Origin of the sequence: Psychrobacter celer (assembly GCF_016107555.1) — a bacterium.
GTDB classification, from domain to species: domain Bacteria; phylum Pseudomonadota; class Gammaproteobacteria; order Pseudomonadales; family Moraxellaceae; genus Psychrobacter; species Psychrobacter celer.
The window spans coordinates 1-57,671 of sequence record NZ_JABASU010000019.1; the positions used below are offsets into that span (position 1 = coordinate 1).

44 protein-coding genes, 2 tRNA genes and 1 pseudogene (1 of these 47 running past the window's edge) are annotated in these 57,671 nt (G+C 48.1%); 21 read left to right on the plus strand and 26 right to left on the minus strand.

The window, feature by feature from the left end; genetic code table 11:
- Positions 1-52 precede the first annotated feature (52 nt).
- Positions 53-778 (plus strand): annotated as a pseudogene (locus JFC05_RS09185) (IS3 family transposase); the annotation flags it as partial.
- An 85-nt stretch (positions 779-863) separates the two neighbouring features.
- Positions 864-1,325, plus strand: coding sequence for a hypothetical protein (locus JFC05_RS09190; RefSeq protein WP_198336675.1), 462 nt, complete (start codon positions 864-866; stop codon positions 1,323-1,325).
- A 1,203-nt stretch (positions 1,326-2,528) separates the two neighbouring features.
- Here JFC05_RS09190 and JFC05_RS09195 read toward each other — a convergent pair.
- Positions 2,529-2,837 carry a hypothetical protein gene (locus tag JFC05_RS09195; RefSeq protein ID WP_198336676.1) on the minus strand — a complete coding sequence of 103 codons (309 nt, stop codon included), beginning with the start codon at positions 2,835-2,837 and terminating at the stop codon, positions 2,529-2,531.
- A gap of 593 nt (positions 2,838-3,430) precedes the next feature.
- Here JFC05_RS09195 and JFC05_RS09200 point away from each other — a divergent pair.
- On the plus strand, positions 3,431-3,961 hold the full coding sequence (locus JFC05_RS09200; protein WP_319830001.1) for a YdcF family protein: 531 nt from the start codon (positions 3,431-3,433) through the stop codon (positions 3,959-3,961).
- A gap of 35 nt (positions 3,962-3,996) precedes the next feature.
- On the opposite strand, the gene JFC05_RS09205 is transcribed toward JFC05_RS09200, so the two are convergent.
- The 7 genes from JFC05_RS09205 to rsmH all read right to left on the minus strand — a co-directional run bounded on the left by JFC05_RS09205 (position 3,997) and on the right by rsmH (position 13,513).
- Complete coding sequence (locus JFC05_RS09205; RefSeq protein ID WP_198336678.1) at positions 3,997-4,875, minus strand: putative RNA methyltransferase; 879 nt, start codon at positions 4,873-4,875, stop codon at positions 3,997-3,999.
- Positions 4,876-5,099: 224 nt separating this feature from the next.
- Positions 5,100-6,218 (minus strand): phospho-N-acetylmuramoyl-pentapeptide-transferase, encoded by a 1,119-nt coding sequence (gene mraY / locus JFC05_RS09210; protein WP_198336679.1) that lies wholly within the window; start codon positions 6,216-6,218, stop codon positions 5,100-5,102.
- A gap of 3 nt (positions 6,219-6,221) precedes the next feature.
- Complete coding sequence (locus JFC05_RS09215; RefSeq protein WP_192995235.1) at positions 6,222-7,676, minus strand: UDP-N-acetylmuramoyl-tripeptide--D-alanyl-D-alanine ligase; 1,455 nt, start codon at positions 7,674-7,676, stop codon at positions 6,222-6,224.
- A 126-nt stretch (positions 7,677-7,802) separates the two neighbouring features.
- Positions 7,803-9,491 (minus strand): UDP-N-acetylmuramoyl-L-alanyl-D-glutamate--2,6-diaminopimelate ligase, encoded by a 1,689-nt coding sequence (locus JFC05_RS09220; protein ID WP_198336680.1) that lies wholly within the window; start codon positions 9,489-9,491, stop codon positions 7,803-7,805.
- An 86-nt stretch (positions 9,492-9,577) separates the two neighbouring features.
- Positions 9,578-11,695, minus strand: a complete 2,118-nt coding sequence (locus JFC05_RS09225; RefSeq protein WP_198336681.1) for a peptidoglycan D,D-transpeptidase FtsI family protein — start codon at positions 11,693-11,695, stop codon at positions 9,578-9,580.
- A complete protein-coding gene (gene ftsL / locus JFC05_RS09230; protein ID WP_198336682.1) occupies positions 11,692-12,204 on the minus strand; it encodes a cell division protein FtsL in 513 nt (170 codons plus the stop codon). The genes JFC05_RS09225 and ftsL overlap by 4 nt, the downstream gene beginning before the upstream one ends.
- A 295-nt stretch (positions 12,205-12,499) precedes the next feature.
- Positions 12,500-13,513 (minus strand): 16S rRNA (cytosine(1402)-N(4))-methyltransferase RsmH, encoded by a 1,014-nt coding sequence (gene rsmH / locus JFC05_RS09235; RefSeq protein WP_198336713.1) that lies wholly within the window; start codon positions 13,511-13,513, stop codon positions 12,500-12,502.
- Between the two features lie 427 nt (positions 13,514-13,940).
- On the opposite strand from rsmH, the gene gltX reads away from it, so the two are divergent.
- The 4 genes from gltX (at position 13,941) to JFC05_RS09255 (ending at position 16,868) form a co-directional block, all read left to right on the plus strand.
- Positions 13,941-15,479, plus strand: a complete 1,539-nt coding sequence (gltX, locus tag JFC05_RS09240) for a glutamate--tRNA ligase (protein WP_198336683.1) — start codon at positions 13,941-13,943, stop codon at positions 15,477-15,479.
- A 231-nt stretch (positions 15,480-15,710) separates the two neighbouring features.
- Positions 15,711-15,786 (plus strand) — tRNA-Ala (locus JFC05_RS09245).
- 129 nt (positions 15,787-15,915) lie between these two features.
- Positions 15,916-15,991, plus strand: a tRNA-Glu gene (locus tag JFC05_RS09250).
- A 223-nt stretch (positions 15,992-16,214) separates the two neighbouring features.
- Positions 16,215-16,868, plus strand: coding sequence for a LysE family translocator (locus tag JFC05_RS09255; RefSeq protein WP_192995243.1), 654 nt, complete (start codon positions 16,215-16,217; stop codon positions 16,866-16,868).
- 120 nt (positions 16,869-16,988) lie between these two features.
- Here JFC05_RS09255 and acnA read toward each other — a convergent pair whose 3' ends face one another.
- On the minus strand, positions 16,989-19,829 hold the full coding sequence (acnA, locus tag JFC05_RS09260; protein WP_198336684.1) for an aconitate hydratase AcnA: 2,841 nt from the start codon (positions 19,827-19,829) through the stop codon (positions 16,989-16,991).
- Positions 19,830-20,162: 333 nt separating this feature from the next.
- Positions 20,163-21,254, minus strand: a complete 1,092-nt coding sequence (locus JFC05_RS09265) for a DUF3025 domain-containing protein (protein WP_198336685.1) — start codon at positions 21,252-21,254, stop codon at positions 20,163-20,165.
- A gap of 249 nt (positions 21,255-21,503) precedes the next feature.
- Between JFC05_RS09265 and JFC05_RS09270 the strand changes: the two genes are divergently transcribed.
- Both JFC05_RS09270 and JFC05_RS09275 read left to right on the plus strand, forming a co-directional pair.
- Positions 21,504-22,220 (plus strand): metal-dependent hydrolase, encoded by a 717-nt coding sequence (locus JFC05_RS09270; RefSeq protein WP_105244363.1) that lies wholly within the window; start codon positions 21,504-21,506, stop codon positions 22,218-22,220.
- Positions 22,221-22,264: 44 nt separating this feature from the next.
- Entirely contained in the window at positions 22,265-22,822 is a 558-nt protein-coding gene (locus tag JFC05_RS09275; RefSeq protein ID WP_198336686.1) for a YchJ family protein, read from the plus strand.
- 168 nt (positions 22,823-22,990) lie between these two features.
- On the opposite strand, the gene JFC05_RS09280 is transcribed toward JFC05_RS09275, so the two are convergent.
- From JFC05_RS09280 to JFC05_RS09290, 3 genes are read right to left on the minus strand one after another with little or no spacing between them, the layout of a single operon-like run.
- Entirely contained in the window at positions 22,991-23,899 is a 909-nt protein-coding gene (locus JFC05_RS09280) for a class II glutamine amidotransferase (protein WP_198336687.1), read from the minus strand.
- The gene (locus tag JFC05_RS09285; RefSeq protein WP_227526354.1) at positions 23,900-24,223 is read right to left on the minus strand and encodes a hypothetical protein; all 324 of its coding nucleotides are present in this window, start codon (positions 24,221-24,223) and stop codon (positions 23,900-23,902) included.
- Between the two features lie 51 nt (positions 24,224-24,274).
- Positions 24,275-25,444 (minus strand): homoserine kinase, encoded by a 1,170-nt coding sequence (locus JFC05_RS09290; RefSeq protein WP_198336688.1) that lies wholly within the window; start codon positions 25,442-25,444, stop codon positions 24,275-24,277.
- A gap of 188 nt (positions 25,445-25,632) precedes the next feature.
- Between JFC05_RS09290 and hisF the strand changes: the two genes are divergently transcribed.
- The 7 genes from hisF to glmS all read left to right on the plus strand — a co-directional run bounded on the left by hisF (position 25,633) and on the right by glmS (position 33,648).
- Positions 25,633-26,415, plus strand: coding sequence for an imidazole glycerol phosphate synthase subunit HisF (gene hisF, locus JFC05_RS09295; protein WP_198336689.1), 783 nt, complete (start codon positions 25,633-25,635; stop codon positions 26,413-26,415).
- Positions 26,416-26,531: 116 nt separating this feature from the next.
- Positions 26,532-27,062, plus strand: a complete 531-nt coding sequence (gene ribH / locus JFC05_RS09300) for a 6,7-dimethyl-8-ribityllumazine synthase (RefSeq protein WP_198336690.1) — start codon at positions 26,532-26,534, stop codon at positions 27,060-27,062.
- 504 nt (positions 27,063-27,566) lie between these two features.
- Positions 27,567-28,502, plus strand: a complete 936-nt coding sequence (gene nusB, locus JFC05_RS09305) for a transcription antitermination factor NusB (protein WP_198336691.1) — start codon at positions 27,567-27,569, stop codon at positions 28,500-28,502.
- Between the two features lie 2 nt (positions 28,503-28,504).
- A complete protein-coding gene (gene thiL / locus JFC05_RS09310; RefSeq protein WP_198336692.1) occupies positions 28,505-29,533 on the plus strand; it encodes a thiamine-phosphate kinase in 1,029 nt (342 codons plus the stop codon).
- 3 nt (positions 29,534-29,536) lie between these two features.
- Positions 29,537-30,127: a phosphatidylglycerophosphatase A family protein gene (locus JFC05_RS09315; RefSeq protein ID WP_198336693.1), complete on the plus strand. Its 591-nt coding sequence runs from the start codon at positions 29,537-29,539 to the stop codon at positions 30,125-30,127.
- Between the two features lie 134 nt (positions 30,128-30,261).
- A complete protein-coding gene (gene glmU / locus JFC05_RS09320) occupies positions 30,262-31,638 on the plus strand; it encodes a bifunctional UDP-N-acetylglucosamine diphosphorylase/glucosamine-1-phosphate N-acetyltransferase GlmU (RefSeq protein WP_198336694.1) in 1,377 nt (458 codons plus the stop codon).
- A 165-nt stretch (positions 31,639-31,803) separates the two neighbouring features.
- Positions 31,804-33,648 carry a glutamine--fructose-6-phosphate transaminase (isomerizing) gene (gene glmS, locus JFC05_RS09325; protein ID WP_198336695.1) on the plus strand — a complete coding sequence of 615 codons (1,845 nt, stop codon included), beginning with the start codon at positions 31,804-31,806 and terminating at the stop codon, positions 33,646-33,648.
- A gap of 178 nt (positions 33,649-33,826) precedes the next feature.
- On the opposite strand, the gene JFC05_RS09330 is transcribed toward glmS, so the two are convergent.
- From JFC05_RS09330 to JFC05_RS09365, 8 genes are all read right to left on the minus strand, one after another.
- Complete coding sequence (locus JFC05_RS09330; protein ID WP_198336696.1) at positions 33,827-34,645, minus strand: sulfite exporter TauE/SafE family protein; 819 nt, start codon at positions 34,643-34,645, stop codon at positions 33,827-33,829.
- A gap of 66 nt (positions 34,646-34,711) precedes the next feature.
- The gene (locus JFC05_RS09335) at positions 34,712-35,215 is read right to left on the minus strand and encodes a flavin reductase (protein ID WP_198336697.1); all 504 of its coding nucleotides are present in this window, start codon (positions 35,213-35,215) and stop codon (positions 34,712-34,714) included.
- Positions 35,216-35,318: 103 nt separating this feature from the next.
- Positions 35,319-36,347, minus strand: coding sequence for a methionine synthase (locus tag JFC05_RS09340; protein WP_198336698.1), 1,029 nt, complete (start codon positions 36,345-36,347; stop codon positions 35,319-35,321).
- A 45-nt stretch (positions 36,348-36,392) separates the two neighbouring features.
- Entirely contained in the window at positions 36,393-37,397 is a 1,005-nt protein-coding gene (locus JFC05_RS09345) for a DUF1852 domain-containing protein (RefSeq protein WP_198336699.1), read from the minus strand.
- Positions 37,398-37,766: 369 nt separating this feature from the next.
- On the minus strand, positions 37,767-40,865 hold the full coding sequence (locus tag JFC05_RS09350; RefSeq protein ID WP_198336700.1) for an efflux RND transporter permease subunit: 3,099 nt from the start codon (positions 40,863-40,865) through the stop codon (positions 37,767-37,769).
- The gene (locus JFC05_RS09355; protein WP_198336701.1) at positions 40,862-42,163 is read right to left on the minus strand and encodes an efflux RND transporter periplasmic adaptor subunit; all 1,302 of its coding nucleotides are present in this window, start codon (positions 42,161-42,163) and stop codon (positions 40,862-40,864) included. Before JFC05_RS09355 ends, JFC05_RS09350 begins: the two co-directional genes overlap by 4 nt.
- A gap of 209 nt (positions 42,164-42,372) precedes the next feature.
- A complete protein-coding gene (recG, locus tag JFC05_RS09360) occupies positions 42,373-44,688 on the minus strand; it encodes an ATP-dependent DNA helicase RecG (RefSeq protein WP_227697508.1) in 2,316 nt (771 codons plus the stop codon).
- Between the two features lie 425 nt (positions 44,689-45,113).
- Complete coding sequence (locus JFC05_RS09365; RefSeq protein WP_226941241.1) at positions 45,114-45,710, minus strand: hypothetical protein; 597 nt, start codon at positions 45,708-45,710, stop codon at positions 45,114-45,116.
- Positions 45,711-46,212: 502 nt separating this feature from the next.
- Here JFC05_RS09365 and argA point away from each other — a divergent pair.
- Positions 46,213-47,535, plus strand: coding sequence for an amino-acid N-acetyltransferase (gene argA / locus JFC05_RS09370; RefSeq protein ID WP_075102463.1), 1,323 nt, complete (start codon positions 46,213-46,215; stop codon positions 47,533-47,535).
- Positions 47,536-47,793: 258 nt separating this feature from the next.
- Here the strand turns inward: argA and JFC05_RS09375 are convergent, their stop codons facing one another.
- Positions 47,794-48,525 carry a BamJ family beta-barrel-assembly machinery protein gene (locus JFC05_RS09375; RefSeq protein WP_198336702.1) on the minus strand — a complete coding sequence of 244 codons (732 nt, stop codon included), beginning with the start codon at positions 48,523-48,525 and terminating at the stop codon, positions 47,794-47,796.
- A 460-nt stretch (positions 48,526-48,985) separates the two neighbouring features.
- Here JFC05_RS09375 and JFC05_RS09380 point away from each other — a divergent pair, with 460 nt between their 5' ends.
- A complete protein-coding gene (locus JFC05_RS09380) occupies positions 48,986-50,704 on the plus strand; it encodes a mechanosensitive ion channel (RefSeq protein WP_198336703.1) in 1,719 nt (572 codons plus the stop codon).
- 135 nt (positions 50,705-50,839) lie between these two features.
- On the opposite strand, the gene JFC05_RS09385 is transcribed toward JFC05_RS09380, so the two are convergent.
- Entirely contained in the window at positions 50,840-52,309 is a 1,470-nt protein-coding gene (locus JFC05_RS09385) for a hypothetical protein (protein ID WP_198336704.1), read from the minus strand.
- Between the two features lie 297 nt (positions 52,310-52,606).
- Between JFC05_RS09385 and budC the strand changes: the two genes are divergently transcribed.
- On the plus strand, positions 52,607-53,389 hold the full coding sequence (budC, locus tag JFC05_RS09390) for a meso-2,3-butanediol dehydrogenase (RefSeq protein ID WP_075102459.1): 783 nt from the start codon (positions 52,607-52,609) through the stop codon (positions 53,387-53,389).
- Between the two features lie 171 nt (positions 53,390-53,560).
- On the opposite strand, the gene JFC05_RS09395 is transcribed toward budC, so the two are convergent.
- The 3 genes from JFC05_RS09395 to JFC05_RS09405 form a co-directional block, all read right to left on the minus strand.
- A complete protein-coding gene (locus JFC05_RS09395; protein WP_198336705.1) occupies positions 53,561-54,256 on the minus strand; it encodes a lysophospholipid acyltransferase family protein in 696 nt (231 codons plus the stop codon).
- A 129-nt stretch (positions 54,257-54,385) separates the two neighbouring features.
- On the minus strand, positions 54,386-56,272 hold the full coding sequence (gene parE / locus JFC05_RS09400; RefSeq protein ID WP_198336706.1) for a DNA topoisomerase IV subunit B: 1,887 nt from the start codon (positions 56,270-56,272) through the stop codon (positions 54,386-54,388).
- Between the two features lie 110 nt (positions 56,273-56,382).
- On the minus strand, positions 56,383-57,048 hold the full coding sequence (locus JFC05_RS09405; protein ID WP_198336707.1) for a YqiA/YcfP family alpha/beta fold hydrolase: 666 nt from the start codon (positions 57,046-57,048) through the stop codon (positions 56,383-56,385).
- A gap of 189 nt (positions 57,049-57,237) precedes the next feature.
- Here JFC05_RS09405 and JFC05_RS09410 point away from each other — a divergent pair, with 189 nt between their 5' ends.
- Both JFC05_RS09410 and JFC05_RS09415 read left to right on the plus strand, forming a co-directional pair.
- Positions 57,238-57,498: a DUF1289 domain-containing protein gene (locus JFC05_RS09410; RefSeq protein ID WP_198336708.1), complete on the plus strand. Its 261-nt coding sequence runs from the start codon at positions 57,238-57,240 to the stop codon at positions 57,496-57,498.
- Between the two features lie 132 nt (positions 57,499-57,630).
- Positions 57,631-57,671 carry the 5' end (the start) of a pirin family protein gene (locus tag JFC05_RS09415; protein ID WP_198336709.1) on the plus strand. Its footprint extends 853 nt past the window's final position, so the window shows 41 of its 894 coding nt (coding positions 1-41); its start codon is at positions 57,631-57,633; its stop codon lies off the right edge, out of view.

The window sequence follows — 57,671 nt, forward strand, 5'->3', positions numbered from 1 at the left end:
TACCTAAGCTGTTTCATGATATGGGTTGTATCTCTTTTATTCTAGACTGACTATACTTATTAAAGCTGCTCACAGTGAGACTAAAGAGCGATATGGTTATCAGCGTCTACACGCACATTTAAGTGAAGAAGGGCACGATGTCAGCAAGTATATGGTACGTAGTATCAAGGAAGAGCATGACATCAAATGTAGACGTCATAAGCGCTTTAAAGTGACAACAGACTCAGAGCATAACAAGCGAATCTATCCTAATTTGCTTAAACAACAATTTAGCGTTAATCATCCTAATTGTGCATGGGTTAGTGATATCACCTACATCTGGACAGATGAGGGCTGGCTTTATTTAGCAGGCGTCAAAGACTTATATACCAAAGAATTGGTTGGCTACGCTATCGATAAACGCATGAAAGCAGATTTAGTCTGTAGAGCCTTAAATAAAGCAATCAAGGATAAACGACCTAGCCAAGGGCTTATTGTACATTCAGATAGAGGTAGCCAGTATTGCAGCGACGATTATCGCACAATCATCAGTAAACACGGTTTTAAAGGATCTATGAGTGCTAAAGGCAACTGCTATGATAACGCGCCAATAGAGAGCTTCTGGGGCATATTAAAGAATGAGCTAATATATCATAAGGACTATAAAACACGATTCACAGCCATTACTGACATCATCAAATATATTGAGCTGTATTACAATCAGACTAGGATTCAAAAGGGTTTGGGCTATAAATCGCCAAGACAGGTGTGGTTTGACTTTTATCGTCAGGCTGCGTAACTAAAATCTCCCAAGTTTAGTTCTACGGGATTGACAGCAGGGATCAGATTCAGTCTATGACATTAAAACTTTGGATCTGAGTGGAGTGAAGAAATTAGGTGGCAACGCTAAAGCTGGTATTCAGACTGATCTCGATTACGATTATTTTCCAAGTAATATAGCCTTCCCTAAAGGTTCTGAGTGTTATATCTTCCAAGAGACACCTTCTCAATCTTATTACACCTTCTATGACTTAGCCCCAAGAGAAGATATCACGATTGCTCAATGGATTATTAATGAGAAGAAAAACAATACAGTCAACGATCTAATTGAAGAAAAAGTCGGAAAAAACAATGAGCTGTCGGCTGCTAGGTATACGGATGAGGATGGCGATATCATTGCTGCCATCAAGTACAATGGCTTGGTATATGATGCTTATTACTATCAAAAAGGCGTTACCGAAGATTCAAATATAGACTTTACTACCGATTTTGTTAACTGTGATCAGTATAATACCGTCGCTGCTAATCTCTTAGAAGAGCAAATCAAAATCAATTATAAAAAGTAATCGTATATAGCTAAGACTTAACTTTGATGTTCGGTAGCTTTTATTAGTGAGTGGTTACTATTTCTCTTACAAAAAGCGGCATAGTAAATAGCGCCTATATTAGGCGCTATTTTATTATGCCTCTACACCTTTATTACATGGCTTTATTTAGAGTAGTAGTAGTAATTATTAGCTGGTTTAATTGGTAAGATAAAAGGATAAGCCGAAGACGCTTTTTTAGTGATAGTATGTACTTGAAACCAAATTATGACTTAGAAATATTTAGTTACATTTTATTAAACAATAAATCCCATTATTTTCCTTACATCTAACACTACAGACCTGTTGGTCTATTTGATGGTCTAATATGCATATACATTATTATAATGTCAATTAAATCAAATACTTATATCTATAGTTAGACTTCCTCCTTCACCGCCAATCTTATCTATTCTGAGAAACGCACTAGTTTTTTTGTGCTGTCCTACTCTATCCTAAATAAAATCCAGACACCTTAACAGTAAGACTGTCAGTCTGATCGTCTAATGATACCTGAATGGTGATTTTTATCCTATCTATCAAAAAAAAACCACCAATAAAGAATATTGCTGGCTCATATCACTGCTCTATTGCTGCTAATATCTAAACCTACAGCTGTTTACTGCCTATACATCTCTTTATTGCTTCTTTTTCACTGTCACTTAGATTCATATGTAACTTGTTCAACCTCAATTTTATGCGGCAGTCTCGTCTGATTTTTTTCGTTTCAGCAGACATGACTGGTTTTGGAGTCGCTTTTACTGCTTCTGCAAAAGCAATGCTTGGTACCATCGCGTTGGCTGAGTAGCCTATTACACTGAATAAGGTGATAAATAGTACGAACAAGGTTTGTCTCATGGGCGCTCTCAGTCGATTTTTAAGATGATTATTTAGGACAGTCAATGAATATTTAACATCACTGGTTTGATTGAAAAGCACTACTTGAGATAACTAGCGCGCGCAGACGATGTTAATACTGCCTCTTATCATAGCCAGTTCCTACGTTAAGTAGCTTGATGAAAGTTTAAGAAACGTTAAGGTGTGAGCGTTTTGCATATCTGCTAGACCGTAATATCTCTTCAAATAGAGACACAAGACCGGATATATCACAACTACTAGCCAAACCATTGCACATAAAAATGACGCCTACTTAGGGCGTCATTTTTAAATAATCAGATATCACTTTTAAGAGCGGTGTCTGTAGTCGTTTTTGCTTTGTTTATCGTTTTTATATTTGCCCTGATATTTGTCTTGATGCTTTTCTTGTGCTTTATGCTTGGCAGCCACTATTTTTGCTTTTTGCTGTGATACCTTTGCCTTATTTTTGACAACTTTATGCTTACTATCTGCCTTGCTATCTGCTTTGTTACCATGTTTTTGGTGTTGTACTTGAGACGCATGGTGTTGTGAATAATTTGGTGCAGCATTGGCTTGACTAACCATAGATAAACAAGCGGTAGCGGCTAGAATCGAACTTACTATTATCTTTTTCATTGTTTTTTCCTAATGTAATTCATATTAATAAATGATGATTAAAGATACCTTATGAAGTATCACGATAATGCATCGCTCTATCGACAAAGAAAATGATAACTGGTTCTCGTATTAAGTAGCTTTATGAAACTTGAAGAAAGGTTGCGATTGTTACCACTGCTAAGCGCATTTACACATTAGGCGGTAGAAAGCTACAGAGTTGCACTATTGGCTGGTATCGACTGAGCCTATCCGCCTATGTATGATGCTTTTGGCAGGCGTACAAAGAATTTATAGCGCTTAGCATCTGACAACTATACACAGCTCAACTCTTCTATCAGCGCTGATTGGATAACAAATTTATGTGTGGGTTATTACGTGTTTTATTAACTGTAATTGGGGCGATACTCATTATCGACTGCGTTACTTTGATGGCTGTTGATAAGATTAATTTTGGTACAGTGCTGCCTTTTTTGATAGGCGTAGTTTTTGTAGGGCATGGACTAGGTGCTCCTTTAATTACAAAAATACTTGCTAAGAATCCTTTACTGCGACGTATTTGGTACGGATTGTGGCTAGCGTTTGGGTTATGGCTCGCCAGCTTTTTAATTTTTATGTATTCGCTACAGCAGCAGATCAAACACAGCACACAAGATCTGCCGCCAGTAGCAGCTATCATCGTGCTCGGTTCGGGGACGGTCGATGGCAAACCAACGCCTACCCTTGCCAGCCGCTTGGATACGGCAGCACAACTGATTGAGCAGCAGCCACAGGCACTCATTATTACGAGTGGCGGTGTGGGCTATGAGCGCACACGCAGTGAGGCGGACATCATGGCGACGTACTTGGCGCAAACCCATGATATTTCACTAGATCGTATTTATCAAGAAGGCAAAAGCACCAGTACTGAGGAGAATTTGGCGTACAGCCAAATCATACTTGAACAGCATGGTATTGATAAAGAGGTACCGATTGCGATTGTGACCAGCGATTTTCATACCATTCGCGCAGCGGCGATTGCCCTCCATCAAGGTTATACGCAACCAATTACACTCGCCAGCCCAACACCATTGTCTATTCGCTACAATGCATGGTTTCGAGAGTATTTTGCCTTTGGTAGCGGTTGGCTACTACAAGAATACTAATCGGCAGATGCCGTAACAAAAATATTAAAAGGCGCTCAAATGAACGCTTTTTTTTGCAAAATATAAACCACGAATTTTGCCTCTGTTTTAAATGATGCTTTCTCTACTGCTGTCAGCAACGCTTGTCTTTTTTCACTACGTGCGCGGTAGGCATACGGGGTCATGGTCATCAAATCTGCCAAATCATTTGCCACTAATGACAGCTCGGTACTGACATGATGCGTCGCAAGCAGGGTAAAGTGCGGGGCTAATTCGTGCAAAAACTTATCAGAATCATGCTCGCGCACACTATCAAACAACGCTTCACGCATCGATGCAAGATGCTGACTATCGGGTTTGGCAATGATGAGATAGCCTGTGTCACACAATACTTTGGCAAAGGCCTCAGGCAAGATAGGACTAAAAATGCTACTGATACCCGTCACACTACGGGCGCGTAGCGGCAGATGGGCGGCGCTGGTCACTAGTGGATATACCGCCGTCTGAGTCGCGCCCTCTTTGGGCTGCTGATACCACAGCTGCCCTGCCGCTTTGCTTGCTTTGGCGAGAGTAGAGACGGCAGGCTTGCTGATATCAACCGCTAGCAGCGATGCTATACCGTCTATCTGCGCCATTGCTTGGGTATAATAGCCCTCACCGCAACCGACATCCAGCCAATTTGCGGCAGTATCACTCTGCCCGAGTAGCTGCCTCATTTGCTGCTCAAGCAAAGCCTGTAATGGCTGATAATGTCCTGCGGCCAAAAACCTCTGCCGCGCTTCGATAGAGGCTTGGCTGTCCCCTGGCGTTTTGGATTTTTTTTGTTGTACTGGTAACAAATTGACATAGCCTTGACGCGCCACATCAAAAGGGTGCTTATTCTGCTTTGGATGCAAGCTGCCATCACAGCGCCACGTATCGGCTGCAGGCTGCATGGGTGACTGGCAAAGGGGACAAATAAATAACGACACAGGTTTCTCAAAATCAGTCAAGTATGGCCGTCATTTTAGCAAAGTTTACTTCAGCTGCGGCATAAAACCCTCACTTAGCAATAAGAGACAGAACCAAAAAAGCCACCTCAAACACGATGAAATGGCTTTTGCAGAGCGCTAAACCAAAAGACTCAGTTTGCTAAAACATCAGCTTGTTAAAAAAATAGTTAGCGCAGTTTTAGCGTCATTAGCCCTAAGATGACAAGGATGATGGCAATAATCCAAAAGCGTGCCACCACTTGTGTTTCTTTCCAGCCAATCTCTTCAAAATGATGATGCAGTGGCGCCATACGAAAGACGCGTTTTTTGCGCAGCTTATATGAGCCAACCTGTAGCATCACCGACAGTGCTTCTGCGACAAACAAGCCACCCATAATGGCAAAGGCAATCTCTTGACGAGTCATGACCGCGATGGTACCGAGCATTGCGCCCAGTGCCAATGCTCCGACATCACCCATAAATACTTGGGCTGGATGGGCGTTAAACCACAAAAAGCCCAAACCTGCCCCAATCATCGAACCACAGACAATGATGACCTCAGAGTTATAAGCGATATAAGGCACATGCAAGTAGTCAGCAAAACGCACATCACCTGAGACATAAGCCATCGCGCCCAAACCTGCCGCCACCAGCACCACCGGCAAGATGGCCAAACCATCCAAACCATCGGTTAAGTTGACGGCATTAGAAGCGCCATTAATCACAAAATAGGTAAAGATAATAAACCCAATACCAAAAGGTAGCGCGGAGAAAGGAATGATCCAGTTTTTAAAGACGGGCAGTAGTAAATCCTGCATCTCGCGGGTGGTGGCGATATCTGGCTGCAGCGTGGAGATATAGTACAGCGACACCCCAACAAATAACGCACCCATTGACAGCCAAAAGTACTTTTTGCGAGCGATTAGGCCTTTGGGGTCTTTATACTTAATCTTTAGCCAGTCATCAGCCCAGCCAACCGCGCCAAACACCACCATCACGACCAGCAAGATCCACACATAAGGATTGTCTAAGCGCGCCCATAGCAAGGTCGACACCGCGATAGCACTGAGTATCAAGACGCCGCCCATGGTCGGTGTGCCCGTCTTGGCCAAATGCGACTGCGGTCCATCATTACGGATGGCCTGCCCATATTTGAGCGTACGCAAGTGGCGAATGACGCGGCCACCAAACATCATGCTAAAGACTAAAGCGGTAATGACCGCCAATAACGCGCGTAGCGTCAACGAAGAAACCGCAGAAAACGGTGTATAATACTGGCCAAGCCAGCCAAACAACCAAACTAACACCGCCTACTCCTCGACTAGCGCATTGATAAGGGTTTCCATTTGCATAGCACGTGAGCCTTTGAACAGCACGGTACAAGGCTTAGCCTGCTGCGCTTGCAAATACGGCTGTAAATATGCCAATAGGCTGTCTTTGTCCGCAAACGCATGCGCACTGATATCAGAGATTTCTTGCGCACCTGCTACGGTATACGGCGCATACTCACCGACGCACAGCAACACGTTGATACCAGTGGTGGCAATGGTACGACCCAAGCTTTGATGCTCGCTCACTGCCGCGTCACCCAGCTCAGCGATATCGCCTAACACCATCACTTGCGTGCCTGTTTGCGCCGCCAGCACCTTAGCCGCTGCACGCACGGAATGCGGATTGGCATTATACGTATCATCGATCAGGCGATGCATCCCCAGTATCTGGCTATTGAGACGACCTTTGGCGGGGCGGGCGTTTTCTAAACCAATCACGATATCACTGACATCGATGTTTAGCGCATACGCACAAGCGGCCGCCGCCAAGGCGTTATTGACATTATGCTCACCCGCCAATGGTAGGTTGATGTCATGGACTTGATTACCAATGTGCAGCTTGAACTCACTACGCTCAGGCTCGACATCCAAGTGACTGGCACTGACATCGGTATTGCCAAAACCAATCACATGCGAGGTATGTTTTTCGGCGATACGGCGCAGTTGATTGGTAAAGTCGTCTTTGTCAGGGACAATAGCAAACTGAGTATCGGTTAATGTATGGTAAATCTCCGACTTGGTTTGACAGATGCCTTCACGGCTACCAAACTCACCCAAATGCGCGGTACCAATATTGAGGATACAAGCCACATCTGGTTGGACGATTTCTGTCGTGTAAGCAATCTCGCCGATATGGTTGGCGCCCAGCTCTAAGATGGCATAGCGATGATGATCGGACAACTCGAGCAACATCATCGGTACGCCCAAATCGTTGTTTAGGTTGCCACGGGTGATCAGGGTCGGTGCTAGACGACCAAAGATACTACCAAGCATCTCTTTGCAGGTGGTTTTACCGCTTGAGCCGGTGATAGCAATCACAGTCAAATCTTGATGCTGCTGGCGACGATAAGCGGCCAGCCGCCCCAAAGCCAGACGCGTATCACTCACGACCAACTGCGGGATGCTCGTCGAGATGGGACGTGAGACGATAGCGGCGACAGCACCTTGGGCAGCGGCTTGATTGATATAGTCGTGACCATCAAAATTGGCACCGCTTAGCGCCAAAAAGATATCGCCGCTCTTTATCGTGCGGGTATCGGTGGCGATACGGTTGCTGGTGACCGCGTTGTTGGCAAGCTCAGTTTGTCCTGCATTGCTTTGTCCTGCGGCTAGCTGCCAATGCCCATTCAGCGAGGCTGTCGCAGCGAGCAGATTATCTACCTGCCAGACATAGAGACCTTGCGACTGAATGGTATTGTCGTTGTCGGCTGTCATAGTGATTACCTTGTATGATGACTACTTAATTTTTATAAATACTGTTTGTTACGCTTAACATGATTTTATGAGCGCTCTTAAATAATGACGCAATTCTCAACCATCATGACCCTGCAGACCTATCGCCTATCTGCGCCCAGCCTTTTGTAAGGCTTGTTGCAAGACCACACTGTCATCAAAATCATAACGGACATGATTGATCTCTTGATAGGTCTCATGACCTTTGCCAGCGATGACGACGATATCATTGGCCGCTGCTTGCATGACAGCATACTCAATCGCCGCTTGCCGTGCAGGCTCGATATGGGTGCGCTGATACTGCGCGGTGCTCATGCCTGCTTGCATATCTTGCAAGATGGCCTCTGGGTCTTCGGTGCGCGGATTATCCGCGGTCAATATAACCCTGTCCGCGCCCGCCAGGCCTGCCTGCGCCATCAGCGGACGCTTGCCCGCGTCACGGTCTCCGCCGCAGCCAAACACCGCCCACAGCTGTCCCTCACAGTGGGTGCGCAAACTGGCCAGCACCTGACTGAGCGCATCAGGGGTATGCGCATAATCAACGATAAAGCAGCCATCACGCGATGCGACGCGCTGCATACGCCCCACTGCGCCTTGTAGCTGCGGGACGATCTTGGCGATACGCTCAAGACTCATGCCCAATGCAGCAGCAGCGGCAATGGCAGCCAGCAAATTGGCGACATTAAAACGCCCGAGTAAAGGACTAACGATATTTATGCAACGGCTCTCTTTATGGCCAGTGTCTGTATCACCAGTGCCTTTATCAGCGGTATTTCCACCGGCGATGTCTGTCTGCAGTGTAATTTTCACCCCTTCTAAGCTTGGGGCAATATCGGTGGCAACAAAAGTCGCAGGCTTTGAGGCATCTAGACTGTACGTCCATACCGTCAAACCACTAGCATACGCCATATCTAGCATAACCTGCGCGTACTCATCATCGATATTAATGATGGCGTGCGTCAAGGAAGGAAAATGCGTTTTGTCAAAGAGCCTAGCTTTTGCCGCGGCATACGCTGCCATATCGGCATGATAATCTAAATGATCGCGGCTTAAATTGGTATAAATCGCAACAGATATCGGTACGCCTTGTAGACGCTGCTGATCAAGGCCGTGCGAGCTGGCTTCTAAAGCCAATATTTCTGCCTTCTCAAGCGCCATTTGATACACAAACTGCTGCACAGCAAGAGCGTCGCCCGTTGTATGGCTAGCCTGTACCAAGGCACCCAGTCGACCGTTACCCGCGGTCCCCATCACAGCGCTGCTCATGCCAGTCAGCTGCGTCAACTGTGCCACCAGCTGGCTGATGGTGGTTTTGCCATTGGTGCCTGTCACTGCCACCACCGTGGGTAACCGGCTAGGCTGCTGGTACTGTAAGCGCGCCTGAATGAGACTGCCCAAAAAATCACGAATATGCGGCACGTATATCAAAGGACAAGACAAGACATCTGCTGGCGACTGTCCATCATCAAACAAATCGCTTGGGTCAATCTCCGAGAGAATAAAGGCCGCCTGTGACGCAGCTTGTAGCAGATAGTCGCGGCTTTTTTGGCAGTGGCCTGTCTGGCTTTTTAGGAGGACAAACACATCGTGTGCCGCAACGTGGCGGCTATCTAACCGAAACTGTGCAAATGGTATATGCGCGACCGAAACGTCCTCACTGATATTATCCGCAGCAGCGAGCAGCGCGGTGAGCGATGACTGTAGCAAAGAATGCTGACGATCGCCGCTCTCTAAAAGCTGCTGCAAGGTAACCAAGGTAACCGAGTGGGTACTGGGCGATGAGGTAAGCGTGGTCATGGGCAAATCCTAAACGGTAAACACAAATCAGCGGCTGGCGCTGGATACTGACCGACATCTGTCGTCGTGTTTGTGTGGCAAGATACTTATGGCTCTTCGGTTTTTAGCGGTTTATCTAAAGGTACATTATACAAACGCAGCGCCTCTTTCATGACATTATGAAAGACAGGAGCGACCGTCAGACCCGCATAAATCTGCGCGCGCGGGTCTTCGATGAGCATCACGCCCACCAGCCTTGGGTTTGATGCTGGTGCCATACCCGCAAAGACGTTGCGATACTGGTCAGTATAGTAGCCTCCTTTTGGGTTGATACGGCGCGACGTTCCTGTTTTACCCGCCACACGGTAGCCATCAATGGCCGCGCCTTTCGCGGTACCACCCGGCTCGGTGACGCTCTCCATCATCTGCACGATAGACATCGCTTGCTCGTGCGCCATAATGCGTTTGCTTGGCTGCGGTTTGTCGTCTTTGATCAAGGTCAGCGGATGCATGACACCACCTGCGGCCAGCGCCGAATAAGCCTGTGCGACCTGCGCAAGTGTCACCTGCAGACCATAACCATAACTGACGGTGGCTCGGCGCGAGGTTTCTTTTTCTTTTGGCGTGACCACCAGACCACTACCCTCACCAGGGAACTGTAATGGGGTTTTTTCACCAAAGCCAAACTGCTTTTGCATATTGGTAATGGCATCAGGCGGCAGGGATAATGCAATCTTGGTCGAGGCAACGTTACTCGATTTTTGTAGTAGCGTGCCCATGTTGATCATGCCGAGATTACGGTGATCGCGAATGGTATAACCTCGGACACGGATGGAGCCTGGATTGGTATCAATCAATGACGTCGCGGTATATTTACCCGAGTCTAACGCCGCAGCCACAGTAAATGGCTTCATCACTGAGCCTGGCTCAAAGACGTCTAACAGCGCACGGTTTCGCTGGTTTTCACCGGTCATCTCATTGAGGTTATTGGAATTAAATGACGGCCAGGTCGAGAGGGCGAGCACCTCGCCTGTCTGCACATCGACGACCATACCTGTCGACCAGCGCGCCCGCTGTAGGCGTCCTGCTTTTTCTAACTCTTTATAAAGCAGATATTGCAGGCGCGAGTCAATCGTCAGCGCCAAATCTTTGCCCGGTATCTCAGGCTCAACTTGCTTGATTTCTTTTAGGCTGTTTTGTTTGGCATCTTTTAGCACCAGTACCTTGCCATCTTTGCCCGCCAGCTCCTTTTCGTACTGACGTTCTATACCCGCACGCCCTTCATAGCCGCCCTCAGGGTCATTGGCGTTTTGTCCCATAAAGCCGAGCAATTGCGAGTTGGGCTGAGGCTGCGGGTAATAACGCTGAAAGAAGTTTTTTTCATATACCCCAGGGAAATCTAAAGAGCTGACACTTTGGGCAATCTCTGGCGTGACTTTATTAAGAAGCGGTAGGTAGTGCGAGCCTGCGCCTGATGGCAACGCTGCTTTTACTGCTTCCTCGTCGGTGACATCGATGCTGTCATCGATCGCGGTGACTCGTCTTAGCTCACTGACTGAGATATTGGCGGCAGCAGCCAAGGTAGTCAAGTCCATAGCATCCAAGCGTTTTTGCATGCGCGCTCGTAGCTGCGGACTGTCAGGATTGGTCAAAATGATGCGTTTGAGCTCATAGTATTCACGCGCATAGTCATGCGGACTAAAGGACACTGTCGCCAGCGGCGCACTCACTGCCAGTGGCAGTTTGTTGCGATCGGTAATCATACCGCGATAAGATGTTTGTGTGCGTACGCTGGTGATCAGCTCATTGCCCTTATCTTGATAAAACTGGGCATTGGCGACTTGAATGTAGTAAGCACGGCCTATCAGCGCGACCAATATGGCAAGCGCCAACCCCCAAACCGTCCAAAATCGCGCTTTGTCTTGCTCAAAACCGCCCCGTGAGGACGCCCCTGACGCTTTATTTAAAAACGCGGTTTTACGGTTTTTGACACTGGTATAAGCACCTTGATTGTCATTCTTTTTTAGTCGCCCAAACAGCTTAGCCTTACGGCTATCTGCCGCACTACTATCAGTTTTTTTATTATCAGTTTTTTTATTTTTTTGTCCTGATTTGGCCGCACTGACACGGCGCAGCGGCTTGGTGACTTTGCCGCTGGTGGGTTTTTTGCTGTTGTTTTCTGCTGTTGACTTACCGGTCTTGGCTTTGGATTTTTTTTCACTCATCGCCCAGCCTCCGCCGCATTGGTGTTAATTGATGTAGCTATAGGCGGCGCGTCAATCGACAAATCGGTACTGGCAACCTCTTGCATGACATCACTATCATTGGCGGTGATATCTGTATCGCTAGAGGCGGCTGGCGCCAGCGCCGTAGGAGCGCCTGGCTGAATAATCAACTTGTCTTTGAGGGTTGGAGAATACATGCCAAGCTCGGCCACAGCGCGGCTGGCAATTTGCGGCGTGGCACTAAAGGTTTGCTGCTCGATAAGCAGCCGCTGATGCTCTACTTGTAGCTTGCGCTGTTGTTTTTTCATGTCTTGCAAGGTCTTATAGTCCTGATGGTATTGCTGGACGCCTTCAGCGGTCTTGATACCGCTCCAGATGATTGCCGCCGCCAGCAATAATAAAATCGCCACATAAATGCTGACCACATTAAACCGGCGCACAAACAGCTCGCCGATATCGACATTAGGAGGGGTGCCGGTGCGGCGAGTAGGTTTGTCAGATATTGCCATGACGCTCTCAAAAAGTGGACTTCAAATATAAAATCGGCGACGGTTTTAAACAGTTTTTATGCGCAAATGTCTTTACCAGATATTCAGGCCGCATCGGTGACATAAAGCCAAATATCACTGTCGTGCGCGCTACAAACAAAAAACCAACTGCTGAGCCTAGCAGGTAATATTTACAGCTTTTTAACACTAGCGTAGCCATTCGCACATTTTTATCTTATTTAGACAAACAACAGCAAAGCGATATGACTACTCTTAAACCGCTTCACTGACAATGCGATTAATCTTGGCTTGCCGCCTATTGGTACTCAACATCGCTGCGCGTGGCCAGTCGTAACCATGCACTGCGCGCGCGCGGGTTGCCACTGACCTCGCTCTTGCTAGGCCCCACCCGTTTTGGCTTACCAAAATAGCGCGGACGTTTGGGCGGCATCGGCAGATTGTCATCCTCTGGATATTGCCCTTTGCTATGGCGCTGCAAAAACTGCTTGATTCGGCGGTCCTCTAAAGAATGAAAACTAATCACTGCCAGCTGACCACCTGCTTTTAAAATCGGAATACTTTGCGCTAAAAAGTCATCGACATCGCCAAGCTCGTTATTGATAAAAATACGCATGGCCTGAAAGCTTTGGGTCGCTGGATGCTTACCGCGCTGCCAGTTGGGGTGCGCCGTTTTGATCACCTCTGCCAGCTCAAGCGTGGACTCATAGCTGTCCATCTGCTTGATGGCGCGCGCGATACGGCGACTGTGGCGCTCTTCGCCAAACTCATAAAGCACATTGGCCAAGGTTTCGTCATCGACCTGCTCGAGCCATTCGGCCACCGACTGGCCACGACTGGTATCCATACGCATATCAACCGCGCCATCACGCATAAAACTAAAACCGCGGCTACCATCATCAATCTGCGGCGATGAAATGCCCAAATCTGCCATCAAGCCATCCACCTGATCGATGCCCAGCGCCGCTAGGCTGTCCGTTAAGGCCGCAAAACTATCATGCACCACTTTGACACGGCTGTCACTAGCTGCCAGCTCTTGCGCCACAGCAATTGCTGTCGGGTCTTTATCAAACACCACCAGCGTCGCGTCGTCGCTCAGATGACTCAATAATAGACGGCTATGACCGCCACGGCCAAAGGTAGCATCGACGTAGACACCGCTCATTTGCAAGCTGGGTTGTGGGGCGTCATCTGTGCGTTTAGGAAGAGATTTGACGCCCAGTACCGCCGCCACAGTCTCTTGCAATAGTACGGCATCATGGACAAAGCGCTGCTCGCTGGACGCCGCGCACGCAGACGCTCCCTCACGGATGGCCTGCGCAGTATCAGAGGTTACAGCAGATAAATCAGCCGCCGACTTGGCAGGGTCAGTGGCCAAAGAAGGGCCTTGTTTGCAAGTGGACGTACTGTTTTGCTTATTATTTGGCTTATCATTCAATGTGGACACAAACGACTCAGTAGATAACGGCCATATCGGCCGGTAATAGTAAAAAATCAGATGAAAATAAACAAGTTATGTCTTGCTTGACCTTATTATCGCAAGGATACACGGTGAGTCAAGCACTAGACAGGCTTTTCATTAAAAATATCGCAGCTGTCTGTTATACTAGCGCTATATTTTACGCTATTTTTTGCTATTGACGGCCACTCTTTCATTGCTATTTTAGTCATATTTTTTCTTCAGCTATTTTGTGGCTATTATTGCTATTTATCGCCCACGACATTTTGAGATTTTTATTATGCAAACATCGACCCACGCTCCCTCCGACACGAGCGACGCCCGCCCTATTCGCACACGTATTGCGCCCTCGCCGACTGGCTTTCCGCATGTTGGTACCGCTTATATCGCGCTTTTTAATTTGGCTTTTGCCAAAGCCCACGGCGGCGAGTTTATTTTGCGTATTGAGGACACCGATCAAACGCGTTCGACGGCTCAATCTGAGCAGATGATTTTGGACGCGCTACGCTGGGTCGGACTTGACTGGAGCGAGGGGCCAGACGTTGGTGGCCCGCATGCGCCTTATCGTCAGAGCGAGCGTAGCGATATTTATAAAAAACACGCCGAGCAGCTGATAGCAAGCGACCATGCGTTTCGCTGTTTTTGTACTACAGAAGAGCTAGACGCCATGCGCGCTGAGCAAATGGCCAATGGCGAGACCCCGCGCTATGACGGCCGCTGTGCCCACCTACCTCCAGAAAAAACTGCTCAATTGGTAAGCGAGGGCACCCCGCATGTGATCCGTATGCGTGTGCCCAACGACGGCGTTTGCCAAGTACATGACATGCTGCGCGGCACCGTCGAGATTCCTTGGGCGCAAGTCGATATGCAGGTGCTGCTAAAAACTGACGGCATGCCAACTTACCATCTTGCCAACGTCGTCGATGACCACTTGATGGAAATCACTCACGTCATGCGCGGCGAAGAGTGGTTAAACTCTGCCCCCAAGCATCAACTGCTTTATGACTATTTTGGTTGGGAGATGCCAACACTCTGCCATATGCCGCTACTGCGTAACCCTGACAAATCAAAGCTGTCGAAGCGTAAAAACCCAACCTCAATCACCTACTACCGTGATGCCGGCGTACTGCCTGAAGCGCTGCTCAACTACCTAGGCCGTATGGGCTACTCAATGCCCGACGATACCGAAAAATTCACCTTGGATGAAATGATTGCCAGCTTTGATATCCAGCGCGTGTCTCTTGGTGGCCCTATCTTCGATACCGAAAAACTCAATTGGCTAAACAGCGAATGGCTACGTGCGCTTACGCCTGAAGAGCTTAAAAACAAAATCCTTGAGTGGGCCAGTGACAGCGATAAACTCACCGCTATCGCCGCTGCGATTCAGCCACGCATCGAGCTGTTGTCTGACGCGGTCAACTGGGGCGGCTTTTATTTCCAAAACCTGCCAGACATCACCGCTGAGAGCTTCACCCATAAATCGCTTGAGCCTGAGCAAATCATCGAGCTGCTACAACTGGCGCTTTGGCAGCTAGAAACCTTGCCGACGTGGTCGGAGGAAAACATCTATACCACGCTAAAAGGCCTCGCCGCTCACCTCGATATCAAGATGCGCGATTTTATGGCGCCGTTCTTTATCGCGATTGCGGGTAGCACCTCGTCGACACCCGTTATGAACTCGATGGCGATTATCGGTGCGGATATGACCTTGACGCGCTTGCGCCATGCGGTTGAGGTGCTTGGCGGCCTCGGTAAAAAGAAACTGAAAAAACTTGAGAAAAAAGCGGCGGATCTGCCTAATTTTTTGGCTGATGCATAGTTTGGCAGCAGGATATCCTTGTACTTGCCAATGAAGAGTAGAATGGATAAATAATAAAAAAGGGTCAGTTCATTCGATACTGGCTCTTTTTTATGTAACCCCCATACTCAAACGTCCACAATTAGCCATTTAAATACTTTTAATGACTTTTTTTGCATTATTTTGCATTTTTTTAAAAATAGCGGTTGACAAGACTGCTGGTCTTACCTAAAATACGCACACTCTTAGCGAGGGGCTATAGCTCAGTTGGTAGAGCACTTGCATGGCATGCAAGGGGTCAACGGTTCGACTCCGTTTAGCTCCACCATACTATTTATCGCTCAACGGATAAATATTGCTTTGAGAACAATGTCAGCACCTAGGCAAGGTTTATTAATAAATAAGCGCTCTGATATTGTGAAGTACCGTTATAACCATAGGTTATGACACTCTATGCGTCCCCATCGTCTAGAGGCCTAGGACACCGCCCTTTCACGGCGGTAACGGGGGTTCGAATCCCCCTGGGGACGCCACTATTCGGCGTCACTTATTAGCACTTTTGCTTAGCATCAGATTAGACTAATAAGCGAACACTAAAAAATCCCAGTCATCATCCGGTGACTGGGATTTTTTTCGTTTGTCATTTATAAAAACCATCGATATGAGCTGCTCATGACGACCGATACCAGGTAAACTACGAAATAAACGACAAATAAAACACTCCCCTATTATTGCTAACACAAGGAAGTATGAGCCATGTTCGGTATCGAAAACTATCTGGGCTTTGTCTTGGCAGCGATTTTGCTAAACCTCACTCCAGGCACCGATACGATGTATATCATCACCCGCAGCGTCTCACATGGCAGCGCAGCAGGGTTTTATTCTGTCCTCGGTATCATCTCAGGCATTTTGGTACACACGGTATTCGCCGCATTGGGTCTATCGATCATTTTGATCAACTCGCCTCTGGCCTTTACGATTGTAAAATATATCGGTGCCAGCTACTTGTGCTATCTGGGTATAAAAATGCTGATGAGCAAGCAGCCTTCTTTACTGGCAAATCATTTACCAAAAAGCAGCCCATCGGCACCTGCCAACTCTATAGCGCACTGGCAAATATACAAACAGGGCGTATTAACCAATGTCTTTAACCCAAAAGTCGCGCTATTCTTCCTCGCATTTTTTCCGCAGTTTATCGATCCTAGCTATGCTCATAGCGCCTTGTCATTTCTGATCTTAGGATTGAGTTTTGCGCTGACGGGATTTGTATGGTGTTCGTGCCTTGCATTACTGGCCTCAAAATTTAGTGCCAACTTAAGAAAAAACCCAGCTATCGAAGTTCTTTTAAATAAAATAAGCGGCGTGGTGTTTATTGGTTTGGGAGTTAAGTTGCTTACTGAGAAGGGGTAAAAAAAACTACAAATAACGATCAAATAAGCTGATTTGTATAAAATCTAACTACCCATAAAAAAGCCCAATTCCAGATTTTACTGGCATTGGGCTTTGTATTATTTAAAAGCTAATCAACCATTACGCAGCGTTTTTACTATCAGCCGCTAGCTGACGCAATACATAGTGCAGTACGCCGCCATGACGCACGTATTCGCGCTCTTTTGGTGTCTGTAGACCGACATTGACCTCAAAGGTTTCAGTCGAGCCATCGGCGCGGGTGGCAGTGACTTGAGCGGTTTTGCTCTCGCCATTGTTTAGGCCAGTGATGCTGAGCACTTCTGAGCCATCGAGCTTGTAGGTTTGAGCGTCTTCGCCATCTTTGAAAGTCAATGGCAGCACGCCCATACCGACGAGGTTTGAGCGGTGAATACGCTCAAACGAAGTGGTGAGTACCGCTTTTACACCAAGCAAAATCGTACCCTTCGCTGCCCAGTCACGGCTAGAGCCTGAGCCATACTCCGCCCCGCCGAGGACGACGAGTGGACGTTTATCTTCTTTATACTTCATCGCTGCATCATAGATGGCCATTTCTTCGCCATCTTGTAGCGTCGACTTGTCATCTTTGAAGTAATAGGTATAACCGCCTTCTTTGCCGCCCATCATTTGGTTTTTGATACGGATATTGGCAAAGGTACCACGAGTCATGACTGCATCATTACCACGGCGTGAGCCATAACTGTTGAAGTCCGCTTCCATGACGCCGCGCTCTTGCAGGTACTTACCTGCTGGCGAGTTTGGATCAATATTGCCCGCAGGTGAGATATGGTCGGTGGTGATTGAGTCACCGAATAGACCTAAGATACGCGCACCTTCGATATCAGGGATACCCTCTGGCTCCATGGTCATACCATCGAAGAACGGTGGATTTTTGATGTACGTTGAGCCTTCATCCCATGGATATAGCTGACTATCGGCTGAGCTAATCGCGTTCCACTCTTTACTACCGTCGAACACTTCACCATAGTTTTTACGGAACATATCAGCATCGATGTTATTGGCAATCAGCTCGTTGATCTCATCTGACGTTGGCCAAATGTCTTTTAAGTACACATCGTTGCCGTCTTGATCTTGACCGAGTGGGTGGGCAGTCAAGTCAATATCGACTGTTCCTGCTAAGGCATAAGCGACAACCAATGGCGGCGATGCTAGGTAGCTGGCCTTGACGTGTGAGTGAATACGACCTTCAAAGTTACGGTTACCAGAGAGCACCGCTGAGGCGACTAAATCGTTCTCTTCGATGCCTTTTTCGATCACATCAGGAAGCGGACCGGAATTACCGATACACGTGGTACAACCGTAACCGACCAAATAAAAACCTGTTTTTTCGAGCTCATCCATCAGTTTGGTTTTTTCTAGGTAATCAGTTACGACTTTTGAGCCAGGTGCCAATGAGGTCTTAACCCAAGGCTTGGCTTTGAGGCCTTTGGCAGCGGCCTTTTTGGCGACCAATCCAGCACCAATCATAACGGCTGGATTTGAGGTGTTGGTACAAGAGGTAATAGCGGCAATCACGACTGAACCATCGCGCAGCTTATGCTCTTTGTCGTCAATATTAACGCTTGAGAACACGTTATTGGCTGGCTGGTAGCCTTTGCTATCGTCAGTTTCGGTATCAACGTCGATGTTGGGTTCAGCTGCCAAGTGTTCCGCTTGCTCTTGCTCGCCGCCTTCTTGGTCAAAGCGTACTTTGCCTTCGACTTCTGCCTTGCGGTCCTTGGTCATTTTTTCTAGCGTTTCGCCGAATTTTTCGTGCATATCAGATAAGTTGATACGCTGCTGCGGCAGATTAGGGCCTGCCAGTGCTGGCTGGACAGAAGACAGATCAAGCTCTAGCTTACTTGAGTAAGTCGCCGCTGGCGTATCGGCATCATGCCATAAGCCCTGTGCCTTGGCATATTTTTCGACCAGCTCAATTTGCGCTTCGTCACGGCCTGATAGACGCAGATAGTCAATCGCCATTTGATCAATCGGGAAGATACCACAAGTCGCGCCGTATTCTGGCGACATATTGGCAATCGTCGCCCGATCCGCTAATGGCATTTGATGCAAGCCTTCACCGTAAAATTCGACAAACTTACCGACCACGCCATGTGCTCGTAGCATCTCGACCACACGCAATACCAAATCCGTCGCGGTGACGCCTTCACTGAGTTTGCCTGTCAGCTCAAAGCCAACCACTTGCGGGATGAGCATCGAAGACGGCTGACCGAGCATCGCCGCTTCAGCTTCGATACCGCCAACGCCCCAACCAAGCACACCGATACCATTAATCATCGTCGTGTGACTGTCGGTACCAAATACCGTATCTGGATACGCCATCAGCTCGCCATCAACATCCGCTGCCATCACGACGCGCGCAAGATACTCAAGGTTGACTTGGTGCACGATACCCGTCGCTGGCGGGACAACGACAAAGTTCTCAAAGGCATTTCGGCCCCAATGGAGAAACTCATAACGCTCATTATTACGCTTAAACTCAATCTTTTCGTTGAGATCCAGCGCATCCTCACGGCCATAAGCATCCACTTGTACCGAGTGGTCAACGACCAGCTCACTGGGGATAAAGGGGTTGATTTGCTCAGCACGACCGCCCAGCTCTACTACCGCATCGCGCATCGCTGCTAAATCAACGACTGATGGCACGCCGGTGAAATCTTGCAGCACCACGCGTGCTGGCATGAAGGCAATCTCTTTGGACGCCTCAGCGCCAGCGTCCCAGTTGGCCACTGCTTCGATGTGGTTTTTGCCGACAGACTGACCATCATCTTCGTTACGCAATAGGTTTTCTAGTACGACTTTCATACAGTATGGTAGCGTATTGATATTGTCGTAAGTCTCGGCAAGTTTGGGCAGGCTATAATAGGCATGCTCCTTGCCATCGACCGAAATGGTGTCTTTTACATTAAAGATATCACTCATGGTAGCTTCCTTATCGTTGTTATAAATCCTAAACATAAATGGCCAATTACAAGTTAGCATTTATGTGGATATTGGTGGCTCAATAAATGGTGGTTTATTAAAGAAATACTGTGTCAAAGTAGGCACTAAAAACATTCATTATTACAAAACCATGTAAGACAAAATCCTAAGATATATGTTTTCATCAACCCAAGCTGTATAAGTGCTTGTAAGACCTGACATCAGCTTGCTTTTACCATAACAAATATATAGTGCTTTGTTAACGTCTGGACGTAGTCAAATCGTGGCACAATCGTAACTGTAACAATGTGTTAGCGAGTTATTAATGAGAGGCTAGCCAAATCCATTTTTATTATTTTTACGGCGACCACTACGAAACACAAATGCATCATCATAAAAATGAGAATCTTCATTCTCGGCCCAAAAATGCGGCACACCTAAAATGGGCAATGGCGATAAATGACGCGGTGTGACTGTGTCCTTTGATAATAATTCATTCATATAATCAGCCAATTTATCATCCAAAAAGGCGATGCGCTGCTGCGTTGACAAGGCAAAGAAATCTTGGTTGACGCTGATGACCACACTATGCGCGCACAAGGGCTTACGCGGTGCTATCAACTGCTCAAGGAGGGCATGACCAAAGATATAAACCGCAGCTTTAGCGTCTTTGCTAGGGTTATCCATTTTATCCCAATATCTTCTTGGTTTGACTAGACTGTTTTGCCAATCAAAGTCGATCAAAGCCTCACCAATGCTAGATTCAGAGGTCACTAAAATTGCACCGTTCTCATCAAACACAGTGATGGTATCGCGCACCCGCCCTCGACTGGCACCGACCCCTTGCTGCTCAATCTCAAGCATATGATAGTGGTTTAGCAGGGCTTTGGTCTTAGGAAAAGTCAGCCAAATACTGCCGTTAAATAAGTCGTGTAAGTTATCACGCGTCGGGATATTGCCCGTACTGCCGATGAAGCTCTCGTAAGCCTCGCCCTCTGGCAACGCGTCTTGCGAGACAAACTGTAAAGTCTGCACCTTATGGTTATATGCAGGCTTGGTGTGCGGTAGTTGCTGCTGCACGTCAGCTGCCTGCTGATGCAATGCGGTATTTAATACTTTCGCGATGATGTCTGGCGTGTCTTGGGTGCGGCTGATATCAAGGACTTGAGTCTCAGGAGCAGAGCTTTGAGTATCAGCGCGCTCCATGCTCCAGTTACTCGCCGCACTAAGCCGAGTGATGGCTTGACTAATGGCATCTAACTGCTGCACATGCCCAAGCCACGGCGCACGCCAGTCAATCTGGGCAAAGCTATCATCAAGTCTACTTGCCGCTACGGCTGACGCCTGTATAGACGAATCGTTTGGCAAAGGCTTGTCAAAACGCGCATCTAAACGATGCAAAGGAGGCAGGTTACTGGCAGTCATATCAAACTATCTCTCATAGGCGATGGGCGGCTTATGGTATCATGGTGCGCTTTTTTACGGCTAGACGGGCAGCTCGAAACGTTGTGTTCGCGCGCTATTTATAGTTAGCTGAATGTAAAACTGTTATGGATTTAAACACGCTACTGGTATAAATTTTACTTGCGTGCTGCGTTCCCAGAGGCTGCGCAAAATTCATCCCAGTAGCGCTATGACATTTTTAGAGTGTATCGACTATATTGATGAGTTTTTATGGCAAATTTTAATACCCACTTAAATGTCGCTTTTATGGTCAGCGGCACCTTGAGTTTGACGGTTTATAAAGCTGGATTGATTGATGATTCAGGGTTTTTAGTATGCGTGGCGCTTGGCACCATCGGTGGATTGCTACCAGATTTGGATTCAGACAACTCAACACCGATTAAGCTGGGTTTTAATATTACCTCGTTTGTCTTTGCCTTTGGCTTGGTCATGCATTGGCGTAGTGATTTGAGCTTGCTCGCATTGATCGCATTATGGCTGGCGGGTTATGGTTTTATGCGTTATGTGATCTTTCATATCTTTACCACCATGACCGTACATCGCGGCGTTATCCACTCTGTGCCTTATATGGCGATACTTGGACTGGGGTTAACCTGTCTAAGCTATTATGGTCTGCATCTACCGCTGACAACCAGTTGGTTTTATGGTCTGTTTTTATTTGGTGGCGCGATGGTGCATTTGGCTCTAGATGAGTTGTATAGCGTCAATTTGTCCAATATGAAAATGAAGCGCTCGTCGGGTACGGCGATGAAGTTTTATCAGCATAAAGACAAATGGTGGTATTTGCTGCTATACGTTATTTTGGCGTTATTGTTATATATAGCGCCGCCGTTTGACACCTTTTGGCAGCAGGTCAGTGATCCTGCAGCTTGGGCAAAGCTTAAGCTCGGTCTATGGCCAGAATTGATAAAAGGCTGGCTAAGTTAAGGCTGCCTCTACCAGCAAAAAATGATAAATAATGAGAGTACACTATGTCGACTTCTGCCGCCCTCCAAACCTGCCCTTGCCAAATCAACCCCGCGTCAGAAACCACCACCGCGCCCCTACTTTATAAAGACTGCTGTCAGCCTTATCATGACAGCGTTTTAAATAAAGAAGCGGATAAAACTGACGGCGTACAGGCAGAAACGGCGGAGCGTCTGATGCGCACGCGTTATAGCGCTTTTGTGCTTATCAAGCCAGAATACATCGTCAAAACCACACTACCCGCGCAGCAAAGCTTACTTGATGTGAAAGCAATTGAGGAATGGGCCACTAAGACCGATTGGGCAGGATTAGAGGTTGTAGAACACAGAGCAAAACTTGGCAAACGACACGCGCAGGTTGAATTTAAAGCTTATTTTAGAACGCCTAATGGCTTGCAAGCGCATCACGAGTTGTCGGCCTTTGTAAAGGTAGTAAATAAAGCCCATCATGATGCGCGTTGGTATTTTCTCGATCCGACCGTTCCTATGTCTGTCACACAGAAACAGCCGTGTATTTGTGGCTCGGGTGAGAAGTTTAAGCGTTGTTGTGGATTATATAGTTAATTCACTGTAAAACCGATACAGTGCCTGCCAGCGCTATATAGTTAGCTGAATGTAAAACTGTTATGGATTTAAACGCGCTACTGGTATAAATTTTACTTGCGTGCTGCGTTCCCAGAGGCTGCGCAAAATTCATCCCAGTAGCGCTATGACATTTTTAGAGTGTATCGACTATACACTGGCCCCAACCGCCCGTGCCACCGCAATCCCTTCATCAATGGTCAAAAACTTACGCTGGCTTGGGCTGTCTTTATAAATAATCTCACCCTCAGAGAATATCAGACATTCATTGACCGCCAACTGTTGCCAGTTTTCATTTTCAGTCAATGGTACGGTCACCAAAATCGTCACCTTATCGGTATCGGTGGTGACATCGCTAAAGTTAATCGCCAAGTCATCGTCCGCCAGTTTCGCTTCGCCAAATGGCGCTTGACGGGTGAGATAAAACAATAAGCTACCGGCATACGCCAATTGCCAGCGGCCGTTGGAGATTAGACAATTAAACAAACCGTTGGCCGACAAATAACGGCACTGCGTGGTCAAAAAGTTAAACAGCGTCTGGTCGTCAGGACGGGTTTTAAAAGTGCTTTTTAAGCGATTGACCAAATAGCAGAATGCCATTTCTGAGTCGGTGCTGCCGACAGGCTGACAATGCGCGGCATTGCCGTTGTCTTGTAGGCGCTGACAGCGCTTGATAAATTCGCCATTCATCTGCCCGTTGTGAGCAAACACCCACTGCTCGCCCCAGACTTCGCGGACGAAAGGATGGGTATTTGCCAGACAGTTTTGTCCCTGCGTGGCTTTACGAATGTGGGCGATGACATTCATGGCCTTAATCGGATAGTTATTGACCAAATCAGCCACTGGCGACAGATGGCTTGGGCGGTTGTCATGAAACAGACGTAGCCCTGTTGAGTCGTTTGCCGTCTCGCCATTATTGGTGCAGTCGCTACGCTCAAAAAAAGCAATACCAAAACCGTCCTCATGACTGTCCGTCATACCGCCGCGACGACGAAACCCTGCAAAGCTAAACCCAATATCGGTTGGGGTATTACAGTTCATTCCTAAGAGCTGGCACATTTATAGATCACCATCATGATTGTCGTTATGGTCGTCGTTTTTGGTAGGATGTACAGTCGCGCTTGCGCCATTTTCTGCCCCTTCATCAAACATCTCATAGGGCGTCGCGCCTTCGGTATCGATACTGTCCAAGATACGTTTGGCATGCGCCAGCTCGGTATCTTGTATCCACAGCACAATACCTGAATTCATCCCTGGCATCGCGCTTAGCGGCTGCAAGGATACAGTGATACCGTTATTACGTAGCAGATTGGCATGCAATTCACCTTGCATATTGGTGTCATAGCGTGCCAGTTTGTGCCAGTTATCAACTTGATCGGTCATAGAGTCGCCTCTGTGGTTTGGATGCAAAAAATGGTATTGAGCAAAAAAAACTTACGCCAATTGATCGAGCGTATATTCTTTGATGCTTATGTCACGACGATTACTTAAAGTAGCACGCGCTTGCTCAGCGTGGGTGATATCACTAAATATACCCATGAGTTGATTGTCGCGCTTATCATTTGATAATACAAATACCGTCTTTTGTGCTTTTTCGACATGCGCCCAGTGATAAGCGGCCAGACGCTTCATAAGGTCAGGATTTTTCACCATGATATTGTCGCCCGTCCGACCTTCGGTACGGTTATAATGAATGACATTAAGACGCAAAAGCCAGAAAATCACCGCCGCTTTGGCAAGCATAACAGGTAACGCGCGTTTTTCATCGCGGTTTAGCGCGCGTTTTGACTCATATCCTTCTAAAAACGCTGCCATCTTACGACGATCAAAATGTACCAGCTCGCCTTGCTCAGCATCACCCCACGTGGTACAAAAATCATTGATGGTAATGGCGATATCCATCACATAGTGCTCGACACTGACCTCAGTAAAATCTAATAGACCTGTTAGCTTTTCCTGCCCTTTAGTCAAGTCCCATAGGGTATTGTCAGCGAACATATCGAGATGACACAAGCCTTTTGGTAAGTCGGTCAGGGGTAGATTTGAATAAGCTTGCCAAATATCGCGCATGAGCTTGGCTTCATCGCCGGGCATAAACTGCATTTCACGGTCGCGCACCTCGCTCCACGGATAGAGGGGCACGCCGTAGTCTTGTGCCGGTTTTAGCGCTTGCAAGGTCTCATGCAGCATCGCTAACGCCGCGCCAATCTCATGACACATCGCCGGCGTGGTCTCTTGCGGATGCGCGCCAGACAAGCACGGCACCAAGGTGATCGCCTTGTCTTCATAATGAATGACATAGCGTTTTTTCGTATCAGCGTTATCATCAGCACCTAATGCTACCAATGCCAACGGGGCAGCGACCGGCAGCTTGCCATCTAGTTGATTTAATATCACTGCCATTTTTTCGATGTCTTCTGGCGGGCGCTCTTCAAACAAAGTAAACACATAAGCATGCGCGCCATCGACATCGTCCGTCGTTTGAATAAACCAGTTAGAGTTTTTGATGCCTTGGGTAATCGGAATCGCGCGGGCAAATGACACGCCAAAACGTTGGCAAAAGGCGGCAAATTGATCATCAGTTAACTGGGTATAGACGGACATGACATCTCACTTTGGCAATTGGATAAGAAGATAAATAGAATAAATCTGGACGCTAATGACAATAATCGTCCCACGCATCAGCAAACCATCATAAATAGCATAATAATCTTGTGAAAACCTGCCTGATATGGCAGCGATTTTGCTAGACTAGCGCTTATGGTTGAATTGATTATAAGGTGAAAGACCCTATGTTAGCAAAGCGTATCATTCCTTGTTTGGACGTGGACAATGGCCGCGTGGTCAAAGGCGTACAGTTTGTCGATATCAAAGACGCTGGCGACCCTGTCGAAGTAGCGCAGCGCTACAACGAACAAGGCGCTGATGAGATTACTTTTTTGGATATTACTGCCACCAGCGATGAGCGTGATACCACCTATCATACCGTCGAGCGTATGGCGGAGACGGTGTTTGTCCCCTTAACTGTGGGCGGCGGCGTGCGCAAAATTGCTGATATTCGTAACCTGCTCAATGCTGGCGCGGACAAGGTGGCGATTAATTCAGCCGCGGTTTTTACACCTGAATTCGTCGGTGAAGCTGCGCAGAAATTTGGTAATCAATGTATTGTCGTCGCCATCGATGCCAAACGTGTCGCTGACGTAGAGGTGAATGGCGTACTCACCCCACGCTGGGAGATTTTTACCCATGGCGGGCGCAAACCGACTGGCATTGATGCCGTCGCTTGGGCAAGCAAAATGAGCGAGCTTGGCGCAGGCGAGCTATTGGTCACGTCGATGGACGGTGACGGCACAAAAAAAGGCTATGATTTAGCACTAATGAAGCATATTACCGATCAGGTCAACATTCCGGTTATCGCTTCAGGCGGTGTCGGTAATCTACAGCACTTAGTCGATGGCGTACTTGAAGGCGGCGTCGATGCGGTGCTGGCGGCCAGTATCTTTCACTTCGGTGAGTATAGCGTACAAGAGGCCAAGCAATACATGGCAGCGCGCGGGATTGAAATGCGTTTATAATAAGCGCTTAAGTCAACCATGAGCGCAAAAAAATGCTATCATAGTCAACAACTTATTTTAGCCTTTTTCATTGTTAAATCACTATTTAACAATTAATAAAATCAAAGGATATTTTTATGTCAAATTTACAGCAGCAGCGCAACGATATTACCCATATCGATGGTAACTTGCATCAGAATGAAGACGCACGTATCGGTATCGTCGTCGGTCGTTTTAATGGCTTCGTCGTTGAGTCATTAGTCGATGGCGCGATCGATGCACTTCTACGTCATGGCGTACTTGGTAGCAATATCACTGTCGTTCGCGTCCCTGGTGCTTTTGAGCTGCCTTTGGTTGCCCAGCGCGCCGCAGAGTCGGATCGTTTTGACGCCATTATTGCTTTAGGCGCGATCATCCGTGGCAGCACCCCACACTTTGATTTTGTGGCGAGCGAGTCTGCTAAAGGCTTAAGCAGCGTTGCAATCGATTATAATATTCCTGTTGCTAATGGCGTACTGACCACCGACAGCATCGAGCAGGCGATTGAGCGCGCTGGCACCAAAGCCGGTAATAAAGGCTCGGAAGCGGCGATGGTCGTCCTTGAGATGCTAGCGGTTTTATCACAGTTAGATGTTGATGACGATTACGACAACGATAATGACGCGTAGTATAGTCAGTTGAAAACAAAACTGGCATAAGTTCCAAAGCGCGACTAGGATGAATTTTTCGCAGCCTCTGTGTATACAGCACGCAAGGAAAGTTTATACCAGTAGCGCTATGACATTTTTAAATTGAATCTACCATATCGCAGTCGTTTTATAGATTTATTATTTACTGTTTATTGCTTTACTGTTTTTGATTGGCGCTGATGGGTTAAAAACTCGTGGCGTCAGTGTCTTAAAGCTCGCGGCACTGTCGACAAAACGCTGCAATTTTGCTTTAACACTCGATTGTCATCATCTGCCAGTCGATTACTATTTAACATTTTTAGTTCAAACGTCTATGCTTTTCTTATCACAGGCTATTTTTTACAATCAAGCTGATTGTACCCTGACGCTATTGGTATCTATATTAAATAGTCGTTAGATAATTGATGAATACAGTCAATCAAAAAATAGTTAATAAAAGCAGTTACTCAAAATAGCCACTTAACATTCAGGTATTTACCCCCTATGACTGACCAAATCAAGCGCGCCATCAACGCTGCAAAAACCGCACAAACCAATGACCAACAAGCTGAAGCGACTCGTCTCGCAAGCAGCAGTGCAGGTGAGCAAAAATTTGATATGAGTGAGTCTTCTTATAAGACCAGTCACACCGCTGTGCGCAAAGCCAGACGCTTTGCTATGCAAGGCTTATATGAATGGCTGGTCACCGACCGCCGTTTTGATAAAGACGGTAAGCTTGGCTGGAAAGACAATGCGCCGCACGATATCGCCGCGCGCACCCGTGCGACCAACGCCATGCATACGGTACATATCGGCTACTATCACGAAATGATGCGCGATATTCCCGAGCAAATCGAGGCATTAGATGCGCTTATCAGTCAGCATCTCGATCGCGATATCGATAAATTAGACACCGTTGAGCATGCTATTTTATTGATTGGTGCCTACGAGCTGCAAAACCGCTTAGAGATTCCTTATAAAGTGGTACTAGATGAAGCAATGAAGCTCAACAATCACTTTGGCGCCACTGACGCGCACAAGTTAATCAACGCGGTGCTCGATAAAATGGCCACAGATCTGCGTGACCTCGAAGTACAGGCTGATATCAAGGCCAACCGCCGCAGCTCACAAAAAGCCGCTGCACCCGCCGCACAGCCGCAGCCGCAAACTACTGATGAAACCAAGGCTGTCACTAACGCTGACGACACCAGCGAGACGCCGACCACAACTGGCAAACCTCGTCTCAGTGCCAATAAAGCCATTAAACGGCCACGTGCTAACAAGGCTCAAGCAAATATCAGTGATTATAGAGCCAGTAAAAAAGCCAGTGCACAGGGACATAATGAGGCAGCAGCCGCGCCTACCCCTGAGAGCACTGCCGCCGATGTTGGGCTACAGGACTCAAACCTTGTCAATTCAGACGAAAAAAGTAAAGACTAACCATGAATGAATTTGAGCTGATCGAGCGCATCTTTGCACAGATGCAAATATCGCCAGCACGCACGGCAACGGACGTCGAAAAAGGCATCGGTGATGACGCGGCGGTGATGAGCGTGCCTACAGGCGCGCGCTTGGTCAGCTGCATTGATACTCTCGTTCAAGGACGGCATTTTAGCGCCGATTGGGATGAAGTAAATCAATTAGCCTTTCAAATTGGCTATAAAGCGGTCGCGGTCAATGTCTCAGATATCGCCGCGATGGGTGCGGCGGCGCACAGTATTTTGTTGGCGCTGGCATTGCCTGAGCGCTTGGTAAATGAGACTTGGCTCACTGAATTTGCCAAGGGTTTGTTTCATGCCTGCCAGCTCTTTGGCGTGACCCTGATAGGCGGTGATACCACGCGCAGCGATAACTTAGTGTTAAGCGTTAGCGCGCAAGGGTTTTTAGCCGCTGATACACCAGCCGTCTATCGCTCAGGCGCGCAAGTCGGTGATAAAGTCTATGTATCAGGCACGCTTGGGGATGCCGCATATGCGCTGCAGCATCCTGATAGCAGCCAAGGCATAGCGCTGGCGCACCGCTTGCACATGCCGACGCCGCGTATCACCTTAGGGGCCGCGCTGGCCAAAGTGGGCGCCACAGCGATGATCGATATCTCTGATGGTCTGTATCAAGATATTGGGCATATCTGCGAGCAAAGTGGCGTTGGCATACGTCTTGATTTAGAGCATCTGCCAACCAGCCAAGCGTTAGCGAGCGTGGATATATCTGAGCGCTTACTATGCCAGCTGGCAGGTGGCGACGACTATGAGCTGGCTTTTACTTTACCTGCTGATATCGAGCCACCCGTCAACGATATCAGTGACACGCCAGTGACTTGTATTGGCGAGGTGATAGCATTGGCCAAGGCAGACACGGCAACCAACGTGCATGCTGAGCTGTATTATCAAGGACAGCGGGTAACACCGACGCACCCTGCCCCTTTTGCCACATGGCCCACGCTGACGGGTTACCAACACTTTGCAGGTTAATCCATGACCGATCATGATCTATCTAAGCCTGATATCCGGCAAGTCAATGACTGCCCACCTCTACCTGCCACGGCCAGCACGCTCGATCGTGTGGTTTATTGGCTCGGTATTGGTCTCGGTAGTGGCCTGCCGCGCCGTGCCCCTGGCACATGGGGGACAGTGGGCGGGCTACTCGTCGCGATACCGCTTATGAGTTTCGGCTTTTTGCCGTTTTTGATAATCACTATATTGTCTTGTGTCGTTGGTAACTCAATATGCGGCAGAACCTCCACTCTGATGGGCGGTCACGACAACCCGCATATCGTCTGGGATGAATGGGCGGGTATGTGGCTCACCTTGCTACCGATGTCTTATATGGGTGTTGCCGATAGCAGTTTTTGGCAAAATATCAGCCAAACCTCTTTTCTCATCGCGCTTCTTATCGCCTTTATCCTGTTTCGTTTTTTTGACATTATCAAGCCACCACCGATCGGCTGGGCAGATAAAAAAGTCGCTGGCGGCTTAGGTATCATGCTCGATGACATCATCGCAGGCATCATGGCGGCAATTGTTTGGATTATTCTTTATAGTAGCGTATTATCGCTTGCTAACTGATGCTGCTATGAGTCGTTAGCACATTTCGTGACGCTGCAAATAAGACGTTACAAAGATGTCACGACTGAGCAGTTTGGTTGGTTACGCATTTACGTTATAATTCAAATCACATATTGTTACATTTGTAGGCCATTATGACTTCTCCTCTTTCGGTAATTATCCTAGCAGCGGGTAAAGGCACACGTATGCAGTCGGCCAAACCCAAAGTTCTGCAGACACTGGCTGGCAAGTCTTTACTCGCTCACGTTTTAGACACCTGTCACCAGCTGACGGTCGATGAGACCATCATCGTGCATGGTTTTGGCGGCGAGCAAGTCAAAGCTGAAATCACCACCCAGTATGCCCAGTCAGCCCTTACTTGGGTGGCACAAACTGAGCAGCTAGGGACCGGGCATGCGGTCAAGGTCACGCTGTCTGATTTGCCAAAAGACGGTCAAAGTCTGATTCTTTATGGTGATGTACCATTGGTCAGTTGCCAGACGTTAACCGCATTAAAGTCGGCCAACACCGATGGCATGTCGATGCTGACGCTAACGGTAGATAACCCGTTTGGACTAGGCCGCATCAAACGTGACAACAACGGTAATATCGAGGCCATCGTTGAGCAAAAAGATGCCAGCGCTGATGAGCAAGCCATCAAAGAGATCAATAGCGGCATTTACTGCGTCGATAATGCCCTGCTTCATAAATACTTGCCGAAACTATCAAACGACAACGCCCAACAAGAATACTATCTGACAGATATCGTCAAGATGGCCGTGGCCGATGGTATCGCCATCGCTGCGATTGAGCCTGAGCATACCTTTGAGATTGAAGGCGTCAACAATCGTCAGCAGCTTGCCAGCTTAGAGCGGACGTGGCAAGGAAAGTTAGTCGCCGACTTACAAGAAGCCGGCGTGCAGTTTGCCGATCCTAGTCGTGTCGATATTCGAGGAACCCTAAGCGCCGGTCAAGATGTGTTTGTCGATGTTGGCGTGGTGTTTGAGGGTGATTGTACCTTAGGCGACAATGTCTATATCGAGGCAGGATGCGTCATCAAAAACGCTCATATCGGCAATGCTTGTCATATCAAACCCTACTGCGTCATTGATCATGCCAAGATTGGCGCTGGTGTCGATGTCGGGCCTTTTGCGCATTTGCGTCCTGAAAGCGTACTAGCAGACCAGAGCAAAGTCGGTAATTTTGTCGAAATCAAAAAATCCACCATCGGTCAGGGCAGCAAAGTCAATCACTTAAGCTACGTGGGCGACTCGACTGTCGGGACAGGCGTCAATATCGGTGCAGGTGTCATTACCTGTAATTATGATGGTGCCAATAAGTCACAAACCATCATCGAGGACAACGCCTTTATCGGCTCCAATGCCAGCTTGGTGGCGCCGGTTACCATCGGTGATACAGCGACTGTAGCGGCAGGCTCGGTGATTACCAAGGATGTCGATGCTAGTGCCTTAGCGTTTGGCCGCGCTCGGCAAACGCAGAAAGAGAACTTTCAGCGTCCAACTAAAAAATAAAGACGGCGGTGATCGTCAACTCGATAAAAACGATAGTAAGACCACTAAGGCAGTACGACAATAATTTGTGGTGCTGCTTATTTATATTGACAGATTAATGATTATCCATGTATTGGCATCTTTTCAAATCACATGGTATGAGAACATAAAATTTAAGGAATAATTATGTGCGGAATCGTTGGAGCAGTTGCTGAGCGTAATATCGCCAATATCTTACTTGAAGGACTAAAACGTTTAGAATACCGCGGCTACGACTCCGCTGGCCTAACGGTCATTCGTGATGGCGAGCTGCATCGCGAACGCCAAGTGGGCAAGGTACAAGCCTTAGTCGATGCCGTCGCCGTCAATCCTGAGTTTTTTGATGGTCATATCGGTATTGCCCATACCCGCTGGGCGACACATGGCGAGCCTGCCCAGCGCAACGCCCATCCGCATATCTCTGGTAAGATCGCGGTGGTGCATAACGGTATTGTGGAAAACTATGCCGAGCTTAAAGAAACGCTGGTAGCAAAAGGCTACGAGTTTACCTCACAGACCGATACCGAGGTCGTTGCGCACTTAATCAATGATATCTATAAAACCACACCTGACTTATTAGACGCGGTGCGTGCAGTCATTCCCATGTTGCACGGCGCTTTTGCTCTTGGTATTGTGCATATCGATTGCCCAGACGAGCTGATTACCGTGCGCCTAGGTTCACCATTGATCATCGGTGTGGGGATCGGCGAGAATTTTATCGCGTCCGATCAATTGGCACTTCTGCCCGTGACCAACCGCTTTATGTATCTAGAAGAAGGCGATATCGCCAAGCTGACACGCGACAGCATTGACGTATATGCAGATGGTGTAAAAGTAAAACGTCAAATACATGAGATTGACGCCGCCCAGCATAATGCCGATAAAGGCGAGTTCAGACATTATATGCTCAAAGAAATCTACGAGCAGCCAGATGCAGTTGCTCGTACCATTGAGATGGCAGTAGATAGCAATGCGCCATCTAAGCTGCGTGATGATTTTTTACAGCGCCATGAAGCACTGTTGAAAGGCATTAAACAGGTCCAAGTCATCGCTTGTGGCACCAGTTATCACGCAGGTTTGGTGGCAAAGTACTGGTTTGAAAGTCTCATTCGTGTGCCGTGCTCAGTCGAAGTGGCTAGTGAGTTCCGCTACCGCAATCCGGTCGTCGTCGATAACACACTGGTCATTTGCATCTCGCAGTCTGGTGAGACAGCCGATACCTTATCGGCGCTACGCGATATTCAAAAACACACACCAGCCGGTCTTGTGAGCTTGGCACTGTGCAACGTACCGACGTCGTCTTTGGTGCGCGAGACCGATATCTTTTTGCCGACGCTTGCGGGCCCTGAGATTGGTGTTGCTTCCACCAAAGCTTTTATCACTCAGCTGGCAGCCTTGATGCTGCTGGTGTTAAAGGTAGGCGCCGTCCAAGCGCGCATGACAGACGAGAAACTGAGCACGCTGCTAGAGAAATTACAAGCGCTGCGCGGCCAACTGCATGCCAGCTTACACCTCGATGCGCCTATCAAAGTCATGAGCGAGCATTTTGAATATAAGAAAAGCTGCTTGTTTTTAGGTCGCGGTTTACAATTTCCTATTGCACTAGAAGGCGCATTGAAGCTAAAAGAGATTTCTTATATCCACGCTGAAGGCTATGCCGCCGGCGAACTAAAACACGGCCCATTAGCCTTGGTGGATAAAGACATGCCAATCGTGGTGCTCGCGCCAAAAGACAGTATGTTTGATAAACTCAAAGCCAACATGCAAGAGGTGCATGCGCGCCATGGCGAGCTGTTTGTCTTCGCCAGTGAAGAGAGCAAGATGGTTGCAGAAGATAGAATGCACGTGGTCTATGTGCCTGAGGTTTGCGAGATACTGGCCCCCATCGTCTATAGCATACCTGTGCAGCTACTGTCCTACCATGTGGCCGTGATGCGCGGCACAGATGTCGACCAGCCTCGTAACCTCGCAAAATCAGTGACGGTTGAATGATACAACTTGTTGATTTTAAATGTTTTTTATGAATTAAACCATTATATAATACTAAACCCTTTACTGTCTAGCATTACTAGATCGCAAAGGGTTTAGTGAACGTTGTTAGCCAAAATAATATGATTAGGGCGTGTTCTCATTCTAAAGAGAACACGCCCTATTATACAAATATCATTCTCTAAACCAACCCTTTATAAAGAAAATAAAGTCCCACTACGAATAACAATACCGAAAAGCACTTCTTTAACAGGGGTGGTGAGAGCATATGAGCAACTTTTGCCCCAACTTTAGCGGTAAAAAAGCTCATACTCGCAATGCCCAAAAAGGCATAAATATGCACAAAGCCAATGGTATTGGGTACATCAACTTGCTGCTGCATACCAAAGAACATAAAGCCGAGCGCACCAGCAATGGCAATAGGCAAACCACACGCCGCCGACGTGCCTACCGCCTTTTGCATGACCACATTATAACGGGTGAGATACGGCACCGTTAAGCTGCCACCGCCAATACCAAAAATGGCCGAAGCCACACCAATAATACCACCTGCCGCAAGTTGCTTGGGTTTAGACGGTAATACCACAGGCGCATGACTCGCATCACTCATATGTGTACGTCTTTTACCAGCGGTAAACATTCTATAAGCGACCCACAGTAAAAACACCCCGACAATCAGCTGCAGATATAACCCTGATATTTGCCCTGCTATCCCTGCTCCCAAAAAGCACCCTAGCGCCAAACCAGGTGCTAGATTTTTAAAGACTGGCCACATGACGCCGCCCTTTTTATTATGCGCCATCAGCGAGCTGATCGAAGTGACGATGATGGTCGCAAGCGACGTTCCCAAAGCCAGATGCATAATGGTATCGGCATCGTAGCCCATTTGGGTAAAGACGATAAATAACAGCGGTACGATAATGGTGCCACCGCCCACGCCGAAAAGCCCGGCCGCAAACCCTGCTAGTGCACCTATGATTAAAAAAATGAGTAGTTCCACGGGATAGTGTCTTCTTATATAGATTTATTTTCTGAGCAAGTGCTCTATATTAATGCCAGTTATGACTTATACAAGCTCAACTTGACCGACGTAATGATAAGCACGGTTAAAATACACTAAACTCTCATCTTGCCCGCTTGGGGATTCTGGAGGTTTGATAGCGACCACTCGGCACATCAGCACACTATGCGTACCTACTTCTTGAATGTGCTCAATCTCACAATCAAAGCTCACTAGCGCATCTTTCAGGATAGGCGCGCCTGTCACAAGCTCAGTCCAAGCCCCTTGCTCGAAGCGCTCATCTGAGCTTAGTTTAGAAGCAAAAGCATTGGATAAGTGTTCATGCTGGGCACCAAGCACATTGACGCTCAAGACTTTATTATCCACAAAATGCCCATGTGAGCGCGCGGCTTGATTCATACATACAAGCAGTGTCGGCGGTGTATCAGTGACGCTACATACCGCCGAGGCAGTAAACCCATGAGTGCCTGACGGACCATTGGTGGTGATCACATTGACCGCCGTGGGCAATAGCGCCATGGCATCTCTAAAATCAGTGGCTTCAATCATATCTTTTATCATTACTACAATCCTGAGAAACGTTAAATCTATAAGTACCTTGTTAACTGAGGCCACTCATAAGCTTAAACAAGCCAAAACTTGTTAAGTTTTGCTAAACGCTCAGCTCTTGCCGCACGATTGCCGCACCAGCGCTCAGCGCATGTAGCTTGCCGCGTGCCACCTCACGAGACAACGGCGCCATACCGCAGTTGGTCGAGGGATACAGCTTGTCCGCATCGACAAACTGTAAGGCCTTGCGTAGCGTATCGGCTACCTCCTCAGGAGTTTCAATATCATTAGTGGCGACATCGATTGCACCAACCATCACTTTTTTACCGCGAATCAGTTCAATCAAATCCACCGGTACGCGCGAATTTTGACATTCTAATGAGACGATATCGATCTTTGACTGCTGCAATTTAGGAAACGCTTGCTCATACTGACGCCACTCTGATCCCAGCGTTTTTTTCCAGTCGTTATTGGCTTTGATGCCGTAACCGTAGCAGATATGCACCGCTGTTTCACATTGAAGTCCCTCTATAGCACGCTCTAGTGTCGCAATGCCCCAATCATTGACGTCATCAAAAAAGACGTTAAACGCCGGCTCATCGAATTGGATAATATCCACGCCTGCTGCTTCTAACTCGCGGGCCTCTTGATTGAGAATTTTAGCAAACTCCCATGCCAGTTTTTCACGGCTCTTGTAGTGACCATCATACAGCGTATCGATCATGGTCATCGGGCCGGGCAGCGCCCATTTGATCGGCTTGTCAGTATGCTTACGTAAAAACTTGGCATCTTCTACAAACACAGATTTTTGACGGCTCACCGCACCCACGACTGATGGCACGCTTGCTTCATAGCGATCACGAATTTTAACGGTTTTACGGTTTTCAAAATCGACGCCGTCTAAGTGTTCGATAAATGTAGTCACAAAATGCTGGCGGGTTTGCTCGCCATCACTGACGATATCGACGCCTGCTTGCACTTGCTCTTGTAGCGATACTAGCAGCGCATCCTGTTTTGCCTGAAGCAATTCTTCACCGTCAAGTTGCCACGGCGACCAAATTTTCTCAGGTTCGGCCAGCCAAGAAGGCTTTGGCAAGCTGCCAGCGGTTGAGGTCGGTAATAATATATCCATGTTGTCTCATCTTTTGTATAGTAATATTTAATATCTAAAGCTCTATTAAGCCACTTGTTCATCAGCGCTTTTGTCTACCGCAAAGCCTGCTGCCCACTCCTCTAGAATATCTTGATAAGGCGTAATAAATGTCTCTTCGGTGAACTTGCCTTGCTTCACTGCCAGCTGGCTGCGCTCCTCACGGTCATACACCACTTGCGTCTTTGAGTAGTCTTGGTAATTGAGACTGGGCTGATAGACCGCGCCTGCTCTGGAGTTGGCATTATAAATCTCAGGGCGATAAATCTTCTGGAACGTCTCCATCGTCGCAATCGCGCTAATCAGCTCAAGATCACTATAGTCGCTGAGCAAATCACCGGCGAAATAAAATGCGAATGGCGCTACGCTTCCTGTCGGCATAAAGTAGCGCACCGTAAGACCCATTTTATGGAAATAATCATCGGTTAACGAATACTCATCCTGCTGGTACTCCACCCCTAATACCGGATGCTGGTTGCCCGTACGCACATAGGTTCTCTTACTGGACACACTCAAGCAAATCACCGGCTGCTTATCAAACTGAGATTGGTAAGCCTCTGAACGCAATAAATGCTGAAACAGCTTACCATGCAGCACACCAAAGCTGTCTGCGGGCGGTGTGCCTGGGTTTTGTTCGAAATGCTCTGGTAGCACAATACTAAAGTCATAATCGCGCACGTAGGATGAGAAGCTATTGCCGACCATACCGCTGATACGGGAGTTATCCTTGTGATCGACAATCGTGGTTTGTAGCATCTCGATACTGGGGAAAGTATGACCGTCGCCTGCCACGTCTAAGTCTGCTGAGATGATATCCACTTCGACCGAATAACGATCGGCAGTAGGATTATCCCAATGCGCGAGATCATTAAAGCGATTGTTTATCATTGTCAGTGTCTTACAAAGGTTATTTTGACGGTTTACGCCGCGCGCCAAGTTGGCAAAGTTGGTCGTTAGGCGTGTGCTATCGGCAGGCTCGTAGTATTCATCAAAACGTATGCTAGATATGGTATAGGTAAATGGCTGAGTCATGATAGTTCCCTTTACTACTCTGATAGCTCTCGTCTCGAGGCCTCAGATAAAAGCTAATTTGTGTATGGGATGAATCATACCTTGAACCTCACATGAGTAAAAACGATGTTATTTAAAGATAAGATGAATTTAATTCATCTATGCAGGTTAAGTGAGCGGCTATGAGAGGTCAATCACTGGCACCCTCAGCTCAATTGTCTTGCTCACCTCTAGGGCGTGTCAAACCTTCACAAAAGACACTGCTTTGCCCGTTCGCAATGCGAGAGCGATGCTCGAGTGGAGGGCAGAACTCTTTTTTGCCGCGTTATTGGTAACAATAGGCACTTAGAACGACTAAACTTAGCCAAGTAAGCCCGAAAAAATCCTTATTTAAGTGTGCTTATCAGTGCTCGACTGCGGCTTGCCACTCGGCGTCAACCATTTGGCAAACCATCCCGATAGATCATCCATCAATGTATATACCACCGGAATCACTACCAAGCTCAGTAGTGTCGAGGTGACAAGGCCGCCCAGCACAGCTGCGGCCATCGGGCGACGGAACGTCGGATCGGCATCGCCCCACCCAAATACCAAAGGCAGCATCCCTGCGCCCATGGCGATGGTCGTCATGATAATTGGGCGCGCACGCTTGCGACAAGCATCAATGATGGCATCAAAACGAGCCAAGCCACGGCGCTGAGCGATCAAGGCATAATCCACCAATAAGATAGAGTTTTTGGTGGCAATACCCATGAGCATAATAAAGCCAATCATCGATGGCATCGACAGGCTACTATTGGTAATGACCAAGCCGACAAACGCACCGCCAATCGAAAGCGGCAACGCCATCAGGATAGTAAAGGGCTGCAATATACGGCCGAATAATAAGATCAGCACGCCCAAAATACAGACCACACCGACCGACATGGCAATGACAAAACCACTAAACAGCTCTGCCATGTTTTCTGCCTGACCTTGGTCAATGATGGTAATCGATGGCGGCAGCGTCTGCATCGCTGGTACCGACTTGACCGCCTGCACCAAGTCGCCAAGCTCGCCATCAGAAGGCTGCACAGTAATACTAATGGCGCGCTCACGATCGAGCCGGTTGATCTGGGCCGGGCCTGTCCCAAAGTTTAGATCGGCCACCTCGCCCACGCGTACCCCTTGTCCTGCAGGCAGCGCGCTTGGCACGTATAAGCCTTCTAATTGGCCGACGTTTTGTTTGGCGACATCAGGCAGTCGCACCACAATAGGAATCTGCCGAGTATCGAGATTAAGCTTAGATAAGCGCTGCTCATAGTCGCCGACCGTCGCCACTCGTAGCGTGGTGGCGATATCTTGCGTGGTGACGCCTTTATCTGCCATCGCCAGTCTGTCAGGCATGACCGTAAGCTCTTGCCTCGGCAGGCTACGGTCACTGGTCACTGCGCCGGCGCTGGGCAGCGCTCGGATTTCAGTCATAATCTGCTGGGCGGTCTGCTCTAGCACCTCTGGATTGGTACTGGTCAAAGAAAAGTTATAGCCCGTCTCGCCGCCGCTCGATAGACCAACGGTAAAGCGTGCGCCAGGTACCTCCGCGAGCAGATGACTGATTTTGCGCTCAATCTCTTGCTTAGAGATACGCTCTGCTCGCGGCGCAAGGACAATATCTAGCCCTGCGATATTTTCGGCTTTGCCGCCAGAGCTGGGCTCCATAGCAGCTTGCGCCTCCCCTACCGAGGTAAAGATATTGGTCACTTCGGGCATGGCCAATATACGCTCACTGGCCATCGCTGCCACGCGCTCGGTATCTTCGAGCGCCACATCTGGCGTCAGCTCAATCTCAACGCGCGTCTGATCGATATCATTGTCAGGAATAAAGGAGGTCGGTAGCAACTTCACTAGCATCAATGAAGCGACAAACAGCACCAAAGTTGCGCCGATGGTGATCCAGCGTTGTCGTAAGGTCCATGAAACAATCTTAAGATACCAATCCATCAGCGCGCTTTGTTTTTCCACGCGCTTTTTTTCTGGCCGCAGTACGTAAGCTGCCATCATCGGCGTGATCAGTCGCGCTACCATCAAGGACGCAAATATCGACAAAGCCGCTGTCCAGCCAAACTGACGGAAGAACTGCCCAACAATACCGCCCATAAAGGCCGTCGGCAAAAACACAGCAATCAAGGTAAAGGTAGTAGCAACGACTGCCAGACCAATCTCATCAGCCGCTTCCATCGCCGCCTCATAAGGCGTCTTGCCCATACGCAGATGACGAATGATGTTTTCGACCTCTACGATGGCATCATCGACCAACACCCCAATCACCAATGACAATGCCAATAAGGAAATAATATTGAGACTAAAGCCAAACAGATACATACCCAAAAAGGTAGGAATAACGGACAATGGCAACGCCACAGCTGCGACAATGGTCGCACGGATATTGCGCAAAAATAAAAACACCACCACGACGGCCAATAGTCCGCCTTCTATCAGCATACGCAGTGATGCTTGATAATCCTCGGCGATAGGGGTGGCTCGATCATAGACTTTTTCGATACTGATATTACCCGTATCAGCCGCCAGTTTGGCAAGCTCGGCATCGACGCGCTCCATGACCTCGACCTCACTGGCACCGCGCGAGCGGGTGATGTTAAACGCCACCACCGTCTGCCCATCAAGCTTAGCAATCGAACTTGGGTCAGCAGCACCATCGGTGATTTGCGCCATACGTCCAAGCGCTTGCGTGCCACCTGTCGGCACGGCCACTTGTAGGTCGTTTAAGTCGCTTGCGCGCTCGACCGCCCCAAGCACGCGAATGGTTTGCGTGGTTTTACCGACCTCGGCTTCACCGCCTGAGCTGTCCTGCTGAATCCCAGCGATTTGCTGCGATAGCTGAGAGATAGGAAACTTTAAACCACTGAGCGCAATCGGGTCCGCTGCCACGGTGATCTCACGCTGCAGGCCACCGATACGGCTAACGGTACTGACACCAGGGATATCAGATAACCGCTTGGTGACCGTATCATCAACGAACCAAGACAGATCTGCCACATTCATGTTTTCTGCAGCGACAGAATAAGTCACCACCGGAAACCCTGCGGTTGAGACCTTAGTGATAATCGGATCATTGGCCGCGGCTGGCAGATCCCCTCGCACCTCACCGACGGCTGAGCGTACATCATCGACCGCTTCTTGGATGTCTTTTTCTAGGACAAACTCAGTGACCATGGTGGCAGCGCCGGTTTGTAGGGTGGTGCGAATATGCTTGACACCTTCGATACTGGTCAGTTTATTTTCGACTTTTTTGGCAATGTCGTTTTCGAGCTGGGTAGGTGCCGCGCCAGGCAGGGTGACGGTCACCACCACGGCAGGCAAATCAATGTCAGGGAACTGCTGCACCTTCATTTGCATAAAGCCATAGATACCGCCCAACGTCAGCAGTACAAACAGCAAAATAGCGACCAACGGATTTTTAATCGAGTAAGCAGATACATTTAGGCTCATGAGCGCGCCTGCGAAGCTGTATCAGCATTATTATTGGATTGATTCAGACCATCGACGATGCGCACCAAGTCGCCATCGTTTAAAAAACTACCGCCTTGCTTGACGATTTGACTGTCGCTCGGCAATGGCTCTGTGACCGCCACACTATCGCCGAGACGCTCACCCAAACTCACACGCTGCTGCTTGATACGGCCCGTTTTTTGCGCTGCGTGGTCGGTGCGGATTTGTGTGACCATCATCACATAGTCATAGCCATCATTGCTGACCACTGCACTGTTAGGAATGGTTTGGGTGTTGCTGCTACCCAATAAAAACTCGCCTGTTTGATACATGCCAGCGCGTACTTTTGCGTTGGCCGCTAGGCTAGCATAGATGGTGATTTGGCGATTGTTGTCCGCTGTCGGCGCGATGCGACTGACTTTCCCCATTACAGAGTCGCCTCCTGGCAGGCTGACACGCACAGGCGTGCCAACAGTGACTTCCCCAACAAGCTTTGGATCGATATCTGCGCGCCACTCTAATACCCCGCCTTTTATGATGGTAAATAGCGGTTCACCGCCTGCGACCATGCCGACCTCCACCATTTTGTCACTGATGACGCCGCTGACTGGCGCGACGACCTTAGCGTTATCCAAGGTCAAACGCTGACTGTTGAGCCGCGCTTTTGCCGCCTGCAAAGACGCTCTAGCACGCACCTCAGAGGTGCGATAGCGATCAGCTTCTTGCCTACTAATGGCATCGATGTCTATCAAGGGTAAGACCCGTGCGGCATCGGCACTGGCATTGGCAAGGGTGGCTTCGGCTTCGGCCACGTCGGCTTCGGCTTGCAACACCTGCTGCTCCATCGCATCGGTATCAAACACCGCCAGCACTTGGCCTGCTTTGACGCGATCGCCCTCCTCCACCAAGACGCGCTCGACAGCCACGCCATTGACTTTGGCACTGACATTGGCCGTATCTTTGGCACTAATCGTACCGTCGGCGCTCAAGGTATTGCCAATCGTATCTTGGCTGGGCGTTACTGTCTCAACCGATAGCACCGCCTGCGCGTCACTGGCCGCCTTATCCCCTACCTTATTGCTTGACGCGTTAGGCGTAGTGGGATTATCCGTCGCCACCGTCTTATCAGCACCCCAATATCTCCCCAACAAGACACCCAATACCAGTACCACCACCAGTACCGGCCACAGCCATAAAGGCGGTTTTGCTGAAACGGTTGCGGGCGTACTGGGTTGACGGTACGGCGGTAGCTCTGTCTCGTTTACGGGTTTTGGGTGCGTCTTGTCAGAATCATTCATGGGTAGTCTCTATCAATACAAGCCATCATAAGATAAAACAGGGCGAGCAATGATGATTGCGCTATTTACTCATAACCTACTGTTTTTAGTATAGTAATTTATAAAACCATTAAGAATAACATAATTTTGTTATTCTCTTATTGCTCGCTGTTTTAAAGCTTTCAGCTGTAAAGTCCTCAGTTTAAAATACTTCAGGCAGCTCAAGCAGCTCAAGCATTGGTATAACGGCTGGCATCAGGCATCCAGCGGTGTATTAATTGGCTGACGTCAGCTTTACGCGCGGGATCTGCTATTAGATGCTTGGCCAAGCGCTGCGCAATAGCAAATAACTGCTCATCGCGAATCAAATCAGCCAAATAATAGCCGACATTGCCTGTTTGTCGTTTGCCCAGCAGCTCGCCTGGTCCGCGCAGCTCAAGGTCTTTTTGGGCAATGACAAAACCATCAGTGCTATCTCGCAGCACATTTAGCCGCTCAGTGCCCGTCTCTGACAAAGGCTTTTGATAAAGTAGAACGCAGAAACTCTTGGTTGAGCCACGTCCAACGCGGCCGCGCAACTGATGCAGCTGCGATAGCCCCAGACGTTCGGCATTTTCGATGACCATCAGCGAGGCATTGGGCACATCGACGCCGACTTCGATGACAGTGGTGGCAATCAATAAATCAAGATTGCCTGCTTTAAACTCCTGCATGATGGCTTGCTTATCAGCAGCTTTCATTTTGCCATGCACCAGCCCGATACGAATATCTAAGCGTGCACTTAAATCCTCAAACGTCGCTTCTGCCGCTTGCGCATCAAGCACGCTCGACTCCTCTACCAACGAGCATACCCAATACGCCTGCCTCCCTGCAGCACAGTTCACCGCAATACGCTCTATCACTTCATCACGGCGATTACGGTCAATCGTCACGGTGGTGATGGGCGTACGTCCCGGTGGCAGCTCATCGATAATAGAGGTATCCATATCACCATAGACACTCATCGCCAGCGTACGCGGAATAGGAGTCGCGGTCATGATCAGCTGATGCGGCGTACTGCCTGCCACGCCTTTATTAGTGAGCGCCATGCGCTGCTCGACGCCGAAACGATGCTGCTCATCGATAATGACCAAGCCCAATTTGGCAAATTGCACTTGCTCCTGAAACAGCGCATGAGTACCGACCACCACTTGTACAGTGTTTTCACTTACTGCCTCTAGCGCTTCGCGGCGCTGCTTGGCGGTTTGCTTGCCAGCCAGCCAGCCCACACCGATGCCTAATGGCTCAAACCACTGTTTAAAATTTAACAGATGCTGCTCTGCTAAAATCTCGGTCGGTGCCATGACGGCCACCTGCCAGCCACTATCGAGCGCATAGCCCGCCGCGCCTGCAGCAACCAATGTCTTGCCAGCGCCCACATCGCCCTGCACCAGTCTGAGCATAGGGATCGACGTTGCCATATCTGTGATAATGTCTGTGAGCACGCGCCGCTGCGCACCGGTCAAATCAAACGGCAACGCGGCAAACAGCTTGTCAGCCAAAGGACTGTGAGCGGCACATTTGGGCGCTTTGTACTGATGTAACTGCTGGCGACGATATAGCAAGCTTAACTGATGGGCGGTCAGCTCCTCAATGATAAGGCGCTGACACGCTGCGTGGCTACGAGCGCTGAGCTGAGTCAGCAACTGATATTGCTGTCTGGCATCGGTATAAGTGGGCGGGGTATGCAGCAGGACCAATGCTTCAAATATCGTCAAGTTATAGACATTATTATTGGCCGTACTAGCAGCGTTACTGGACTCATCGGCACCATGAGCTAGAGTATGATCTGGCACACGCCGCGCAAGCGTTGAAAATATATCGTCTGGATAGTCTATCTCTGCGGTCACTGCTGGTTTTGGCGCAAAAGGCACCAATGGCAAATCTACCACCACCGCAAAATCCGCTGGCGTAAATAGCGTCATCGGCAGACCTTGGCTGCGCACCGTCTGGAGTGCCAGCTTAATCAAGGTGCGCAATTTGTTTTGATGCAGGCCTTTGACAGTAGGATAAATGGGTTGCAGGCCGGTATTGGTGATGGCAGTACTATCAGTTAGCACCTGATATTCAGGATGGTGCATCTGCTTGCCATAGCGGCTGACTTTGACTTCACCAAACAGTTGCAGCCGCGTACCTACACTCATGGTCTGAGCAAGACCACGATAGACCTTAAAAAATCGCAGAGAAATCGTGCCCGTATCGTCATCGACAATGACGGTCATGCCATTTCGTTTGGTATCGACATGCACCACACGTCCCGTAATCAACGCTGCTTGCCCGTGCTCCACATCAGCGATGGCCACCAAGCGGCTACGATCTTCATAATCACGCGGCAGGTGGAGCAGCAGATCAAATATCCGCTTGATATTCAACTGCGCCAACTGCGCAGCGACCTTTGTCCCAACACCCGCCAGCGCTGTCACTGGCATATCTAATGGCGAGACTGCGCCTGCTGGCCGTGCAGGTGCGGTAAAATGACTGAGGGACTGATTGGCGGATGTGGTCATCGAAGATCCTAACAATTTTTTATTTCCATCGACAAAAGCAAGTATTATCATCACACTATAAATCAGTGGCTGATTTTATTATAACTGACAACACCATCGATTATGCCAAGCGATTTGATAACACGGTATCTAGCAGTCGACCCCCCTAACAATGACATAGCGTTCCTGATATAAACTTTACTTGCGTACTGCGTGCCTTCGATTCAGTCGCGTGCTTAAACAGAGAACCACTTTATTTTGAACGGACTAGGGCGTGTCGTGCGCACGTGCTGCAAAGATGCCTAATACGATAAAAGCACCACAATTGATACATTGCAGTGCTTTTTATTCATTTATCTATAGTTAATACACTATAAAAATGACTATATAAATAATGTGATGCCATGACTTAACGAGCAGTCATATCATCATCGCCGGCTACGAGGCTACTTGACGCGTGCGCGGTATTTTACTGCCACGGTGTCATTGAGACCGACACCCTGCAAATCCCAGCGTACGGCTTTGTAATGCTTGAGATCGACATCGACCAGCTGATTGTCTACGCGAGTACGCAGCGGCATGCGAGCAAAGGTGTTACCATCGACGCTGCCGTATGGAAAATCAGGTGCTACTGTACGCAACAGCTCGACCTGCTCAGGTATGGTCATGGTCACGGTCATCTTACGCACGCGGTCAGCGTTGGTATTGGTAAAGTACCCTTGATACTCCAGCACGTTGCCTGACTGCAGGCGGGTGTTGGCATTGACTGGTACCAGCACTTCTTCGCCATTGGCATCGACACTGACCAAAGAGGCGGTGATTTTACTAGTAACTGCTTGGGCGCTTGAGTTACCGGCGTTGCTAGTACTCGTTTGTACCGCAGCTGAAGCGTCTACCGTCTGCTCTGGCGTTGGCAACATGGCAGAGGCTTGCGTGACGACCATTGCGCCGATAAGCGTACCAGCAACAACGTGAAATAAGCGATGTCCGCTCCATGCGCTAAATGGACTGGCAAAGTGGTTGGTTTTTTTCATGGTGTTCATTATCCCTCGTTGATATATCGATAAAACGCCGCGCTACCGCTTCACTATCGGTATGACGCTCGCTCATCTATTGATGCGCGCGTGGCTCTCCGTCATTGGGCAGTATATATTCAGTTCAAAACAAAACTGTCATAAGTTCCAAAGCACTACTGGGATGAATTTTTCGCAGCCTCTGTGTATACAGCACGCAAGGAAAATTTATACCAGTAGCGCTATAACATTTTTCAATTGAATCTACTATAGTTGCATGCCAAAGGCGGCATTTATTTTTCTTGATTATCTTCGTTCGCGATCTGTAAAGCAATAGCATTTAGCATAGCAAAAACCCTATGGGTGTACATACGCCCCGTGTTGCGGTTGTGTATATAGTGCATCAGCTCTGAAAATGATAAACACCACTGAAATAAAAGATGGCTCATAACGGCGTTTTTTGCTATGGTAATTCTTTAGCGATCGGCTTGTTTGCCGCGCCTTTTTTATTCTAACCACAACTGCCCCTATTATGACTACTAGCGCCATGCCACAGATCAATCCTGAATATGTTCATTGGTTTCGTAACTCAGCCCCTTACATCAATACGCATCGCGGCAAAACGTTCGTGATTATGTTTGGTGGTGAAGCGGTCAACCATCCAAATTTTAGCACTCTAATCCATGACTTTGCCTTACTCCATAGCTTAGGTATCAAGCTGGTGCTGGTGCATGGATCTAGGCCACAAATCGAAAAAAACTTAAAAGACGCTGCCATCACCTCGCCCCTGCATCAAGATATTCGTGTCACACCGCGAGAAGCGATGCCTGCCATCTTACAGGCAGTCGGTGCCATCCGCCTACAGATCGAAGCGCAACTATCGATGGGCTTGGCTAACTCGCCCATGTACGGCTCTCGTATCGATGCGATTTCTGGCAACTTTGTCACAGCGCGGCCTTATGGCGTCCGTGATGGCGTCGACTACCAAATGACAGGCGAAGTACGCTCGATCGACGTCGAAGCCATCAAAAACAATCTGCTCCACGACCATATCGTGATATTGGGCTCGATGGGCTACTCAGCGACAGGCGAAGTGTTTAATTTGCTCGCCGAAGATGTGGCGCTTAGCACCGCAGTGAGCTTGGGTGCCGATAAGCTTATTTTCTTAGGAGAAGAAGCCGGCATCAATGACAATGATCGCTTGCTACGCGAGATGATTCCAAACGAAGTCGATCGCTTCTTACGCGACCGTGACCTAAACTGTGAGATCAATTATTTCTTACACTGTGCCAGTGTGGCTTGCCGTCAAGGTGTCCATCGCACGCACATCATCTCATACGCCAAAAACGGCGCACTCCTCGAAGAGCTGTTCACCCGTGATGGCTCTGGCACCCTAATCAGCCACGACCCTTATGAAGAAATCCGCCACGCCAACATCGATGACGTGGTCGGCCTGCTCGAGCTTTTGACGCCACTTGAAGAGCAAGGCATCTTGGTGGCTCGCTCGCGTGAGCGCCTCGAGCAAGAAATCGACAACTACAGCGTCATCGAGCGTGATGGCATGATTTTAGGCTGCGCCGCTTTATACCCACTCGATGACGACTCAGCAGAGGTCGCTTGCGTCGCCGTCCATGCCGAATACCGTAACGGCAGCCGCGGCAATGATTTGCTGGCGTTTATCGAGCAGCAAGCACGTAGCCATGGCCTACACAAGCTCTTTGTCTTGACGACTCGCACCGCCCATTGGTTTGTCGAGCACGGTTTTGCCGAAGTCGATGCCAGCGCTCTGCCCGCTGCGCGCCGCGAAAAGTACAACAACGGTCGTAACTCTAAGGTCTTTCAAAAAACCTTATAATTAATCTAGGCAGGCTTTAGTCAACTGCCGCGCCAAACCAAAAAAGCCCTCATTTATAAATGAGGGCTTTTTTATCAATACTAAAAAGCGATAGGACAATTTTTTATAGCGAGCTGACTATACTTTATCAATGTCGCTTTACAAATGGCACTTTATAAGTAATGCCTTATAAATGACACCTGCTAGAGACAATCTCGCACAGGTATCAGCCTATCAATGCCAAACATAACACTAAAAGCAATGAGTGCCCCTAATGCGTTACTTTACGTTTAATAGCTCAACCGTAAAGATAAGCGTGCTGTTTGGCTCGATACCCGCGTTACCCGCTTCACCATACGCGATGTCTGATGGGATATAAAACTCGTATTTGCCGCCCTCTTTCATCAGCTGCAGACCTTCTGTCCAGCCCGCGATGACTTGGTTGAGCGGGAACTCAATTGGCTCGCCGCGCTCGTATGAGCTATCAAATACTGTACCGTCGATCAGCTTACCTTCGTAATTGACTTCGACCACATCGGTGGCTTTTGGTGATTTGCCTGTACCTGCTTTGATGACCTTGTACTGCAGACCAGAAGAGGTTTCTTTTACACCTTCTTTCTTAGCGTTTTCTGCTAAAAAGGCTTCGCCTGCCGCTTTGTTTTCTGTGGCTTTGGCTTCCATGTCTTTAACAAACTTTTCTTCTTGCTCTTTTTGATAATCCATCAAGACTTGTTGCATCTGCTCTTGGGTCAGTGCTGAGTCGTTGCCTTCATAGCCATCGCGAAAGCCTTGCTCAAAAGTATCAAGATTTAGATCACCGACCGCTTCTTTATTACCTTCGGCCATCATATAACCCAAGCTATAGCCTACTTTTTCGTTCGCCGAGCTTTGCTCAGTGATTGAGATGCTTTGCGCCGCGGTTTCTTGATTGCCGTTATTGGTGCTACAGCCTGTAACTAACAACATAGCGCTAGCAAATGCACCAACGCTTAAGGTAGTGATTTTTTTCATAAAGTACTCTCAAATTGTAAGAATAGTGGCAAGATGTCACATGTTCCTATGATAGCAAATCTTGGTTTTAGGAGCCATGTTTGGCAAAAAATTATCGGGCGAATGTACAGTCTGTGTTAATATTTCCTGTCACGATAACAAGTTATCACACAAATACAGTAACACGTTAAGCTTTCTATCTTTAAATCCCCTAATACATCAGCTAAGCTGAATGAGTTGAGGTGATAAGTAACCGAGTGTAACTCTTTAGCATGGATGATACGACATTGGTAGTACAGCAGTTGGTACAAGGTAAGCCGATGTTTTTTCAATGAATTTCTACACTTAAAAATTATAATATCGCCGTATAACTGACTTAAAAAAACTATTTATCATAACCATCTATGTTGGTTTCGCTCGCTGATAGCAGTATCTAGCCTATCGTTTGGCGGCTTTTATATGATGATTAAAGGAGGATAAGATGAATCCAATGTATGCGTCTTTTAACGGTTATCTGGGTGGGCCTATTGGTTCCATCATTGGGGCTATTTTGATATTTATTATTGGTTGGCTTGTCGCACTGGGTATCGCGGCTTTGGTTCGCAATGTATTGTCTAAGGTGAATCTCAACCAACGCATGAATTCTTCAACCGGCAAAACCTACGATTTAGAAGGCATCATCTCTAAAATCGTATTTTGGTTTATCTTTATCATCGCCATTTCTGGAGCGTTGAACCAATTGAATCTGAACTCCATTTCGACGCCGTTTGCCAATATGGTCAATCAAGTGCTGGCCTTTATCCCTAATCTGATCGGCGCTATCGCTGTTGGGGTGATCGGTTGGGTCATCGCCACTGTGGCACGTACCGCTATCAATGCCGCCCTTGCTAAAACCTCGATGGATGAGCGCCTAAGCGCACAAGCAGGCGTAAAACCCATGAGCAGCACGATAGCCGATATGGTTTATTGGTTCATCTTATTGGTGGTATTGACCATGGTACTCGGTCAATTAGAGCTTGATGGTTTGTTTGCGCCATTGACCAACATGGTTGATAAAATCTTTAGCTTTATCCCTAACATTATCATTGCTGGCGTGGTGTTTGTCGTCGGCTACATCATTGCAAAAGTGGTGCGCGGTATCGTCACCAATCTTGTGTCTACCTTTAATATACAAGAGCTGGCCTCAAAAGCTGGCTTAAGCGAAAAAAACAGCCTGCCGAATATTGCAGGGTCTTTGGCGTTCTTAGTGGTGATTATCCCGACGATTATCGCGGCCTTAAACGCTTTAAAAATCGAAGTAATTGCGCGCCCAGCGACCAATATGCTAAACAAAATCATGGAAGCGTTGCCAAACATCTTTATGGCAGCAGCTATCTTAGTGGTGACGTTTTATGTGGTGCGTATGGTTGCCAATATCATCAAAGGTTTGATTGAAAACACAGAGATCAATCAGATACCTGCCAAGGTTGGCCTACAAGAAACGATGGGTGATAAGAAAATCTCTGATCTTGTCGGCTATGCCATTGTCTTTTTTGCCATGCTGTTTGCCGCTATCGCTGCCGCAGATTTATTAGGCTTTGAGCCAATCTCAGCCATCATTGCGATGTTTATCGCCTTTGGTGCCAATATTATTTTGGGCGCGATTATTCTGTTCATCGGCTTTTGGCTTGCCAACATCATCGCTGGTGTGGTGGAGCGCTCTGAGCAAGGCTCACAGTTCTTAGCAAACATCGTGCGCGTCTTGATCATGGGTCTCGTACTTGCTATGGGTCTAAAAGCGATGGGCATTGCTGACTCTATCGTTAACCTAGCCTTTGGTCTGACACTAGGCGCAGTTGCCGTGGCCTTTGCTCTCTCGTTCGGTCTTGGTGGTCAAGAAGCTGCTGCTCGCTTCTTACGTAAGATGCAGGACAAAATGGACAAGGAGCAAGAGGAAGCCAAAGCCAAGTCTACGCTACAGCCGAGCGCATCAACTCGTGAGAAGTTTGCTGACTCTGTCCGCGAAAACACCCCATCAGCAGCAACGAAGAGCACTGATACTCACACTGATGTCGTCGATACCACTCGCGTCGATACCGATGCTATCGACACCGCTGATATCGATAACGATGTTACCGATGGTAGTATCACTGATGCAGATATCGACAATAACAACTTGCTACCAGGTAGCGGTCTAAACGACGATATCAATAATAAATAATTTGCTCTCGAAGTATGTATTTTTGAGATAAATTCATCGGCTTTATGCTCGCTCAAACCAAAAAAGACAGCTTAGGCTGTCTTTTTTTGTGGGCATAAATGTGTGTTTTATACCTATCAGTCGCTATCAATAGTGCTATTTATTACTTTTACGAGCAGGAATGGTGAGGTTCAAGCAAACTTGCGGCAGGGCTTCTGCTGGACGGTCGTTATCCGCAGAAGTGCCTGCCACTGGCGCTTTTTGCTGTTGCAGCTGTTGTAACTGCTTGGTGAGTTGGCGCTCACGCTGGGTCATGGTCGCAACGGGTTGGATCCACAAATCAATATCGATAAAGGTTTCTTGCCCTTCATTGATAAATTCCACCCCCAAGATAATGACATGATGCAGCGCTGCTATCGGTAAGCGCGTGGCCACATCTTGAGCAATTTTTGCCAAGTTTGGCTGAATGGCTTGTTTGCTATGCTGCCCTTCCTGATTTTGGCCATAAAATATCAGCACATAATGCCGACCCAGACTCTCATACGAGTGCTGATGTACCACGTAACCGGCGCTTTTTAGGTTGTCTGGTTGTTTTGGATATCGGTATAAAGTGCGTACCAGCTCATGACGTGAAAACAATGACTCGTCGAGTAGCTGCTGCTGCCAATATAAAAAATCAACCTCTGAGGACATTTGGGCACTATTTTTCAGACGCCCATCACGGCACATCGCCATCATCTGGCCGCTTAGCTGTGACCATAGTGTGGCAGCTTGTGCCATGTGCTGCTGATACATCTGCGCTGTCGCACTTTGATTTTTGTGCGCCAGTGTCATGGCGATCAACGCCGCATTGGGCGCATCTTGCACGCCCACTTTTATAAGAGCATTATCAATGGTGATGGCATGAGTAAATACAGACGGGCTGTACAAAAACTGAGTGACCAAATCTGCCACCCTCTCAAAATGTGCGTGCTGATCGCTAAGGGACTGCTGAAGCTGCTGTAAATGATGGCGCAAAAACCGCCATAGCTCACAAGGCGTCTGTAGCGTTGATGACAACCTCTGCCAGTCAGCGTGACTAAAGATTTGTAGCGGCCGCGGCTCACCACTCATATCGATGACCAAATCTTCCATAAAATAAGCAGTATCAAAATAATGCGTCAGGCGATTTGCTAGGCGCTGTTTCGGTGAGAGTGTCGGTATATCAGCGCTCATCTCTGTCTCATCAAAAAAGACGATATCAAAGATCAATACATCGCGGCGGCTTTTCTTGTCATGATTTTGATTATTGCTTTGATCATCGCTTTGCCCGTTATCGCTTCGATCATGCTTATATTGATTGTCATTGCTATCCGCGACGCAAGAAGTCTTATACCATGCCAGCACCGCCTTTAGCGTCGCCGTTCGCGCCGACTTAATAGTCTTCGCCCTACTATGCCTTGGTAGATACAGTGTCAGATCCAGCCGTTGCAACCGCCCAAGCGGCAGCTGATAGCAGGATTGCCGCGCGTCATAGTAGGCGTTATATTGACGCGTCACTGCTTGCATATCGCCAACGCTTACGCCTGCCGCTGCGCCCTGCAGGTAGCAAGCCAGATCCTCGGTTAGGTCAGTAAAATCAGCCACCGTTTCAACCTTTTATGATTATGGCGTGCCCAACACGCCCTAAATATTATGAAAAATTAAACAACATAAGCGTCATGAGACACAGTCGCTTTCACCGCAATGAGTTGTTATGATGATATCAGCACAGCAGCGCTTATGCGCATCTTTCTATAGTTTAGGGATTTGACGAGATGAGCCAGACGCGACTCGATACAGCTGATGGTCTTTTACCCTCTCAGCATCTGTCACATCTGACACCTCAAGGATACTCGGCTCACATCGCCCATGATTGTCATATAATAACAAGGATTGAATACCATGAAACGCTTTAAAGAAAAAACCGTCATCGTCACAGGCGCAGGCTCAGGTATTGGCCGGGCGACTGCTATTCGTTTTGCCCAAGAAGGTGCCAATGTCGTCTTGGTCGGTCGTACCGCTGAAACCTTAGAAGAGACTGCAAAAGAGTTTCCACAAGACCGTACGTGGATTCATACCGATAACTATCTGACCATCACTTGTGATATCAGCATACAAAGCCAAGTACAAGAAATGATCAAACGCGCCGTCGATAAGTTTGAACAGATTGATATCTTGGTCAATAACGCTGGCAAAGCCATGCAAGGGAAAATCACTGACTTGTCAGCCGAAGACTGGCGAGCTGCCATCGATGTCAATCTAAATGGTACGTTTTATGTCTCGCAAGCCGCCATGCCGCATCTGATTGCGACCAAGGGCAACATCGTCAATGTCTCCTCGCTCTCAGGGGTCGGCGGCGACTGGAACATGGCCGCTTATAACGCTGCCAAAGCCGGAGTGACCAACCTCACCCGCACGCTAGCCTTAGACCATGGGCCAGATGGCGTGCGGGTCAATGCGGTCAATCCCAGCGTTACCAAAACTGACATGAGCAGCGCCATTCAAAACAACGACAATAAAACCGATAAATTTTTGGCACGCTGTCCACTCGGCCGCTTAGCGACACCAAACGATATTGCCGCCGCCATTACTTTTTTGGCCAGTCACGACGCGGCGATGATCACGGGGGTCAACTTACCCGTCGATGGCGGCGTCAGTGCCTCAAACGGCCAGCCGCAGTTTTGATCCAGCCAGCCATCAAACACCATCAGACCTCATAATTACTGTTACCTCGCTCGCTAATAGCCAGCGCTTCTTGTCTTTCTCATAAAAAACAGCCCTTGATATCATCAGATATCAGGGGCTGGTTATATATAAAACCTCAAAGCCTGTGCGGCGTATCAGAACCCATAGCGCTTAATCTGTCGCGCGATTGATGTCTTGCAGAGGCTGCGACAAGCGCTCAGGATGTCTGGGCACTACCCCTTTATACTGCGCATAAATTTTTGGCAAATCAGCATCGATATCGCCTCTCGGATAAATGGGCGACATAAAACGTATCTCTTTGGTTTTATAATCCATCGCCACTGGCAATATAGGCACGCCCGCACCCATTGCCAAGTAATAAAATCCCAACTTCCAGCCTTTGGTGTACTGGCGCGTGCCCTCTGGTGCCAAACCCAAAAACAGCGGCTGACCGGTTTTAAACTTATCGATACTCGCTTGTAGTACCGAGCCTTTGTTGCCCCGATCAATCGGAATCACGCCTATCCAATTTAACAACTGGGCAAAGACAGGTGCTTTAAACAAAGTATGTTTGCCCAAAATACTGATCTTAAGATCCAGCGCAAATAGGCTTGGAATGGCATAAATACCATCGACATTTGAAGTATGAGGCAGTGCCAATACCACCGCTTGTGCGATATTGGGCACCTCGCCGACTGTACGCCAGCCAGCTGCTTTGAGTAAGGCAGAAGCAAGGACAGGCGCAAACTTATTGCCCCGTCTTGGTACCAAATCACCCAGATCTTTTTTGCTAAGTTTTGGTAATGCTTTGACTCGTGCAGACTCAGAGCGGCCCGATTTAGCACGATTAAATAACATTGATGTCATGACGGCACCATATAATTAAAGATAGCCATATCATAACATTAAGCTTATCGGGCGAAATTATCTTTTATACTTTTATTGCATAGGCGCTCGGCAGACACTGGCGCATGGGCGAGCGAGCGATGACATACATCAAGGTATGTCTGCTAAATTACCTTTATTCTCTAACCACGACTTGCGATCGGCAGCGCGTTTTTTGGCCAGTAGCATATCCATCACGCCATTGGTCAGTATCATGTCATCCATATCCAGCTGCACCAGACGCCGCGTATCGCAGTTCATGGTGGTCTCACGTAACTGCTCAGCGCTCATCTCACCGAGACCCTTAAAACGAGTAATTTGCGCTTTTTTATTCCCCGGTACGCCCGCTAAAATATGCTCAAGCTCGCCCTCATCTAGCGCATAATGTACCTCTTTACCAATGTCAACTCGATACAGCGGCGGCATCGCGACAAACAGGTGACCAGCATCAACTAAGGCTGGAAAGTGTTTGACAAACAGCGCACAGATAAGCGTGGCAATATGTAGGCCATCAGAGTCGGCATCGGCGAGGATACATATCTTGTCATAACGCAGCTCAGAGAGATCATCTGAAGCAGGGTCAACACCGATAGCGATGGCGATATCGTGAATCTCTTGACTTGATAACACGGTATCGGATGACACTTCCCATGTATTTAGAATCTTACCACGCAGCGGCAATATCGCTTGATAATGTCGATCGCGTGCTTGCTTGGCACTGCCGCCCGCAGAGTCGCCTTCAACCAAAAACAGCTCTGCCCCATCACGCAGATCGCCGCGACAATCGGCAAGCTTACCTGGTAGCGCAGGCCCTTGGGAGATTTTTTTACGGGCGACCTTTTTGGCAGACTTGAGCCGTCGACCAGCTTTATTAATAGCCAGCTCGGCGATTTGAGTGCCTATATCAGCATGCTGATTGAGCCATAGGCTAAAGGCATCTTTTGCGAGGGTCTGCACCGCACCGGCAGCTTCACGGCTCGAGAGACGCTCTTTGGTTTGACCAGAAAACTGCGGCTCAGAAAACTTGAGCGATAGGATATAGTTGACCCCATCCCACACATCTTCTGCCGTCAGCTTCACATTGCGAGGCAGTAGATTATGAATATCGCAAAACTCGCGCAGCGCCTCTAAGATACCAGTACGTAGGCCATTGACATGCGTGCCGCCTTGCGCGGTTGGAATCAAATTGACATAGCTTTCTTGAATCGGCGTACCACCCTCAGGCAGCCACGATAAAGCAAAGGTAATACCCGCGCGCTCGCCATCTTTTGCCTCATGATTATAATAAAATGGCTCAGGTGGCAGGGTCTCAAGTCCATCTAGCTGCTCACTGAGGTACTCAACCACCCCGTCGGTAAACTGCCAAACGACTTTTTCGTCATTGATATCATCGACAAACTCAATCGTCAGACCAGCGGCCAATACCGCCTTGGCTTTTAGGTTATGTTTGAGCTGTTTGATATTGAATTTCGGCGTATCAAAAAAACTGCCATCGGCCCAAAACTGCACCCGAGTACCACGTTTGCGTTTGTTGGAGCTGACAGACTTAGTCAACGGCGTCACCGCTGCGCCATTTTCAAACGCCATCGCAAACTGCGTACTATCGCGCCATACCGTCACCTCAACGCGTGTTGATAGTGCATTGACCACAGAGATACCGACACCGTGCAACCCGCCCGACACCTCATAATTGGAGGTCGAAAATTTACCGCCTGCATGTAGACGCGTCAAAATCAGCTCAATACCTGACTGACCAAACTCAGGATGGATATCGGTTGGCATACCGCGGCCATCATCTTCGACCGATAGCGAGCCGTCGCTATGCAGCTGTACTTTGATGGTCTTGGCATACCCTGCCAGCGCTTCATCGACGGAGTTATCGATGACTTCTTGGGCCAAATGGTTGGGACGGGTGGTATCGGTGTACATCCCAGGACGACGGCGTACCGGCTCCAGCCCTTCTAAAACTTCTAACGATTGCGCATTATATTGACTCACAAATGCATCCTTAACTGTTTATATACGATAAATTCTATACAGCCATTATAACGAAAAATAACGGCATTAAGGTCAATACTCAGTCGCTCACGTCAGATAATGTCGTCTCTTTAAACCAAGCGACCTTTAACCAGTTGCTGTATGACCTCGATTACTTTGGGCAATTGTGTTTTAAAATCACTAAAGCGATGATCGCCGCCTTTTTGCATATTGACCGTCGCTCCTTGCTCCCTATAGAAGTTGGCAGAAAGACTGCTATTAAGTAATTCATCACCCTCTTTGATTAGCGCGACTACTTTTTTAGGATAGTTAAGGCTCGATAGCTGATGGCACGCAAACCACCTTAAATCAGCATTTGTGATGCGCCAACCACCCAAAGTGGTGTATAGCACCTCAGACGCCTCGTCGTTCGCACTCTCATCCTTCGCACTCTCATCCTCAGTCTCAGTGCTATGCTTAAATCGCTGCAGTGTCTGATGCGGCTGTATACTAGGGTTTAATAAAAGCGCCGGACAGCCGGTATGGTTACTGAGCAACGTAGCAAAATACCCGCCTAATGAGCTACCGACCAAGACCGTATTTTGATCGTGAGAATTTTTGCTCGCCACACTATCGATTAACGACAGCATCTGGTCAAACACTTGATCTGGCGTCTTATTTAGATCGGGGCGTAACACCTTGATATCGGGATCATACTGGCGGCAATACTCCTCTAATAGCGAGCCTTTTATAGAATTGGCATCACTGTCTAAGCCATGGATATAAATAATATTCACGTATCATCTCACTTATTGGTTTTGTTAAGATGGTTTTATCTCGATAATAAAAATCCAGCATAGCACTGCCGCAAGCAAAACAATAACACTAAAACGGCACACTATTATTCAGTATTTGCGCCATAATAACAGTATCGACTATACGACGATATAAGTAAAAGGACTAACGACAATAGCAATGGAGCTGCCATGAGTCAGCAGTTTGAACTGTTCGAGATTGCCAATCCCTGTATTGGTGTCTGTCAAAGCAATAAAAAAGGCTATTGCTTTGGCTGTCTGCGTAGTCGTACAGAGCGTCAGCTATGGCATGATATGACAACAGAACAGCACCGTGAAGTATTACGACTGGTCAATGGGCGCAGACAGCGTATCGAGCAGATGCGCCAGCGCAAAAACGAGCAGCTAGGATTTGATTTTAATGAAGCGGCTGAGACAGGAGAGTTGTTTTAATTAGCTCAAAACAATTAAGTAATTTTTTACAATAGTTTTGATAATTATAGAAAAACTACATAGTAGCTATTGAAATATATATCTATATCCTCAAATATATACGAGTAGCCGTTAAAAATGTAGGAGAGCACAATGGATAACAGCCCAACAAATAGCGTAAAAGACACCGTTAC

Excerpts from the sequence above, each read along its gene's own strand:
- JFC05_RS09195 (WP_198336676.1), bottom strand. The coding sequence starts at position 2,837 with ATGAAAAAGATAATAGTAAGTTCGATTCTAGCCGCTACCGCTTGTTTA.
- ribH (WP_198336690.1), top strand. The coding sequence starts at position 26,532 with ATGTCAAATTTACAGCAGCAGCGCAACGATATTACCCATATCGATGGT.
- JFC05_RS09345 (WP_198336699.1), bottom strand. The coding sequence starts at position 37,397 with ATGACTCAGCCATTTACCTATACCATATCTAGCATACGTTTTGATGAA.
- JFC05_RS09355 (WP_198336701.1), bottom strand. The coding sequence starts at position 42,163 with ATGAATGATTCTGACAAGACGCACCCAAAACCCGTAAACGAGACAGAG.
- JFC05_RS09410 (WP_198336708.1), top strand. The coding sequence starts at position 57,238 with ATGAGTCAGCAGTTTGAACTGTTCGAGATTGCCAATCCCTGTATTGGT.
- JFC05_RS09220 (WP_198336680.1), bottom strand. The coding sequence starts at position 9,491 with ATGACCACGCTTACCTCATCGCCCAGTACCCACTCGGTTACCTTGGTT.
- nusB (WP_198336691.1), top strand. The coding sequence starts at position 27,567 with ATGACTGACCAAATCAAGCGCGCCATCAACGCTGCAAAAACCGCACAA.
- JFC05_RS09255 (WP_192995243.1), top strand. The coding sequence starts at position 16,215 with ATGTTCGGTATCGAAAACTATCTGGGCTTTGTCTTGGCAGCGATTTTG.
- recG (WP_227697508.1), bottom strand. The coding sequence starts at position 44,688 with ATGACCACATCCGCCAATCAGTCCCTCAGTCATTTTACCGCACCTGCA.
- JFC05_RS09340 (WP_198336698.1), bottom strand. The coding sequence starts at position 36,347 with ATGGATATATTATTACCGACCTCAACCGCTGGCAGCTTGCCAAAGCCT.
- JFC05_RS09205 (WP_198336678.1), bottom strand. The coding sequence starts at position 4,875 with ATGCAGCCTGCAGCCGATACGTGGCGCTGTGATGGCAGCTTGCATCCA.
- glmU (WP_198336694.1), top strand. The coding sequence starts at position 30,262 with ATGACTTCTCCTCTTTCGGTAATTATCCTAGCAGCGGGTAAAGGCACA.
- gltX (WP_198336683.1), top strand. The coding sequence starts at position 13,941 with ATGCAAACATCGACCCACGCTCCCTCCGACACGAGCGACGCCCGCCCT.
- JFC05_RS09335 (WP_198336697.1), bottom strand. The coding sequence starts at position 35,215 with ATGATTGAAGCCACTGATTTTAGAGATGCCATGGCGCTATTGCCCACG.
- argA (WP_075102463.1), top strand. The coding sequence starts at position 46,213 with ATGACTACTAGCGCCATGCCACAGATCAATCCTGAATATGTTCATTGG.
- hisF (WP_198336689.1), top strand. The coding sequence starts at position 25,633 with ATGTTAGCAAAGCGTATCATTCCTTGTTTGGACGTGGACAATGGCCGC.
- JFC05_RS09395 (WP_198336705.1), bottom strand. The coding sequence starts at position 54,256 with ATGACATCAATGTTATTTAATCGTGCTAAATCGGGCCGCTCTGAGTCT.
- budC (WP_075102459.1), top strand. The coding sequence starts at position 52,607 with ATGAAACGCTTTAAAGAAAAAACCGTCATCGTCACAGGCGCAGGCTCA.
- JFC05_RS09280 (WP_198336687.1), bottom strand. The coding sequence starts at position 23,899 with ATGTGCCAGCTCTTAGGAATGAACTGTAATACCCCAACCGATATTGGG.
- JFC05_RS09365 (WP_226941241.1), bottom strand. The coding sequence starts at position 45,710 with ATGAACACCATGAAAAAAACCAACCACTTTGCCAGTCCATTTAGCGCA.
- glmS (WP_198336695.1), top strand. The coding sequence starts at position 31,804 with ATGTGCGGAATCGTTGGAGCAGTTGCTGAGCGTAATATCGCCAATATC.
- acnA (WP_198336684.1), bottom strand. The coding sequence starts at position 19,829 with ATGAGTGATATCTTTAATGTAAAAGACACCATTTCGGTCGATGGCAAG.
- JFC05_RS09270 (WP_105244363.1), top strand. The coding sequence starts at position 21,504 with ATGGCAAATTTTAATACCCACTTAAATGTCGCTTTTATGGTCAGCGGC.
- JFC05_RS09380 (WP_198336703.1), top strand. The coding sequence starts at position 48,986 with ATGAATCCAATGTATGCGTCTTTTAACGGTTATCTGGGTGGGCCTATT.
- JFC05_RS09350 (WP_198336700.1), bottom strand. The coding sequence starts at position 40,865 with ATGAGCCTAAATGTATCTGCTTACTCGATTAAAAATCCGTTGGTCGCT.
- JFC05_RS09375 (WP_198336702.1), bottom strand. The coding sequence starts at position 48,525 with ATGAAAAAAATCACTACCTTAAGCGTTGGTGCATTTGCTAGCGCTATG.
- JFC05_RS09215 (WP_192995235.1), bottom strand. The coding sequence starts at position 7,676 with ATGACAGCCGACAACGACAATACCATTCAGTCGCAAGGTCTCTATGTC.
- JFC05_RS09285 (WP_227526354.1), bottom strand. The coding sequence starts at position 24,223 with ATGACCGATCAAGTTGATAACTGGCACAAACTGGCACGCTATGACACC.
- JFC05_RS09200 (WP_319830001.1), top strand. The coding sequence starts at position 3,431 with ATGTATTCGCTACAGCAGCAGATCAAACACAGCACACAAGATCTGCCG.
- thiL (WP_198336692.1), top strand. The coding sequence starts at position 28,505 with ATGAATGAATTTGAGCTGATCGAGCGCATCTTTGCACAGATGCAAATA.
- JFC05_RS09225 (WP_198336681.1), bottom strand. The coding sequence starts at position 11,695 with ATGAGTGAAAAAAAATCCAAAGCCAAGACCGGTAAGTCAACAGCAGAA.
- JFC05_RS09265 (WP_198336685.1), bottom strand. The coding sequence starts at position 21,254 with ATGACTGCCAGTAACCTGCCTCCTTTGCATCGTTTAGATGCGCGTTTT.
- JFC05_RS09290 (WP_198336688.1), bottom strand. The coding sequence starts at position 25,444 with ATGTCCGTCTATACCCAGTTAACTGATGATCAATTTGCCGCCTTTTGC.
- JFC05_RS09315 (WP_198336693.1), top strand. The coding sequence starts at position 29,537 with ATGACCGATCATGATCTATCTAAGCCTGATATCCGGCAAGTCAATGAC.
- JFC05_RS09275 (WP_198336686.1), top strand. The coding sequence starts at position 22,265 with ATGTCGACTTCTGCCGCCCTCCAAACCTGCCCTTGCCAAATCAACCCC.
- ftsL (WP_198336682.1), bottom strand. The coding sequence starts at position 12,204 with ATGGCAATATCTGACAAACCTACTCGCCGCACCGGCACCCCTCCTAAT.